Below are 55,798 nucleotides of genomic sequence, written 5' to 3'. Positions count from 1 at the left end.
TGTCGAGCAGGATGGCTCGCACGACGGCGCGCAGGTCGCCGCGCACGCCGCTGCCGTTGTTGGTGAACACGGCGGCAATGCGCTGCACATAGGCCGGACTGGGGTTGCTCTTGACCAACTGGCGGATCAGCCGCTGCGCGACGAAGGGTGGCGTGTTGGGGTGCTGGAAGAGGCAGTCCAGCGTCGCCTTCAGGTCGGCATCCGTGCCCTGGTTGGCGGCCAGGCTGCAGCCCAGGAAGCTCTTGGCACGCTGGTCGTGGTTGACCTCACGCAGCACCATGGCCCCGCTGAAGTTCTCCCAGTTGTTGGTGCCGGTGCCGACATAGGTCCAGCCGGTCAGCGCCAGGGCCACCTGCTGGATGGTGGACTGGTCATAGGTCGGGATGGTGCGGCCGGACAAGTCCAGCTGCGGGCTGCCATCGGCATTCAGCTTGACCAGTCCGATGGTGAACAGCTGCATCAGCTCGCGCGCGAAGTTCTCGTTGGCCGACGAGCCGCCCAGCGGCTTGTTGCTGTTGGCCAGGTCGAGGTATTTGCCCATCTGCGGGCTGCGTGCCACCTCTTCCAGCAGCGTGCGGTAGTTGCCGAAGGCGTTCTTGCTCAGCGTGCGCAGATGCGGCGCGATCTCTTCGGCGTAGATGTTCTTGTTGGCCGAGATGACGATGACCTGGGCCAGGGCATAGGCCACGCGCTGGCGCAACTGGTCGGGTGCGTCGGTCAGCCGGTTCAGCATCTGCGCTGCGACGGTCGATGTGTTGCCGTCGGCGGGCGTCGCGACGGCCGTTTCGGCCAGGCCGAACTGCTCGGTCAGCCAGGCGTCCTGGCCCAGGCTTTGCACGCGGGCCACAGAAGTGGCGTTGGGGCCGAAGCTGGCTTGCTCCAGGAAGCGGGCGGCCGCCAGGTTGGCCGTGCCTTGGCCGGGGCCCGGCACCGGCGAGGGCACCGGAGCAGGTGCCGGGCTTGGGGATGGTGAAGGAGCCGGCGTGGGCGCAGGGGAGGGGGCCGGTGTCGGGGCCGGCGCGGATGCCGAGATTGACAGGTTGACCACGTCGGAGCCAATGGCGCCCAGACCCGTGGCCCAGACTTGCACCGGTTGCGTCTTGCCCAGCCAGGTGCTGGGGGCCGTCGCCGAAGCCAGCAACTGCGTGGCCGACACGCGTGTGACCGCAGCCTGTAGGTCGCCGATCTTCACGGCGACGTTGGTCGGTAAGGACGCGCCGTTGAGCTTGAGCGTGAAGGCGCCGGCCGGCACGGCGGCCGGGCTGATGCCCCACAGCCGCGGCTGCACCTGCGTGATGCTCAGCGTGATGCTGCCGGACTTGGCCGGGAAGGCCGTGCTGGTGGCCGTGACGGTGACGTCGCTCTGCATCGGCACCGCCGCTGGCGACGTGTAGAGACCGCGGTCGCTGACCGTGCCGACCGTCGTGTTGCCGCCGGCGATGCCATTGACCGTCCAGGTGACGGTGTTGGGCGACAGCGGCACGTAGGCGGTGAGCTGGCGCGTGGTGGCAATCGGCAGATTGCCGCTGCTGTAGACGGTGATCGTCTGGGCGATCACCGGGCCGGCGGCCAGGCTGCCGGCGAAAGCCAGCGCGGCGACACGGACGATGTGTGGGGGAGGAGGGCAAATCATGGAGTTGCTCCGGACAAGGACAACTCCATGCTGCAACGCTCATGCCATGGCTGGCATCCCTCAAAACTGACGCCGTGCGTCGTTTCTTAGGGCTTGCAGGTCACGCGACTGACGATTTGCGCCCATCGCTGACCAAGCCTGTCAGCCTTGCAACAACTTGCGTGGCTGATTCCTGCAAATGTCACGAGTTGTACGTGACGCAGGAACCCCTCCAGCTCACTCCATGGCCATCGCAGTGTGGCTGAAGCCACCGTCCACATAGGTGATCTCGGCGCTGATACCTGCGGCTAGATCCGACAGCAGGAAGGCGGCCGTGTTGCCGACGTCATCGATGGTCACGTTGCGGCGGATGGGCGCCTGGGCTGCGAACTGGCCCAGCAGCTTGCCGAAGTCCTTGATGCCCGAGGCCGCCAGCGTCTTGATCGGGCCGGCCGAGATGCCGTTGACCCGTACGCCCTTGGAGCCCAGGGCCTGAGCCAGGTAACGCACGCTGGCTTCCAGGCTGGCCTTGGCCAGGCCCATGGTGTTGTAGTTGGGCACGACGCGGATGGCGCCGAGATAACTCAGCGTCAGCAGCGCGGCGCCGGCGCGCAGCCTCGGCGCAGCCAGTTTGGCCATCGCTGGGAAGCTGTAAGCCGAAATATCGTGGGCGATGCGGAAGTTCTCGCGCGTCATGCCATCGAGGAAATTGCCGGCAATCGCGTCGCGCGGCGCAAAACCGATGGAATGAACAAAGCCGTCGAACTCGGGCCAGATCTCGCCGAGCTGGTTGAACAGAGCCTCCATCTGCTCGTCGCTGGTCACGTCGCAGTCATAGATCAGGCTGGAGCCGAATTCGGCGGCGAATTCGGTGATGCGGTCCTTGAAACGCTCGCCCTGATAGCTGAAAGCCAGCTCTGCGCCTTCACGGTGGCAGGCCCGGGCGATGCCGTAGGCGATGGAGCGGTTGGACAGCACGCCCGTGATCAGCAGCCGCTTGCCGGCGAGAAAGCCCATTCTTGTCTCCTGTGAGGTCTCAAACAGCCTCAGATTCTGGCACGCGCCAGGGGCGGCAGCTTGCCGGCACGGGACTTGCACAGTACAATCCGTCTTTCACCAGAAACGAGGCTAGCCCCTCGCGAGCCCCGGACGACATCCCCCGGAGCTGGCTTTGGTGAACGAGTTGGGCGGATTCATCCAGCCCATTTTTTTTGCTTTTTCGATTTCTCTAGATCCGAAGCCTATCCCCGCATGAGTTGGCAAACCGCTGTGGAAACGACAGTGACCGGACTCGGTTACGAACTCGTGGACTGCGAACGCAGTGCCAGTGGTGGAACGCTGCGCGTGATGATCGACAAGCTGGCGCCTCAGGTAGAGGCCGGCGAGTTGATCGACGTGGACGACTGCGAAAAGGTCACCCGCCAGTTGCAGTATGTGCTGGAGGTCGAGGGTTTGGAGTATTCCCGGCTCGAGGTGTCCTCGCCGGGTCTGGATCGGCCGCTGAAGAATGCCGCGCACTACGCGCGCTTCACCGGCCAGGAAATCGACATCACGCTGCGCATGCCTTTCCAGGGCCGCAAGAAGTACCGCGGCATCGTCAGCGCTCAGCCGGATGCGGCGAACGACCAGGCCTGGCGCCTGGTGTTCGACGACGGCACGGCTGACCAGGCGCTCGACTTCACGCTCGACGAGGTGCGCGAAGCGCGCCTCGTGCCGGTGATCAGCTTCAAAGGGCGTGGCGGCGAGCCGGCGCCCGACCGCAAGCCGGGCCAGCGTGGCGTCATCAAGCCGAAAAAGGCATCACTCAAGAAACAAGCGGGCGAACCCCAAGAGGTGGCGCCCAGCCAAGACAAGGTTGACGGAGGTCTCAAGCAATGAACCGTGAAATGTTGATGCTGGTGGACGCGATCTCGCGCGAAAAGAGTGTGGAGCGTGATGTCGTGTTCGGTGCGGTCGAAGCTGCGCTGGCCTCGGCCACCAAGAAGTTTTACGGCGCCGAGGCCGACATCCGCGTCAGCGTGGACCGTGAATCGGGCGAGTACGAGACCTTCCGCCGCTGGCACGTCGTTCCCAACGAGGCCGGCCTGCAGAACGCCGACGCCGAAATCCTGCTGTTCGAAGCTCAGGACCAGATCGCCGACATCGAGGTGGACGACCACATCGAAGAGCCGGTCGAATCCGTGCCCATCGGCCGCATCGGTGCCCAAGCCGCCAAGCAGGTCATCCTGCAGAAGATCCGCGACGCCGAGCGCGAGCAACTGCTGAACGACTTCATGTCGCGCGGCGAGAAGATCTTCGTCGGTACCGTGAAGCGCCTGGACAAGGGCGACATCATTGTCGAGAGCGGTCGCGTCGAAGGCCGTTTGAAGCGCAGCGAGATGATCTCGAAAGAGAACCTGCGTACCGGTGACCGCGTGCGCGCCGTCATCCTCGGCGTCGACCCGACCCAGCGTGGCCCGCAGATCATGCTGTCGCGCTCGTCGCCCGAGTTCATGAAGGAACTCTTCGCGCAGGAAGTGCCGGAAATCGAGCAAGGCCTGCTGGAGATCAAGAGCTGCGCCCGCGACAGCGGCAGCCGCGCCAAGATCGCCGTCGTCAGCCATGACCGCCGCGTCGACCCGATCGGCACCTGCGTCGGTGTGCGCGGTTCGCGCGTCAACGGCGTGACGACCGAGCTGGCCGGCGAGCGCGTCGACATCGTGCTGTGGAGTGAAGACCCGGCCCAGTTCGTCATCGGCGCACTGGCCCCCGCCAACGTGCAGAGCATCGTGGTTGACGAAGAACGCCATGCGATGGACGTTGTCGTTGACGAGGAAAACCTCGCCATCGCCATCGGCCGTGGCGGCCAGAACGTGCGCCTCGCGTCCGAGCTGACCGGCTGGCGCATCAACATCATGTCGGCCGAGGAATCGGCTGCCAAGCATGAGATCGAGGCCGAAAGCGTTCGCAAGCTCTTCGTCGAGAAGCTCGACGTCGACGCCGAAGTCGCCGACATCCTGATCGCCGAAGGCTTCACCAGCCTGGAAGAAGTCGCCTACGTGCCCATGCAGGAAATGCTGGAGATCGAGGCCTTCGACGAGGACACGGTCAACGAGCTGCGTACCCGTGCCAAGGATGCGCTGCTGACGATGGAAATCGCCCGCGAAGAGAAGGTCGAAGAGGTTTCGCAGGATCTGCGCGATCTCGAAGGCGTGACGCCCGAGCTGTTGAGCAAGCTGGCTGAAGGTGGCATCAATACCCGTGACGACCTCGCCGACCTGGCCGTGGACGAACTGGTCGAGCTGACTGCACAAGACGAGGCCGCTGCGCGCGCGCTGATCATGAAGGCCCGTGAACACTGGTTCAACGCCTGATCAATCAACGCCGCGCCGCACTGAAAGTAATTTGAAGGATCCCCACATGGCCGTGACTACCGTCGCCCAATTCGCCGCTGAGCTGAGCAAGCCGGCGGGCACGCTGCTGGAGCAGCTGCATGCCGCGGGCGTCAAGAAGTCTTCCGTCGACGACTCGCTGAGCGAGAGCGACAAGGAACGCCTGCTCGACCACCTGCGCTCTTCCCACGGCACTGCCGCTGCGGATCGCAAGAAGATCACGCTCGTCAAGAAGTCGACCACCGAGATCAAGCAGGCCGATGCCAGTGGCAAGGCCCGCACGATCCAGGTCCAGGTCAAGAAGACCCGTACCTTCGTCAAGCGTGACGATGAGGCATCGGCCGGTGCCGAAGAGGCCGACCTGGTGCGCCGCGAGGAAGAAGCCCAGGCCCAGGCCCAGGCATTGCGCCAGCAGGAAGAGGAACTCGCCGCCAAGGTGAAGGCCCGCGAGGATGCTGAACGCGCTGCGCGTGAAGCCGCCGAAGCGCGCCGCGCCGCGGAGCAGGCCGCTGCTGAAGCCGCCGCTGCTGCCGCTGCTGAAGCCGCCGCGCTGGCTGCCGCTGAAGCCGCCAAGCCGGAGGTGGTCGCCGAAGCTCGCCAACGCAGTTCTGCCGCTGCGTCGGCCGAGGCCGCTGCGATCAACAAGGCGGCAGCGAGCCGTCGCAGCAAGTCGGCACCGGCCGAGGTGCCTGCGCCGGAACCTGTCGCTGCTGCGCCGGTGGAAGCACCTGCCCCGGTGGTGGTTGCCGCCCCGGTCGAGCCGCCCAAGCCCGCGTTGCGCGTGGTCAAGGCCGTCGACGCCGCTGCCGAAGAGAAGAACAAGCAGGACGATCTGGCCCGCCGCCGCAAGGCCGCCGAGTCCGAGGCTGCTGCCATCCGCGCGATGATGAACGCGCCCAAGAAGGTGATGGTCGCGGCCAAGAAGGAAGAGCCCAAGCCGGCTGAACCGGCTGCGGGCATCAAGGGCACCATCCACAAGAAGGTCGGCGCGCCTGGCGCACCGGCTGCTCCGGGCAGCGCCGCTGCCAAGCCGGGCGACAAGAAGTCGGTCAAATCCGAGAAACTGTCGTCCAGCTGGGCCGATGACGCCGCCAAGAAGCGTGGCCTCAAGACCATCGGTGCCGGCCCTGCCGGCGCCAACCGCCCGGGTGGCGGCGGCAACTGGCGCGCTCCGGCGCGTGGTGGTGCCGGTGGCCGCCGTGGCGGCAACGACCGCGGTGGCAACGGCCAGTCGAACTTCCAGGCGCCTGCAGAAATGCAGATCCAGGAAGTGCACGTGCCTGAAACCATTTCCGTGGCCGATCTGGCGCACAAGATGTCGGTCAAGGCTGCCGAGGTCATCAAGCAATTGATGAAGCTGGGCCAGATGGTCACCATCAACCAGCAGCTGGACCAAGAGACGGCCATGATCCTGGTCGAGGAAATGGGCCACAAGGCCTTCCCCGCCAAGCTGGACGATCCGGATGCCTTCCTCGAAGAAGAGGGCACCACCGAGCAGCAGCATGAGTCTCTGTCGCGCGCCCCGGTCGTCACCGTCATGGGCCACGTTGACCACGGCAAGACCTCGCTGCTGGACTACATCCGCCGTGCCCGTGTGGCCGCGGGCGAAGCCGGCGGCATCACGCAGCACATCGGCGCGTATCACGTCGAGACGCCGCGCGGCATGATCACCTTCCTGGACACCCCGGGTCACGCGGCCTTCACGGCCATGCGTGCCCGCGGCGCCAAGGCGACGGACATCGTCATCCTGGTTTGCGCGGCTGACGACGGCGTCATGCCGCAGACCAAGGAAGCCATCCACCACGCGAAGGCCGCTGGCGTGCCGATCGTGGTCGCGATGACCAAGATCGACAAGCCGGATGCAAATCCCGAGCGCGTGAAGAGCGAGCTGGTGGCCGAGCAGGTCGTGCCGGAAGAATTCGGCGGCGAGGCACCGTTCATCGGCGTGTCGTCGAAGACCGGTCAGGGCATCGACGAGCTGCTGGAGCAGGTGCTGCTGCAGGCCGAAGTGCTGGAGCTGAAGGCGCCGGTCGAGTCCATGGCCAAGGGCATCGTCATCGAAGCCAAGCTGGACAAGGGCCGGGGCCCGGTCGCGACCGTGCTGGTGCAGAGCGGCACGCTCAAGCGCGGCGACGTCGTGCTGGCGGGCTCCACCTTTGGCCGTGTGCGCGCCATGCTGGATGAAGACGGCAAGGCCTGTACCGAGGCTGGCCCGTCCATTCCGGTCGAGATCCAGGGCCTGACCGAAGTGCCGCAAGCCGGCGACGAGTTCATGGTGCTGGGCGACGAGCGCCGTGCCCGCGAAGTGGCTACCTTCCGTTCGGGCAAGTACCGCGACGTGAAGCTGGCCAAGCAGCAGGCCGCCAAGCTGGAGAACATGTTCAGCGAGATGGGCGCCGGCGACGTGCAGACGTTGCCGCTCATCATCAAGAGCGACGTGCAGGGCTCGCAGGAAGCGCTCGCCGCTTCGCTGCTCAAGCTCAGCAACGCCGAGGTCAAGGTGCAGATCGTCCACGCGGCAGTCGGCGGCATCAGCGAGAGCGACATCAACCTCGCCATCGCCTCCAAGGCCGTCATCATCGGCTTCAACGTGCGGGCCGATGCCGGCGCGCGCAAGCTGGCCGAAGGCAACGCGGTCGATCTGCGTTACTACAGCATCATTTACGACGCTGTGGACGACGTGACCAAGGCCATGTCCGGCATGCTGGCGCCCGAGCAACGCGAAGAAGCGCTGGGTACGGCCGAGATCCGCGTCGTGTTCGTCGCTTCCAAGATCGGCACGGTGGCTGGTTCGATGGTCACCAGCGGCTTGGTCCGCCGTGGCGCTCGCTTCCGACTGTTGCGCGAGAACACCGTCGTCTACACGGGCGAGGTCGACTCGGTGCGCCGCGAGAAGGACGACGTCCGCGAAGTCAAGGAAGGCTTCGAGTGCGGTATCAAGCTCAAGAACTACAGTGACATCAAAGAAGGTGATCAGCTCGAATTCTTCGAGATCAAGGAAGTGGCCCGCACGCTCTGACCTTCAGTCCCGAGGGTTAACCCCGCCCCTCGGGGCGGGGTTTGTTCTTTCAGGAAACCTGCCATGAGACACAAACGCGCCATCCCCAACCGAGCTTTCCGCGTCGCCGACCAGATCCAGCGCGATCTGGCGGAGCTGATTCGCGAGCTCAAGGATCCGCGCATCGGCATGGCAACCATCAATGCGATCGAGGTCACGCCGGACTATGCGCATGCCAAGGTGTTTTTCTCCGTGCTGGTCGGCGATGCCGCCGAGACGGCGGAAGCCCTGAACGAGGCCGCTGGCTTCCTGCGCAACGGGCTCTTCAAGCGCCTGCAGATCCACACCGTGCCGACGCTGCACTTCCAGTTCGACCGCACCATCGAGCGTGCGGCCGAGATGAGTGCGCTGATCAACAGGGCCAACGCGACACGCGCGTTGGAGGACGAGGAACCGAATGACTGAGGTCGCTGCTGTCGTCGCGTCGGCCTCTCAGCCGCACGTCCAGAACGAAAGTCGCCCGCCTCGCGTTCGGGTGCAACGCCGCCCGCTGCACGGCGTGTTGTTGCTCGACAAGCCGCTGGGCTTGTCGAGCAACGACGCGTTGCAGAAAGCCAAGTGGCTGCTGCGCGCAGAGAAAGCCGGCCACACCGGCACGCTGGACCCGCTGGCCACCGGCCTGCTGCCGCTGTGCTTTGGCGCAGCTACCAAGTTCAGCCAGCTTAGCCTGGACGCCGACAAGCGCTACCTCGCGACGCTGGCCCTGGGCATCCGCACGACGACCGGCGACGCCGAAGGCGAGGTGCTGGAGCGCCTTGACGCCGACGGCATCACCGCCGAACAGATCGCCGCAGCCTGCGCCGCCTTCACCGGTGAGATCGACCAGACGCCGCCGATGTACTCGGCGTTGAAGCACGAAGGCAAGGCGCTGTACGAATACGCCCGCGCGGGCATCGAGATCGAGCGCAAGAGCCGTCGCGTGACGATTCATGCCATCGACATCGTGAGCGTGCAGGCTGGCACCGTGACCCTCGACGTCCGTTGCACCAAAGGCACCTACATCCGCACGCTGGCCGAAGACATCGGCACTCGGCTGGGCTGTGGCGCATCGCTGGCCGCGTTGCGCCGCACGGGCTCCGGCAGCCTGACGCTGGACGGCAGCATCACGCTCGCCGTCTTGGAAGCGCTGCCCGAAGAGCAACGTGCCGCGCTGCTGACCTCGCCCGACCGCCTGCTGGCCGAAGCCCCCGAGCTGCGCCTGCCCGCCACCGAAGCGGCGCGTTTCCTGTCCGGGCTGCGCCGCCGTGTCGACGCGCCCGATGCCGAGCGCGTGCGCGTCTACGGCCCCGAAGCGCGCGCCTTTCTCGGCAGCGCCCACATCATTTCTGGCGAACTGATCGCCGACCGCCTGTTGACCCCGCCGGAGGTCCAGGCTCTGCTCTCCGCCTGAACCGGTTCTTTCCAAAGCATCACCATGACCACCCCGATCCGCAACATTGCCATCATTGCCCACGTCGACCACGGCAAAACCACCATGGTTGACCAACTGCTCCGTCAGAGCGGCACCTTCGCTGACCATGAAAAGGTCGTCGACACCGTGATGGACAGCAACGCCATCGAGCGCGAGCGCGGTATCACCATCCTGGCCAAGAACTGCGCGGTGTCGTGGGGCGGTACGCACATCAACATCGTCGACACCCCGGGCCACGCGGACTTCGGCGGTGAAGTCGAACGCGCGCTGTCCATGGTCGACGGCGTGGTGCTGCTGATCGACGCCCAGGAAGGCCCGATGCCGCAGACGCGCTTCGTGACCAAGAAGGCGCTGGCGCTGGGCCTCAAGCCCATCGTCGTGGTCAACAAGGTCGACAAGCCGGGTGCCAAGCCCGACGCCGTCATCAACGCCGCGTTCGACCTGTTCGACAAGCTGGGCGCCACCGACGAGCAGCTCGACTTCCCGGTCGTCTACGCCTCGGGCATCAACGGATGGACGTCGCTGACTGAAGGCGCGCCTGGCGAGCAGTGGGGCCCCGACATGTCGGCCCTGTTCGACACCGTTCTGAAGCACGTGCCTGCCCAGTCGGGTGACCCGGCGGCCCCTCTGCAACTGCAGATCTCGGCGCTGGACTTCTCCACCTTCGTCGGCCGCATCGGCGTGGGCCGCATCAGCCAGGGCACGATCAAGACCGGCATGCAGGTCGCCGTGATGGAAGGCCCGGACGGCAAGGCCGTCAACGGCCGCATCAACCAGGTGCTGACCTTCCACGGCCTGGATCGCGTGCAAGTAACCGACGCCGGCCCGGGCAACATCGTGCTGATCAACGGCATCGAGGACATCGGCATCGGCGTGACCGTGACCGACCCGGCCAACCCGGCGCCGCTGCCCATGCTGAAGGTGGACGAGCCGACGCTGACGATGAACTTCTGCGTCAACACCAGCCCGCTGGCCGGTCGCGAAGGCAAGTTCGTCACCAGCCGCCAGATCTGGGACCGCCTGCAGAAGGAACTGCAGCACAACGTGGCTCTGCGCGTGAAGGAGACCGACGAAGACGGCATCTTCGAGGTCTGCGGCCGCGGTGAACTGCACCTGACCATCCTGCTGGAAAACATGCGCCGCGAAGGCTACGAGCTGGCCGTGTCCAAGCCCCGCGTGATGTTCAAGGACGTCGACGGCGACAAGCACGAGCCGATGGAGCTGGTGACGGCTGACGTCGAAGAAACCCACCAGGGTGGCGTCATGCAGGCGCTGGGCCTGCGCAAGGGCGAGATGCTGAACATGGAGCCGGACGGCCATGGCCGCGTGCGCCTGGAATACCGCATCCCGGCCCGTGGCCTGATCGGCTTCAGCAACGAGTTCATGAACCTGACCCGTGGCTCGGGCCTGATCTCGTCGATCTTCGACGGCTACGAAGCCCACAAGGGTGACATCGGCGGCCGCAAGAACGGCGTGCTGATCTCCATGGACGACGGCGAAATCTTCACCTACGCCCTCGGCAAGCTGGACGATCGCGGCCGCATGTTCGTGAAGCCGAACGACCCGGTGTACGAAGGCATGATCGTCGGCATCCACAGCCGCGACAACGACCTGGTCGTCAACGCGACGCGCACCAAGCAGCTGACCAACTTCCGCGTCTCCGGCAAGGAAGACGCCATCAAGATCACGCCGCCGATCGACCTGACGCTTGAATACGGCGTCGACTTCATCGACGACGACGAGCTGGTCGAGATCACGCCCAAGAGCGTGCGCCTGCGCAAGCGCTTCCTGTCCGAGCACGAACGCAAGAAGTCCCTGCGCGGCTGATCGATGCACGCGGCCCTCTGCATTGACGGAGGGCCCCAACAAGAAGGACCAGCGCCCCGTTCATCGGGGCGCTCTGCTGATGAGTCACCGAACCGCCGTCTTGCTGATGTTGCTGGTCACGCTGATGTGGAGCTCGGCGGGCGTTGTCACGCGGCATCTGGACGCGGCGCGGGGCTTCGAGATCACGTTCTGGCGCAGCAGCTTCAACGCGGTAGCCCTGGTGCTCATCCTCGGCGTGATGCGGGGTAGGGCGCTGCTAGGTGCGATGCTGGGCGGCGCTGTCTGGGCGTCGGGCGTCTGCTGGGCCGTCATGTTCACGGCCTTCATGGTGGCGTTGTCGCTCACCACCGTGGCCAATGTGCTGGTCACGATGTCGCTGTCGCCGCTGTTCACGGCGGTGTTCGCACGCGTCTTCCTGCACCAGCCCATTCCGGCGCGCACCTGGGGCGCCATCGCCGTGGCGGGTGCGGGCATCGCCTGGATGTTCGGCGGGCAGCTTGGTGGGCCGCTGGCGGGCGTCTTCGTGGCGCTGGGCGTGCCGTTGGCCGCAGCCAGCAACTGGTGCCTGCTGCAGAAAGTGGGGCAGGGCGCTGACATGCTGCCCGCCGTGCTGCTGGGCGCGTTGATTTCGGCCGGGCTCACGCTGCCGCTGGCCTGGCCGCTGCAGGCCGGCGCGCATGACCTGGGACTGCTGGCCTTTCTCGGTGTCTTCCAGCTCGCCGTGCCCTGCCTGCTGGCCGTTCGCCTGGCGCGCGAGCTGCCTGGCCACGAATTGGCCTTGCTCGGCCAGGCCGAAACCTTGCTTGGCGTGCTGTGGGCCTGGGCTTTTGCGGGCGAACACCCAGGCGGCGCGGCCCTGATAGGCGGTAGCCTCGTGCTCGCCGCGCTGGTTGCGAACGAAGCCCTTGCACCCTCCTCCGTCAAATCCGTCCTGAAGAACGCATGAACGACCTGATCCCGCCCTTGGTTGCAGATGGCCAGATCTTGGCCGAGGTCAACGGCTGCCTCGGCCTCATCACGCTGAACCGCCCGCAGGCCCTGAACGCGCTGGCGCTGGCCATGATCCGCGACATGACGGCGCTGCTGCGCCACTGGGCCGCGCTGCCGCAGATCCAGGCCGTGGCCGTGCTGGGCGCCGGCCGCGAGGGCAAGGCACCGGCCTTCTGCGCCGGCGGCGACATCCGCTTCTTCCACCAGGCTGCACATGCAGGTGATCCGGCCCTTGGCGACTTCTTCACCGAGGAATACCGTCTCAACCACCTGATCCACCACTACCCCAAGCCCTACATCGCGCTGATGGACGGCATCGTCATGGGGGGCGGCATGGGCATCAGCCAGGGCGCCAAGCTGCGAGTGCTGTCTGAGCGCTCCAAGCTCGCGATGCCCGAGACCGGCATCGGCCTCTTCCCCGACGTCGGCGGTGGCTACTTCCTCGCGCAATGCCCAGGCCATGTCGGCGAATGGCTGGCGCTGACCGGCCAGGCCATCGCGGCGGGCGACGCCATCGAGTGGGGCCTGGGCGACGTCTACGTGCCGGCCTCGCAATGGACCGACCTTGTCGACGCACTCCGGGCCAGCCCCCAGCCCAGCGCCGAGCATGTCGTTGCCACCGTCATGGAGCGCGCCGACCTCGCGCCCGCCGCCGACCCCAAGGCTGCGGCTGAGCGCATCGACCGCCATTTCGGCGAGCCGACGCTGGCAGGCATCCTGGACTCCCTGGCCGCAGCCGACGACGACTGGGCGCGCCAGACCCGCGACATCCTGCTGCAGCGCTCGCCGACCATGCTGGCCGTCACGCTGGAACTCGTGCGCCGCGGCCGCAAGCTCAGCCTGGCCGACGACCTCCGCCTGGAACGCGATCTCGTGCATCACGCCTTCCATCTGCGCGGGCCGAGCAGCAGCGAAACCGTCGAAGGCATACGCGCACTGGCCGTCGACAAGGACCACAAACCGCGCTGGTCGCCCGCAACGGTGGCCGAGGTCGACTCCGCAGAGGTGGCTGCCTTCTTCGTCAGCCCTTGGATGGCCGATGCGCACCCCCTGCGGGATCTGGCATGAGTGTTTCAGCGGGGGTGGGTGTGACGGCCGCGGGCCATGCCGGTAGCCGCGGTTTCAACCTGGGCCTGCAAGGCATGCGGGGCCTGGCGATCCTGCTGGTCCTGCTCAACCATGCGGGTGTGCCTGGGTTTGGAGGCGGCTTCGTCGGCGTCGACGTGTTCTTCGTCATTTCCGGCTACCTGATCGGTGGGCTGTTGCTGCGCGAGCTGGAGACAAAGGGTCGCATCGACCTTTGGGCCTTCTACGCACGCCGTGTGCGCCGCCTGCTGCCGGCGGCGGCCTTGGTGCTTTTCGTCGTGCTGTTCGGGATCCGCTGGCTTTACGCCCCGCAGGAGCAGGACGAGCTGCTGTCGTCGACCCGCGCTGCGGCGCTCTACGCCGTCAACCTGTGGTTTGCCAGCCGCACGACCGACTACTTCGGCGGCCACACGGAAGCGAACCCGTCGCTGCACCTCTGGTCCCTTGCCGTCGAAGAGCAGTTCTACCTGTTCTGGCCGCTGCTGATGATCGGGGTCTGGCGGCTGACCCGTCTCGCGCCACGCCAAGGCGCGGCCTGGCTGGTGGGTGGGCTCGGCGTGGTGAGCTTTGTCGGCTGCGTGTGGGTCACGCTGATCAACTTCCAATACGCCTTCTTCCTGACACCGTTCCGGATCTGGGAGTTCGGGGCCGGCATGGCCCTGGTGGTCTGGCCCCGGATCGGCACCGGCTACAGCCGGCCTGCGCTCACGGCCATGGGCGCAGCCGCTTTGCTGGTACTGATCGTGGTGTGCCTGCAATACGACGGGCGGATGCAATTCCCGGGGTTCTGGGCCGCCTTCCCCGTCATTGCCGCCGCGCTGCTGCTCGTGGTCGTCCAGCATGGGCGTGACACGGTGGTCGGCCGTCTCCTCGAGTGGCGCTGGCTCCGCTGGCTCGGCGACTGCTCCTACTCCGTCTACCTCTGGCACTGGCCGGTCATCATCGGTGCGGCACTGCTCACGCCGAAAACCGGCCCGTGGGAGACGCTGGGGTTGCTGGCGCTGTCCATCGCGGTGGGCAGGCTGTCCTACCAGGTCGTCGAACAGCCCTTCATGCACTCGCTGCTGCAGCGCTGGTCGGCGCGGCGAATCATCGTGGCCGGCCTGATCCTGTGCGCCCTGGTCGCAGTTGCGGCGCAGGTGATCCGCAAGTTCGTCCATGTCAGCCCGGAGCAGCAGCGCTTCGAGCGGGTCTCGCATTGGGACCTCATCGAGGCGACGGGTTGCCTGACGCTCGCGACGGCGGTGGACCAGCCCCCGTGCGAATTCGGGGCCAACCCGGGCAAGGCCACCGTGGTGCTGTTTGGCGACTCGCACGCCTCGCAATGGTTCACGCCCATGGAGCAACTGGCGCGCAAGCACCAGTGGCGCATGCTTGCACTGACCAAGGCGGCCTGTCCCTCGGTCGATGTTCCCGTCACCGTCTACACCACCTTGGCCGACTACCGCGAGTGCACGATCTGGCGCGAGCGGATGTTCGAGCGCATCGAGAAGATGAAGCCGGATGTGGTGTTGTTGGCCAGTTCCTCTGGCTACCGAATCGAGCCGGACCGCTGGCAGGCAGGCTTGGCCCGCACCGTCGAGAGGCTGCAGCGCACGGGCGCCCAGGTGGGCTATGTGCAGGACACGCCCTCTCCGGGTTTCAACGTGCCGAGCTGCCATGCGCGTGCCGCATGGCGGGGCTGGTCCCCTGACCAGCTCTGCGTCTATCCGCGCGCCGACGAGGAGGCTCGGATCTCGCCGCTTGCCAGCGTGGAAAAGGTGGCCATGGCTCAACGCCATGCGCTGTTCGTCGACCTGTCGCCCGCCATCTGCGCCGACGCCGTCTGCAAGACATCCCGCGATGGCCTGGTCATGTTCAAGGACCGCAACCACTTGTCCGAAGAATTTGCAGTCACCCTGGCTTCCCAGTTGGAGGAGCCGCTGCTGCGACTTCTGTCTGCTGGGTCTGGCGGTGCCCGACCAGCCGCGCCGGACTCTGCACCTTCCGCCGCCCGGTGAGTGCGCAGCCTGGATACCTGCCCGCCCGGGATAATCCGGGGGTGAATTCCCCCGCTTTCTCCCCCTGGCGCCTGTCCGTCGCACCCATGATGGACTGGACTGACCGCCACTGTCGCTACCTGCACCGCCTCATCACCCGGCACACGCTGCTGTACACCGAGATGGTGACCACCGGCGCGCTGCTGCACGGCGACCGGCCGCGCCACCTGGACTTCAATGCCGAGGAGCATCCGGTCGCGCTGCAGCTCGGCGGTAGCGACCCGGCGGACCTGGCGGCCTGCGCCAAGCTGGCTGAGCGCTGGGGCTATGACGAGGTCAACCTCAACTGCGGCTGCCCCAGCGAGCGTGTGCAGAAGGGAGCCTTCGGGGCCTGCCTGATGGTCGAGCCGCAGCTGGTGGCGGACTGTGTGAAGGCCATGCGCGACGCGACGGCGCTGCCAGTCACCGTCAAGCACCGTATCGGCATCGACAAAATCGAGAGCTACGACTTCGTGCGCGACTTTGTTGCCACCGTCGCCGAGGCCGGCTGCGAAGTCTTCATCGTGCACGCCCGCAATGCCTGGCTGCAAGGCCTGAGCCCCAAGGAAAACCGCGAGATCCCGCCGCTGCGCTACGAGCTTGTGGAGCAGCTCAAGCGCGAGTTCCCGCAGCTGACCATCGCCATCAACGGCGGCTTGAAGACGCCCGATCAAATCGCCGAGCAACTGGCCGTGCTGGACGGGGTGATGATCGGTCGCGAGGCCTATCACGAGCCCTGGAGCATGGCGCAGTGGGACTCGCGCTTCTTTGGCCAGCCCGACCCCGCGGCGTCGCGTGAACAGGTCGAAGACGCCTGGCTGGACTACCTGGACCGCGTGCATGCCAATGGCCGTTCCTGGTCCCATGCGATGCGCCATGCCCTGGGCCTGTGGAACGGCACGCCCGGCGCGCGCCGCTGGCGCCAGGTGTGGAGCGACCATCGCCTGAAGATGCTCGCACCGCGCGAGGTGGCCGCGCAGGCCACCTCGGCTCGTCTGCAAGGCGCGTTGGCCGCGGCATGACGACCGGCCGCGGCACGGCCGTCGGCGAGCATGCGTGCATGCGTCCTTCCATGACCCGAACCGCCGCGCTGGCGTTGTGCCTCGCCGTGGCGGGCAGTGCTCATGCCATGCCCTGCAAAGAGCAGCCGGGCGCGGCCGCCCGCCGGCAAGCCGTCGAGCAGGGCCTGCTGCCCGCGGTGGTGTTCGACGGCGAAGCGCAGCCGCTGACGCTGGCCTCCCGCATGGCCGAGCACGGCGTGCCTGGGCTGGCCTTGGCGGTGCTACGCCGGGGCGAGGTGGACTGGGTGGCCGTCTACGGCCACCGTGCGGCGCAGGCGCCTGCGGTCGGCTGCGCCACGCTGTTCCAGGCCGGCTCGCTGGCCAAGCCCGTCACGGTGCTCGCCGCGCTGCGCCTGCAGGACGCCGGCCGGCTCGACTGGGATCGCGACGTCACCGGCCTGCTCACGTCGCTGAGCCTGCCTGCGGGCCGGCAGACGCCCGAGCACCCCGTCACGCTGCGTGGGCTGCTTGCGCACACCGCGGGCATCACGCCGGGCGGCTACCCCGGTTACGCCCAGGCCGGCCCAGTGCCCACGGTGGTGGAGGTGGCAACCGCTGCGCCGGGCACGAACACGCCACGGCCCGAGGTCGTGCTGCCGCCCGGCGAGCAGCTGCGCTATTCCGGCGGCGGCTACACGCTGGCGCAGCTCGCCATGCAGGACAGCCAGAAGCTGGCCTTCGAGCCGCTGATGCAGCGCTGGCTGTTCCAGCCGCTCGGCCTGCGTCGTGCCACGTTCGCGCTGCAGCGCCAAAGCGCCAACGGCGACGTGGCGGCCGGCCACCTGGACGGCGCCAAGCCCGTGCCGGCCGGCTGGCTGCATCTGCCCGAAAGCGCGGCAGCCGGCCTGTGGTCCAACGCGGGTGATCTCGCCACGCTGCTGGCCGAACTGCGCAAGGGTTGGCAGGGCCGCAGCCAGGTGTTCCGCCAGGCCAGCGTGCGCGCGTTGCTCGGCACGCCTTTCCAGGGGCACCTCTACGGCTTCAGGCTTGTCGGCGAAGGTGAAGAGCAGCTCCTTGTGCACTACGGTGGCACCACTGGCTACAACGCCGGCATGGCCATCAACCTGCACACGGGCGATGGTGTCGTCTACCTGGCCAATGCCGAGGCGGGCCGTGCGCTGAGCAGCGAACTGCTGGCGGTCGTGTCGCGTGCCTATGGCTGGACGCAGTTCCGCGAGACGCGCGTGCGCCGGGCCGAGGCGAACGAAGCCGCCCTCCAGGGGCTCGCCGGCCGCTACTTCTTCGCCGCCATGGGCGTGCGCGTGCAGGTGGAGCAGGCCCAGGCGCAGCTGACCCTGGTGTTCCCCAACGGCGACCGCCTTGCGCTGACGCCCATCGCTGCTGATGGCGCGCCGCTGCAGTTCATCCATCCCACCGGCGTGCGCGTCGGCTTCCAGCGCGGCGAGGCCGGCGCGGTGACGATGCATCTCTACGGCGACCAGGGCATCCGCGAGAACTCGCCATGACCCTGTTGCGGCGCGCGTGGATTGCCTTGCTGTGCCTGGCCGCGGCAGTGGCTGTGCCGGCGCAACCGCTCGCGCCCGGCGTCGTTCTCGTGCCCGGTGGTTTCGAGGCCGGCCGCCAGCCTGACGGCAACAGCCTGCTGCTGAAGGGCGACGCTGGCTGGCTGTTGATCGACAGCGGCCGCCACCGCGCCCATGCCGAGGCAGCACTCGCAGCGGCGGGCGGGCAGGTGAGGGCGGTGCTGAACACGCACTGGCATCTCGACCACCTGGGCGGCAACGCCTGGCTGCGCTCGCAAAGGCCTGGGCTTGAAGTCTGGGCGTCGCCGGCGGTGGCGAAGGCGCTGGCGCCCGACGGCTGGCTGGACCGCTACCGCCACCAACTGGTGGAGGCCATTCCCACGGCGCCGCCCGAGCAGGCGGCCGTCATGCGGGTTGATCTCGAACTGCTGAACCAGGCCGCTGCACTACGCCCTGATCACGAGGTCGGCACGGCATCGGCCCAGACCCTGGCCGGGCGACGCCTGCAGATCGGCGTTGAAACAGCCGTCAGCGGCGGCGACCTGTGGGTGCTGGACTCCGAGAGCGGCACGCTGGCCGCCGGCGATCTCGTCACGCTGCCCGTGCCCTTCATGGACACCGCCTGCCCGCCGGCCTGGCGAGAGGCGTTGGCGCGCATCTTCGCCCAGCCGTTCAAGCGCCTCGTGCCCGGCCATGGCCCGGTGATGAGCCGCGCCGACTTCGAGCGCTGGCGTGGTGGCTTCGAGGCCCTGCTGGACTGCGCCGACCAAGGCTTGCACCCCGCCGCCTGCGCGGCGATCTGGCGCTCCCGTGTCGACACGTGGCTGGACGACGCCGGCCGTGCCCGCGTCAATGGCATGCTTGGCTACTATTTCAAGACCCTGCTGCAAGCGCCGCCCGAGCAACGTGAGAGATTTTGTCGACGACCCTGACATCGGCCCGGTGCTGCCGCCGGACGAGCCGCTGTGGAGCCACAGTTTCGAGACGGCCCTCGGCCGCTGTGGCGTCGTCTGGAGTGAACGGGGCATCGTGGCATCGCTGCTGCCCGATGCAACCCCTGAGCGGCTGAGGCGGCGCCACCCGACCGCCCAACTGACGGCAGAGCTGCCGCCCCACATCGCCCATGCCGTCGACGGCATCCGTGCGCTGCTGGCCGGCGAGGCGCGTGACTTGAGCGACGTTGTGCTCGACGAGCGCGGCATCCCCGAGTTCCGCCGCCAGGTCCACGCGCTGACCCGGGCCATCCCGCCGGGGCAGACACGCACCTACGGCGAGATTGCCACTGCGCTGGGCCAGCCCGGCGCGGCGCGCGCAGTCGGCCGTGCCGAAGGCGACAACCCCTTCCCGCCCATCGTGCCCTGCCACCGCGTGATGGGCGCGGGCGGCGAGCCCACGGGCTTCTCGGCACCCGGCGGTGTCGAGACCAAGCGCCGCATGCTGCTCATCGAGGCTCGCGCCGTGGGCCAGCTCGCAGGCGATCAGCAGCCGCTGTTCTAATCCCGCATGTCCTTCGCTTCCCTGGGCCTCTCGCCCGCCCTGCTGCGCGCCGTGCGCGAACAGGGCTATCACGCGCCCACCGCCGTCCAGTCGGCCGCGCTGCCCCCCATCCTCGCCGGCCGCGACGTGCTGGCTCTCGCCCAAACCGGTTCGGGCAAGACGGCCGCCTTCGTGCTGCCACTGCTGCAGCGCCTTGTCAGTTCGCCCCCGCGCCCCGGCCCGCGCGCGCTGGTGCTGGCCCCCACGCGCGAGCTGGCCGCGCAGACGGCGGAGCTGCTGCGCGAGGTGGCGGCCCTGCTGATGCATCGCCCCAAGGTCGCCCTGGCCTTCGGCGGCGTGTCCATCAACCCGCAGCTGATGGCGCTGCGCGGCGGCTGCGACGTGATGGTGGCCACGCCGGGCCGGCTGTTGGACCTGCTGGACCACAACGGCCTGACGCTGGCGGGCGTCGAATGCCTGGTGCTCGACGAGGCCGACCGCCTGCTGGCCGCCGGCTTTGCTGATGAGCTGCATCGCGTCCTTGCGCAGGTGCCTGCCAGGCGGCAGACGCTGCTCTTCTCCGCCACCTGCCCGCCGGCCGTGCAGGGCCTAGCCGAGCAACTGCTGCGCGAGCCGGTGCGCATCGACATCCAGGAGGCGCCGCCGCAGATCACGCAGCGCACCATCCAGCTCGACCGCGCCCAGCGCCTGCCCGCGCTGCGCCAGCTGCTGAAGGACGAGGGCTGGGAGCGCGCGCTGGTGTTCGTGGCCAGCCGCTACACGGCCGAGCTGGTGTCGGACAAGCTCTTTGCCCATGGCTTCAAGGCCGGCGTGCTTCACGGTGAGCTGAGCCAGGGCGCGCGCAGCGATGTGCTGGCGTCGCTGAAGAACGGCAGCGTCAAGGTGCTCGTCGCCACCGACGTCGCCGCGCGCGGCCTGCATGTCGACGCGCTGGACGCCGTCGTCAACTATGAGCTGCCGCGCTCGGCAGCCGACTACACCCACCGCATCGGCCGCACCGGCCGCGCGGGTGCCACCGGCGTGGCGGTCAGCTTCATCTGCGCCGACAGCCCGGAGAACGCCGAAAGCCATTTCCGCCTCATCGAGAAGCGCCAGGGCCTGCGCGTGCCACGCGAGCGCCTCGCCGGCTTCGAGCCCGAGGCCGTGGCCACCGAGGCCCAGGCGACGGGCGGCATCAAGAGCACGACGCGCAAGAGCAAGAAGGACAAGCTGCGCGAAGCCGCCGCGCGCGCCGGAGGCAACGATGGGCATTGAGATCGAACGCAAGTTCCTCGTCACCAGTGATGGCTGGCGCGAGCAGGCCTCTGCCCAGACACGCTTCAGCCAGGGCTACCTCAGCCGCGACCCGGCGCGCACCGTGCGCATTCGCATCGCGGGCGAGGCCGCCTTCCTGACCATCAAGGGCGCCACGCGCGGCGCAACGCGGGCCGAGTTCGAATACGAGGTGCCGCTGGCCGACGCTCAAGCGCTGCTGGCACTGTGCGACGGCCCCGTGGTCGAGAAAGTCCGCCACCTGTACCCGCATGAGGGCATGACCTGGGAGGTCGACGAGTTCCTCGGCGCCAACGCCGGTCTGGTCGTGGCCGAGATCGAGCTGCAGTCCGAGAGCCAGGCCTTTGCGCGTCCGGCCTGGCTGGGCGGCGAGGTCACGGGCGATGCGCGCTACGTCAACGCCAACCTGGCGGTGAACCCGTTCTCAACCTGGGCTGAGTGAACTAGTAGGGGGCGGCGAATCCGGCTGCCGGCCGCGCGCGTACGACTGTCATACGCAGGCAATCCGTGCCGCCGAAGATACGCTGTTCGCTCTCCGTCAGTGGCCAGCCTCGCCAAAGTGCTGGCCGCCCAGGCCCTCCTCATCACGCCCGTGCAACTCACCCTGTCCTCGCTCCTGCACAGAACACGCATCGGCATCCTGATGCTGCTGCTCGCCGTGCTGCCGTTGCAGAGCGTGGCCCAGCTCATTGCGGGCGTGCAGGCCCATCGACATGTGCACACCGGCGCCGGGCCGGCGGCGGCGTCCGCATCTCCGCTGCGGGCTCTGCTGGACCATCTGCACGCCGCCCAGGACCCGCGCCTCCAAGGCCCCAAGCTCAGCTGGGTGGTGAGCAGGGGGCCGGCTGCGGAGGTGCACGAGCATGGTGGCGTATTCCACAAGCACGCGCATGACGAGGCGGATGTGCTTGAGGTTGGCGACCCGGCCGACGACTCCATGCAAGGCGGCGCGACCGCCTTTCTGGCCTGGCTGCCTGCCGCCCTGGCCTTGCCTGCCGGCGAGGGCAGCGGCCGCCCCGTCACGGCTGGCCTCGACTGGCGCGACCGCGTCGTCGCGCCGCCGCTGACGCCGCCTCGGGGCTGAACCCGGCTGAAGGCCTCGGGCGCCTCCCTGCGCCCGCTCAACCGCCTTTGACTTCCGCCTGTCCCGCCGTGACAGGTGGTTCCGCGTATTCCCGCGGGCCCCGTTTCCCGAGAGTCCCATGTCCAAGAATCGCTTCCAGCCGACGCTGCTGGCTGCTGCCTGCCTGCTCGCCGCATCCACGGCCCAAGCCCAGGCCGAACGGCCCCTCGTCGTTGCCGCCGTGCTCGAGAAGGTCGAAGTGACCGGCCGCCACTACGACAACGCCATCGGCAGCGCCAACGCCGCCTCGCAAGGCACCATCCGCGCCGAACTGCTGAAGAGCCGGCCCGCGCTGCGCCCGGGCGAGGTGCTGGAGTTCGTACCCGGCCTCATCGTCACGCAGCACTCGGGCGACGGCAAAGCCAACCAGTATTTCCTGCGCGGCTTCAACCTCGACCATGGCACCGACTTCGCCACCAGCGTCAACGGCCTGCCGGTCAACATGCCCACGCACGGCCACGGCCAGGGTTACTCGGATCTGAACTTCCTCATCCCAGAGTTGGTCGACCGCATCGAGTACCGCAAAGGCCCGTACTTTGCGAAAAACGGCGACTTTGCCGCCGCTGGCTCGGCCGACATCGCCTACCGCAACACGCTGGACGAGAGCTTTGCCGCGCTGACGCTGGGCCAGCGCCAGTTCCAGCGCTTCGTCGGCGCCGGCTCCACGGCACTTGGCAGCGGGCTGAACCTGCTCGGCGCCATCGAAGTGCAGCACAACGATGGGCCGTGGAAGCTGCCGGAGCGCCTGCGCAAATCCAATGGCGTCGTCACGCTGTCCGGCGGCACGCGCACCGAGGGCTGGAGCGCCAGCCTGATGGGCTATGACGCCAAGTGGAACTCGACCGACCAAGTGCCCGAGCGTCTCATCGCCGCGGGCACCCTCAACGGCCAACCCTTTGACCGCTTCGATGCGGTCGACACCAGCGACGGTGGCGAGACGCGTCGTAGCAGCCTGTCCGGCGAATGGCACCGCAGCACTGGCACTGAGACGACCAACGTCGCGGCCTACGCGATGAACTACCGGCTCAAGCTCTTCTCCAACTTCACCTACGCGCTGGAGCGCCCCGGCGACGGCGACCAGTTCTCGCAGCAGGACAAGCGCAGCGTTTACGGCGTGAACGCCAGCCATGCCGTCGACCACCGCCTGGGTGACCTGCCGGCCCGCAGCGAGATCGGCCTGCAACTGCGCCATGACCGCATCCGCGTGGGCCTCTATGACACCGTGGAGCGCCGCATCATCGGCACGACGCGCGACGACAGCGTGCGAGAGACCGAGCTCGGTGTCTACGGCCAGACGTCGGTCGAGCTGACGCCCTGGCTGCGCAGCGTCGTCGGCCTGCGGGCGGACCAGGCGCGCTTCAAGGTCAACAGCCTCAGCAACGTGGCCAACTCCGGCAGCGCCTCTGCCCACCTGTTCTCACCCAAGCTGTCGCTGATCGCCGGTCCGTGGGCCAAGACCGAGTTCTTCTTCAACGCCGGTCGTGGCTTCCACAGCAACGACGCGCGCGGCACGACGGCCACGGTCGACCCCAGGACCGGCGACGCCGTCGACAAGGTGCCGGGCCTGGTGGCAGCGCGTGGGATGGAGCTGGGCGCGCGCACGGAGTGGGTGCCGGGCCTGCAAAGCTCGGTGGCCCTGTGGAAGCTCGACTTCGACTCCGAGCTCGTCTACGTCGGCGACGCCGGCGCCACCGAAGCCAACCGGCCCAGCAAGCGCCATGGCATCGAATGGAACAACCGCTACGTGCCCGTGCCCTGGCTGCTGGTGGACGCCGACCTGGCCTGGACGCACGCGCGCTTCGCCGACTTCGACCCTGCCGGCAACCGCATCCCCAACGCCGTCGACAAGGTCGGCTCCATCGCCGTGACGCTGCGCGACCTTGGCCCCTGGTCGGCCAGCCTGCAGTGGCGCTACCTGGGTTCGGGCTCGCTGATAGAGGCCAACAGCGTGCGTTCGCGGTCGTCGCTGACGACCAACCTGCGTGTCAACCGCAAGTTGCCCGCCATGTGGGGGCGCAACAGCGAGGTCACCTTCGACGTCTTCAATGTGTTCGACCGCAAGGTCAACGACATCGAATACTTCTACGAGTCGCAACTGCCGGGCGAGGCCGCACCGGTGGCCGACAAGCATGTCCACCCGGCTGAGCCTCGCACGGTGCGGGTGACGTTCAGGCTGGGGTTCTGACGAGGCGTGACGACGGCGCAGGTCGCGCGTCACGGCCTCGTGATCAACGTCGCCTGCCGCGCCGTCAGCCGCCACTGGCCGTCCACGAGCTTCCACAGGTCGGTGAAACGGCGGTGCGCTTCCCGGGCCGGCACAGGCCCGTCCACCACGGGCACCACCGTCTCCTCGCCCATCAGCAGCACCATCTCGCCTCGCAGGGCCGCGTATTCGATCACCCGTTCATAGCGGGTGTAGCGGATATGTCCCGCGGCGCTTCGCTGGGCCGTGCCGCCGCGGACGGACACGCTGTTCTGCGGATTGTTGACGGCCAGGTCGTCCGCCAGCAGCGCCGCGAATGCCGCTGAGTCCTGCGTGATGGTGGCGCGGTCGATGGTGACGGTCGCAGCCAGCACGGCAGCGATGCGTGGATCCTTGGCGGCGGCCTCGACATCGGCATTGCCGGCTCGCCAGTCGGCTCTGGCCGTCGCCGCGAGCAGCAGCAGGGCCAGCACAAAGACTTGACTGCTAAAGGACGCTTTCATGGCCGCTCCAAGGGGTTGCGGGCCATTCTGGCGTCGCTGGCCTGGAGCGTCCACGGTTCACTGAGCGCCGGGGCGCAGCGTCGCTGAGCGCTTCCTGCGGAACGCCTGCAGCGCACTGCCCGCCAGGAAGACGACAAGCCACGCAAGCAACGCGGACTTCACCAGCGGCGACTCCGGCCCGCTGGCCAGGGGTTGGCCGGCGGGCAGGCGGGTCAGCGTCTCATTGATGCCCGGCACCAGCAGCAGGAAGAAGCTGAAGGACAGCCCGAAGTCGGCCAGGTAGGGGCGGGCGCGGCCCAGGAAGGCCAGCCGAGGCACCAGCAGCGAACCGGTCACCGCGAGCAGCGCAAGGATGCCCAGCGCGTGGCCGGGGTTGAACCCACCCGTGCTCGACAACCCGAAGGCCGTGAGTACGGACAGCACCAGCCCGGCCAGGTAGACGCGCCCGGAGCGCGTGCCGGGGTCGATGCGGCGATGGCGGGCGAAGGCGTAGACGCCGGCGACCAGCGGCACCAGGCTGATGGCGGTGTGGGCGATGCCCAGCGAGGATAAGGGGTGAGGCATGGAAGGCGCTGCGAAAGTTCAGAGGACCGAACTCTAGAAATTCGAGCGTCGTTCGGGGGTGACATGTGAATGACAAAAACGTCATCCCGCGGGCCGCCACAACTGCGCAAAATCCGCCCGCATGAAGATCCTCGTCATCGAAGACGATCCCAAGACCGGCGACTACCTGAAGAAGGGGCTGCGCGAGAGCGGTTACGCGGTCGACCTGGCGCGCACCGGCACCGACGGCCTGCAGATGGCGCTGGCCCATGCCTACGACCTGGTGGTGCTGGACGTCACGCTGCCCGGCATCGACGGCTGGCAGATCATGCCGGCGCTGCGTGAGAAGGGCGACGTGCGCGTGCTCTTCCTGACCGCGCGCGACCAGCTCGGTGACCGCATCCGCGGCCTCGAGCTGGGGGCCGACGACTATCTCGTCAAGCCGTTCTCCTTCACCGAGCTGGTGCTGCGCATCCGCACGCTGCTGCGGCGCGGCGCCGTGCGCGATGCGGATGTCTACGAAGTGGCCGACCTGAAGCTCGACGTGCTGCGCCGCAGGGTCACGCGAGAAGGCACCGAGATCGCGCTGACGAACAAGGAGTTCCTGCTGCTGCATCTGCTGGTGAAGCGCCAGGGCGAGGCGCTGTCGCGCACGCTGATCGCGTCCGAGGTGTGGAACATGAACTTCGACAGCGACACCAACGTCGTCGACGTCGCCATCAAGCGCCTGCGCGCCAAGGTGGACCGGCCGTTCGCGACGCCGTTGATCCACACGGTGCGCAGCATCGGCTACGCGTTTGGCGACGTACCGGACGCGAACGGGAGCCTGGATTGATCGCCCGATTGCTGCCGCGCTCGCTGGCGGTCCGCGTCACGCTGCTGTGCGGGCTGATCGCTGTCTGGACCACCGGCATGCTGGGCGGCTACTTCTTCCTCGCTGCGCGCACGGGCATCACCGCGCATGCCGACGAGCAGCTGATCGGCCGCGCCGAACACTTCCGCCGCCTGGTGGCCGATGCGCAGACTATTCCCGATCTGCGCGACCGCTCGATGTTGTTCGAAGCGCTGCTGGGCGCGGCCAGCGATGTGCTGATCCTGCGCCGCGCCGGCGAGGCGCCGCTTGTGGAGGTCAACCCCGACCATGCGCCGGTGCCTACGGCATTCGCCCCCGTGCCGGCCGACCGTGTCATCGGCCCGCAGGATGTGCGTGACGCGGAGGTGCCCGGGCAGCCGCGTATGCACTGGGTCTCGGCCCAGGCGCGCTCCGGGCAGGACGGCGCGCTGATCGAGGTCGTCGCGGGCCACCCCCTCGTCAGCGAGATGCAGATGATCGCCAACGCCCGCAACCAGGCGCTGGCCAGCACCCTCATGGCAATGGCGGCGTGCACGGTGCTGGTCTGGCTGGTGCTGCGCCACGGGCTGCGGCCGTTGCGCCGCGTGGCCGAGCAGGCGGCGCTGATCAACCCGATCAACCTGGCCCTCCGGCTGCCCGACAAGGATGCACCGCAGGAGCTGCAGGACATGGTGGCCGTGTTCAACGCGATGCTGGATCGCGTGTCGGGTGGCTATGAAAGGCTGTCGCAGTTCTCGGCCGATCTGGCGCACGAGATCCGCACGCCTGTCGGTGTGCTGATCGGGCAGACGCAGGTGGCGCTGAACCGCCCGCGCAGCATGGCGGAGTACCAGCAGCTGCTGGAGTCCAACCTCGAGGAGCTGAACCGGCTGCGGCTGACCATCGACAACATCCTCTTCCTCGCCCAGGCCGACCACGCCACGCTCGACCTCGAACGCACACCGCTGGCGATGGCCGAGGAGCTGCAGAAGATCGCCGAGTATTTCGAAGGGCCGGCGGACGAGGCCGGGCTGCGTTTCGCCGTGCAGGCCAGTGGGACGGCGCTGGTGAACGCGCCGCTGTGCCGCCGGGCCGTCCACAACCTGGTGGTCAACGCGCTGCGTTACGGCACGCCCGACACGACGATCCGGTTGATCGGCGCCCAGGACGAGGCCGGCTCGACGGTGGCGGTGGAGAACGACGGCCTGCCCATCCCGGCCGAGCAGCTGGAGCGGCTGTTCGACCGCTTCTATCGGGCCGACTCAGCGCGTGGCCGGCCCGCCGAGTCCAGTGGGCTGGGCCTGGCCATCGTCAAGGCCATCATGGCCTTGCACGGCGGTGAAGCGCGGGTGTCGTGCTCCGCGGCGGGCACGATCCGTTTCGAGCTGCACTTTCCCGTGCAGCCCGGGGTATCACCAGGGCGGTGACTCGCTGAGGGCTTCCTCAGGCAAGTTGGCAGGCAGGGCGGCCGCGACCGGCGCAGGCGCCGTGCCTGCAGCCGCGAAGTCATGCTCGCCACCCAGGCCTTCGATGAGCGCCGGGATCAGCCGGCCCAGCTCTCCGGTGGACAGGGCCGCGTCGGCGTCGAAGGCTTCGTCGCCGCTGGCTTCGGGCTTGCCTTCGAAGGCCAGGTCCAGGAAGCTGATCTTCTTGATCGCAAAGCCCTCGGTCAGCGTGAAGGAGACGCGGTCCTTCCAGCTCAGCGCCAGGCGCGTGGGCATCTTGCCGCTGGTCAGATGGGCGCGCACCTCGTCGATGTCGAGAGGATGGCGGGCGTAGCGCACGACGGGCTTCTCGTCATCGCTGCCTTTCAGCTCGCACTCGCGCTCGATCTGGAAGCCTTCGGGCGTCACGCCGTCCATCAGCCAGGCGGCCATGCAGGCGGCGGGGCTCTCGGCCGTCTGCACCAGCTGCAGGCTCAGGCCCGGGCTGGCCTGGATCAGCAGCGTGATGACTTCATCCGCGCGGCTGCTGGAGCCGGCGTCGACGAACAGCAGCTGCTGCGCGGGCGCAATCCACACCTGCGTGGCCGAGGTCTTGGTGAAGGCGCGCGGCAGCAGCTCGTGCGTGGCCTGCTCCTTCATGTCCTTCTTGGCCTTCTTGCCGGGCTTGCGGCCGGTCGTCTGCTCAAGGTGCTCGGCCAGCTCCTCGATGCGCTCCTGCACGACGGAGGAGGGCAGCAGGCGCTGTTCGCGCTTGAGCTTGACGAGCCAGTGCCCGTCGATGACCTCGACGAGGGGCGCGTGCTCGACGCCGCGGGGGGGTGTCCAGCCCACGGCCAGCGGCTGGGTGGGGGCGCAGGCCAGGAAGGGTTCCTTGGCGAGTTGTTCGGCGAGCTGCTTGGCATCGGTCTGCCAGCCTTCGCTGATGCGGTAGGTGATCAGGTTCTTGAACATGGGCGCGGTAGAAACAAGAAGCCCGCCAGCGGCGGGCTTCGGAAACAGGCGCCCATTGTCTCAGGTCCGACGGCGGCGCCATGTCAGCAGCCCCGCGGCACCCGCCAGCCACAGTGCCCAGGTGGCCGGCTCGGGTACGTCGGCGGTGATGGCCTGCATGGTGCCGGTGAAGCTGCCGTCGGCCACGAAGCTCAGGCCGGTGACGAAGCCGGTCACGTCGAACGCGTTGACGCCCGCGGATTCCTCGATGCCGCGGATCTGGAAGCGATCCACGCCGGCGGCGAAGCCGTGGGCCGTGAAGTCGAAGCTGGTGCCGGCGGCCAGGGCGCTGCTGGCCTGCTGCCAGGCGCTGCCATCCCAGGTCCAGACCTCGTAAAGCCCGTCGCCCACGTTGCTGGCCACCTGCACGGCCTTGAAATTGGGGTCGCCGGCGCCGGTCGCGTAGCTGAAGCCGGTGGCGACGACGGGGTCGATGAAGGTGATGTGGCCGGGGCCGACGCTGCCGACGTTGAAGCCGTAGACGGGGCCGGCCAGCAGGCCGCTGGTGGTTTGTACTGGGGTGAGGGTGGGCAGGGCGATGTTGCCCACGCCGGCGGGCAGCGTGGCCGGGTCGATGGGCGTGAAGTCGAAATAGGAGGTGGAGCGAGAGAGCGGGGAGCCGTCACTGCGCGTGTTGGTCAGGTCGATGCCGATGGAATAGTGCGTGCCGTACTGCAGCAGCCCGGCGGGCAGCGTGAGGTTGGGGCCTGACACCACGGGGCTGTTCCAGATCAGGTCGGCCTGCTGGAAGCTGTGGTTGTCGACGGCCCGGGAATAGACGGTGACCGGGTGGCTGGTGTCCTGCACGCGGATGCGCATCTGGTCGATGCTCACCGGCGAGTTGGCGGGCAGCGTCCAGCTGATGGTGGGCGTCAGGCCCGAGCCGCTGACCGTCATCGAGCTGACGAAGGGCATGGCGCCGACGTTGCCGAGGCTGGGTGAGGTGTAGGTGGCCGAATTGCTGAAGTCGGCATTCGTCGACAGCAGCATGCGCCAACTGCCGGGGAGGCTGGCGTCGTAGGGCCTGGAGGCGAAGTACTGGTGGGGCAGGGCCGTCCAGTCGCGCTCGTAGAGGCGTTGCTTGAGCCAGTCGGGGTCGGTCGCGAGGGAGTCGCAGGTCTTGCCGGTCGGGCAGTTGGCGGCAAAGCCATAGACGACGGCCGACGGGTCGTCGGCGGGTGCCTTCACGTTCAGCACACCCCAGACGAGGAGGTCGCCGGTGGCGAAGTTGCCGCTGTTGGCGCTGTTGTTCTGGCGCAGGTAGAAGGGCGTGTCGGCGGTGGGCGTGCCTGCCAGGGCGGCGGTCGCCGCGAGCAGGCCGGGCAGGACGAGGTGCTTCTTCATGACGGGCTCCCTGAGAAGGAGCCCAGCCTAGCGACGCGCCCGCGCCCCCGCACCCCCTCCGGAGGGGGCATCGCGCCTGCTCAGGCCGGTTGGGTCATCACCTGGCGCAGCAGCTGCTCGAAGACCTCGACCGACTGGCCGCCCTGGATCAGGTGTTGCTGGTTGACGATGATGGCCGGCACGGCGTGGATGCCCTGGGCATGCACCTCGGCTTCGGCGGCGGTCACCTCGTCGGCATAGCGGTCGCCCGCGAGCAGCTCGCGGGCCTCGGCTTCAGGCAGGCCGGCGGCGGTGGCCAGGCTCAGCAGCACCTCGTGGCTGGACACATCCCGGCCTTCGGTGAAGTAGGCCTTCAGCAGTGCGACCTTCAGCGTGCGTTGCACGGCCGCGCCGAAGGCCTCGTCGGCCCAGTGCAGCAGGCGATGGGCGTCGCGCGTGTTGTAGATGCGGCTGCGCGCCTGCATGCTGAACTCGAAGCCCAGGGCTGCGCCGCGCTCGCGGATGGCCTGGCGGGTGCCGGCTAGCGCTGCGGGGCTGGCGCCGTACTTTTCGGCCAGATGCTCCTCGATGTCCTGGCCCTCGGGCTTCATGCCGGGGTTGAGCTCGAAGGGGTGGAAGTGCAGGTCCAGTTCCAGCCCGGGGATGCGGGCGGCCGCTGCTTCCAGCGAATACAGGCCGATGGCACACCAGGGGCAGACGATGTCGGAGATGAAGTCGATACGCATGGGCCGCAATTGTCCGGCGGCTGGGCTTCCCCCATCGCTTGCAAGGTTGGCGCTAGCGTGATTGGTTTGTGCTTCCGGACCCTCAGATCTGTTCCATGGAGCCGCGGCGGGCGCTAATAATCAATGCGCCATTACTGCTTGTGATCGCCGCCACGATGCACCACCTCCTTTGCCGCCTGTTTGCTGGCTTGCTCTGCGTGGCCGCCACCCAGGTGCAGGCGCAGGCCGAGGGCGAGCGTGCGCAGTCCGCGGTGCGGATCAGCGGCTTTGGCAGCCTGGGTGCGAGCTACGTGGATGCCCCCGCCGGCTGGGGCTTCCGGCGCGAGCTGAACCAGGCGGGTAGCAGTGCCAACCTGCGCGGTGACGTCGACACCCGGCTGGGCGTGCAGCTGAACTACGCCCCGAGCGCCCAGTTCGAACTGGTGGCCCAGGCCATCCTGAAAAAGCGCGGGGCCCGTGCCGTCGATGGTGACGCCCTGGAATGGGCTTACTTGAGCTACCGGCCGACGGCCGACTGGGCCTTGCGGCTGGGGCGGGTGAACGTCGATGCCTTCCTGATGGCCGACTACCGCAACGTGGGCTATGGCTTCACGATGGCGCGGCCCCAGGTGGAGCTCTACGGCCTGCTGCCGACGACGCTGGACGGCGTGGACATCGCGCGCAGCTGGCTCAGTGGCGATGCGCAATGGCGCGTGAAGCTGATGTACGGCGGCACGCGCTTCGGCGATGTGAGCGAGGTCAAGGCCAGCGAGCTGCATTCGGTCGCCGGCGCCATGGTGTCGCGCGAGGAGGGCGGGTTGTTGGTGCGCGCGAGTTTTGCCCGTGGCCGCATCCAGAGCCACAGCGACCGGTTGCCGCCCGTGCTGGCCGCCTTGGGCCAGTTGGCTGCGCTGCCGGTGCCACCCGTGGCCGAGCAGGCCGCCACGCTGCGGCAGCGCCTGGACATCGGCGGCATCTGGGGCAGCTTCACCGAGATCGGCGCGCGCCAGGAACTGGCCGACTGGCAATGGAGCGCCGAGATCGTGCGCGTGTCCGCCAAGCCGCTGACCTCGCAGACGTCGATGGCGCTGATGGTGGGCCGTCGCACCGGCGACTGGACGCCCTATGCCGGCGTTGGCCGCGTACGCACGTCGGGCGATCCTCTGGCGCTGCCCTCCTGGCTGGCGGTGCTGACGCCCGTGCTGGGGCCCATCGGTGCCGCCCAGGCCCAGGGGCTGGGTGCCGGTGCAACACAGGCTTTCAACGCCTCGCGGCTCAACCAGTCAAGCTGGTCGGTCGGCGCGCGCTGGGACTTCCATCCGCAGGCGGCGCTGAAGCTGCAATGGGACGAGATCCATGTCTCCTCCAATGGCGCCGCGCTGTGGAGCCATGGAACCGCCGACAGTGGCCGTGCCCGCGTGGCGACGGCCGTTGTGGACTTCATCTTCTGAAGCCATGGCCCTCCGCAAGCTGCTCGCCCCCCTCCTGCTGGCCCTGGCCTTGCCGGCGCAGGCCGATTTCTACATCGTCGTGCACGCCAGCAACCCGCAGCGCAGCCTGACGCAGAAGGAGGCTGTCGACCTCTTCATGGGCCGCAGTCGGGCGTTTGCGAACGGCGACTTCGCATTGATCTTCGACCTGCCGCGCGACAACCCGCGCCGCGCCGCGTTCTACCAGGCCCTGACTGGCATGAGCGTGGCCCAGGTCAACAGCTACTGGTCGCGGCTGATGTTCTCCGGCCAGAGCGCACCGCCCCAGTCCCTGCCGGACGAAACCGCCATGGCCGGCATCCTGCGCCGCAACCCGAGCGCCCTGGGCTGGCTCAGCAAGGAGCCGACCGAGGCTGGCCTGCGCACGGTGCTGGTCATCAAAGAGCCGGCCAAATGAGGGCGCCGACGCCGCGCGTGCGTGGCGCCAACAGCCTGCAGCTGCGCTTCATGCTGCTGGTGTTCGCGAGTGCGGCGCTGCTGGCCGTCATTGCGGCCACCATCGCCTACCAGCTCGGGCAGGCGCGTGCGCTGGCCAGCAGCCGCAGCAGTGTCGAGGCGCTGGCCTTGGCCGTCGAGAAGACGCTGTCCATCGGCGCGTTCGCCAACGACGCGGTGCTGCTGCAGGAGGTGGCGGGCGGCCTGGCGCGCAACGAGCTGGTCGACGTCGTCGAGGTGGTGGCGGCCGATGGCCGGGCGCTGGCGAAGGTGCTGCGCACCGGCGCTACCGAGCGGCTGGACGCGACGCTGCTGACACGGCCGCTGGTGTCGCCCTTCGATGCCAACGAGCGCCTGGGGCAGCTGCGCATCCGCCTGAACGACGCCAAGGTGCAGGCCGACGCCGACCGCGAGGCCTATACGCTGGCGGCGGCCATGGCCGGCCAGGCGGCGTTGCTGGCGCTGATCCTGTATCTGCTGGCCGCACGCATGGTGTCGCGGCCCATCGTGCGCCTGGCCAGCGCGCTGCGGCGCATGACGCCCGGTTCCGGCGAGCGGCTGGAGACGCCCGCAAGCCACGCGGCCGACGAGATCGGCGTGCTGATCGCCGGCGCGAACTCGCTGCTCGACTCCAACGAGCGCGCGCTGCAGACCGAGCGCAGCCTGCGCGCTGAGGTCGAGGCCATGGAGGCCCAGTACCGCCAGATCTTCGACTCCAGCAGCGCAGGCATCTTCGTGCTCAACGAGAGCGGCCGGCTGATCAACGGCAACCCGACCGTCTCGCGCGTGGTGGGCCTGTCCATGGACGAGCTGCGCACCCTCAGCGAGGACGACTTCATCACCCGCGTCTTCAACCGGCCCGAGCAGGTCCGCCAGATGATCGACGAGGCCTCGGCGCGCGGCGAGACCATGTCGGCCGACCTGGAGCTGGTGCAGCTGGGCGAAGACAGGCGCTGGGTGCATTGCCTGATCTCGGTCCAGCATGCGGGCGGCCAGACGGTCGAGGGCGTCATCTACGACATCACCGAGCGCAAGAGCGACGAGAACGAGGTGCGCCACCGCGCCGAGCATGACGACCTGACCCAGCTGAAGAACCGCGCGGCCGGGCAGGCCACGCTGGAGCGCTTCATTGCCGAGGCTGCTTCGCGTGGCGCTGCGCTCAGCGTGCTTTGCATCGACCTGGACGGTTTCAAGCAGATCAACGACAGCCATGGGCACCAGAGCGGCGACGAGGTCCTGGTCGCGTGTGCCGAGCGCATGCGCGCGGCCGTGCGGCGCTCTTCCGACCTCGTGGCGCGGCTCGGTGGCGACGAGTTCCTCATCACGCTGCGCGATGTCGGCCCCGAAGACGCGGTGCTGATCCAGGTCATGCGTGCCCTGCTCGACGGCCTCTCCCTGCCCATCCGGCTGTCTACGGGCGAGGAGGTCAGGGTCGGCGTCAGCATCGGCGTGGCCTGCCTCCCATCGCACGGCATGAATGCACAGACCCTGGTGAGAGCGGCCGACGACGCCCTGTATCACGTCAAACGCAATGGCAAGCAGGCCTTTGCGCTGGCCTTGGCGGGCTGATCGCGAGGCCCCGGAAGGCCGTACGGCTTCCGGGTACATGCGGGCGTGGTTACCGTGGCGGTATCGCCAACGCAAAGCTCACTCGCATGACCGACCCCTACACCCCGCCCCAGGTTTGGGCCTGGAACAAGCCTTCCGGCGGCCAGTTCGCCAGCATCAACCGCCCGGTGGCCGGCGCCACGCATGACAAGGCGCTGCCCGTCGGCCGCCACCCGCTGCAGCTCTACTCGCTGGCCACGCCCAACGGCGTGAAGGTCACGGTGATGCTGGAGGAGCTGCTGGCACTGGGCCATGCCGGTGCGGAGTACGACGCCTGGCTCATCCGCATCAACGAGGGCGAGCAGTTCGGCAACGGCTTTGTCGAGGCCAATCCCAACTCCAAGATCCCCGCCCTCGTGGACCGCAGCGGGCCGGAACCGGTGCGGGTATTCGAGTCGGGCGCCATCCTCGTCTACCTGTCCGAGAAGTTCGGCGGTGCGTTCCTGCCCGAAGAGGGCGCGGCGCGTGCCGAGGCCTTGAGCTGGCTGTTCTGGCAGATGGGCAGCGCGCCCTTCCTGGGAGGCGGTTTCGGCCATTTCTATGCTTACGCGCCCACCAAGCAGGAGTACCCCATCGACCGTTACGCGATGGAGGTCAAACGCCAGCTCGACGTGCTGAACCGCCACTTGGCCGAGCGCCGCTACCTGGCCGGTGAAAGCTACAGCATTGCCGACATGGCCAACTGGCCCTGGTACGGCGCGCTGGCCAAGGGCCAGCTCTACGGGGCGGGCGAGTTCCTGGCCGTGCACGAGTACACCCACGTCATCCGCTGGGCCGACGAGATCGCCCAGCGCCCGGCCGTGAAGCGCGGCCGCAAGGTCAACCGCGCCTGGGGCGAGCCGAGCAGCCAGCTGCACGAGCGCCACGAGGCCAGCGATTTCGACACCAAGACGCAGGACAAACTGACCGCCACGCCATGATTACCCTCTACGACTGCGCCACCGCGCCCAGCCCCCGCCGCGCCCGCATCCTGCTCGCCGAGAAGGGCGCGCCCCACGAGACGGTGCAGGTGGACCTGCGCAATGGCGAGCAGATGGGCGAGGCCTTTCGGCGCATCAACCCGCAATGCACGGTGCCGGTGCTGGTGACAGAGGAAGGCCCCGTGCTGACTGACAACGCCGCGATCGCCGCCTACATCGAGGCTCGATACCCCGAGCCACCGCTGCTGGGCCGCAGCCCGCTCGACAAGGCCGAGATCGCGGGCTGGCAGTGGCGCATCGAGTTCGAGGGCTTGCTGGCGATTGCCGAGGCCTTTCGCAACAGCAGCCCGGCGATGGCCAATCGCGCGCTGTCGGGACCGGTGGACTACGCGCAGATCCCGGCGCTGGCCGAGCGCGGGTTGCTGCGGGTGCAGGCCTTCTTTGCGGTGCTGAACGAGCATCTGGCCGGGCGGGACTTCATCGCCGCCGGGCAGTTCAGCCTGGCGGACATCACGGCCGTCGTCGCGGTGGACTTTGCGCGTGTCGTGAAGGTCAAGCCGGGCGACGAGCACCCGCACCTGCGCCGCTGGCGCGAGGCCATGCAGGCGCGCGGCACGATGGGTTGACCTGACCTGGATGGCAGCCCCGGGCGCCGTAGCCACTCGACAGATTGGCCCCTGTCTCTTCACAATTGCCGCCGCCTCAATGAGTCTGTCCGGCGAAGGAGCGCGAGCTGGGCGGAGTCGTGACCACAAGCGCTCCAAGTCTTCAGGAGAAGCTCATGTCATCAAAGGCTATGGGTTCGGCACGGGTTCAGGGCTGCGCCAGGATCGCGTTGTGCGCGGCTGCGTTGCTGAGTCTTCCCGCACAGGCCCTCACCGTCAACTTCAGCGGCAGCGGTTCGGTTACCGGCCCCGCGCAGACCCCCCCGTTCTTCACCGGGCTGGAGGTCTTGCCCGCCTCGACGTCCTATGTCGTCAACGGGGATGCCGGCTGGCAACTCGGTTCCCTGTTCGATTTCAACGCCGTGACGCTGACCGGCACGGGTACGGCGACGCTCAGCAAGGCCGGCGACTCCATCAGCCTGCTGATCAACTCGACGACGTCGAGCCTCGGCGCCCCGCTGGCCCTGACGCTCACGGCCATCGGCGGTACGGGCGCATTCGCTGGCCTGGTGGGCAGTGGGACGTCGACCGTCCAACTGCTGGGCAATCCGCTGGGCCTGCCGGTGCCCGTGCCTTACGTGGAAACGGGGGGTGTGCTGGACCTGAGCCCCGTTCCAGAGCCTTCCACCCTGCTGCTGGCCGCCCTGGGCGCAGCGTTCCTGCTGGCCCGCGTGGCAAGCCGGCGCGGCGCCAACGTCAATCAGTGAGCGGCCACGGTTCGGCGGCACCGTTGTGCTGCCGAACGTGGTTCACCCTTTGCCCTGCTCGCAGGTGAGGGGCTCCATCACGCCGTCCTTCTCCCAATAGCCGCTGGCCAGCAGCTGTTCACGCACCTGGGCCCGTGCCCGGTGGAGGCGGCTCTTGACCGCCTCCAGGCTCAAGCCCAGCTGAGCGGCGACTTCCGGCGCCGTGAGCTCATGGACGTCTCGCAGCAGCAGGACCTCACGGTAAGGCGGGGTCAGCCGCTCCATAGCTCGTGCCAGGTCCATGCGCAGGTCCGTGGGTAGCTCCGGCGCGCAGGGCATGTCTTGCGGCGCGAGGTCGTCCAGGTCTTCCGCCTTGCTGCGGCCGCGGTACAGGCGGAAGCACTCGCGTTCGACGATGCGGAACATCCAGGTCGCGAAGGTGGCCACCGTGCGCAGTGCGCCGATCTTCCGATACAGCTGCCACAGCGCCACCTGCACGGCGTCCTCGGCGTCCTCGGTGGTGGAGCAGGTCCGTCGCGCAAACCGCTTGAGGTCGGGCTGACAGACGCTCAGCAGGTTGGAGAGCGCGCCCGCATCGCCGCGGGCCGCCGCCTCCACCAATTGCGCATCGGCGCGGATCATGGGTTCATTTCTCCAGGTAACGCCGCCCGACCATGGCACAGGCCGGGCAGAAGCCGACAAAAGCCGTCAGCACCAGTGTGGCGGCGGTGGCGATGGCCACGATGGTGATGACACCTTGGGTCAAACCGGCATAGACCACGGCGCCGATGACGACGCCGGCAGCGATGCGGAGGGCACGTTCCCAGGTGGGCAGGTTGCGCTTGAGGAAAAACATGATGGGTTCAGTCCTGAGTTGGGGTGGATGACCCTGACCAAGAGGCGCGCACGGCCTCAAAGGATTCACGTGCGCCCAAAAAAAGTTTTCGGCCGGCTGAACCCTTTGGCGCTGATGCCGACTCTGGGTCAAGAGCCGCCGATCTCGCGGGCATGCAGGCCATGCAGCCCAGGGTGCGTCTGGTCGGCAACCGGTGGCTGCGCGTGACACCCCTGGCCACACTGACGCTTGCCCTCCGCCCTCGATCACTCAGGAACCCAATGAAGAAAAGAACCTGGCCGCTGGCCTTGACCCTTTGCGCCGCCCTCGTGGGCAGTGTCGTCAGTTTGCATGCCGCCGCTGCCGAGGCGCCGGCGCCCGGTGCGTCCAGCGTTCCCGTCGCTCAAGCCATTGACCTGCCGGCCCTGCTCAAGGCCGGCATGGCGGGCACGCAGGTGCCTGCCATGGGCGCCATCGTGATCCGCCAGGGCCGGGTGGCAGAGCGTGCCGTGCTGGGCCTGCGTGCCCAGGGTGGGAGCGACCCCGTTCAGCTCGGCGACGTCTGGCACCTGGGCTCCAACGGCAAGGCGATGACGGCCACCATGGTGGCTCGCCTGGTCGAGCGGGGCTTGCTGTCGTGGGACGCACCGCTGAGCCACCTGCTGCCCGAGTTGGCGGCGGACATGCAACCGGCGTACCGCGACGTGACCTTGCGCGACTTGCTCGCCCATCAGTCCGGCCTGCAAGCCAACATCGATGAATCCTGGGCAGTCGCCTTCCACCAGGACAAGCGGCCCTTGCATGACCAGCGCATGGCCTACGCGCGGCTTGCACTGGCGCAGGCCCCGGCCTTTGCACGCGGTGCTGGCGACGGTTATTCCAACAACGGCTTCGTGATCGCCGGCGTGGTCGCCGAACGCGCGAGCGGCCTGCCTTTCGAGACCCTCATGCAGCGCGAGCTGTTCGAGCCCCTGGGCCTGCGCAGCGCGGGCTTCGGTGCCACGCACCGCGGCCAGCCGCTGGGGCACAAGGCGGGCGAGCCCGTCGAGGGCATGGCGGGCGACAACCCAGCGGTGATCGCGCCGGCCGGTGGCATCCACATGTCGCTGGACGACTGGGCGCGCTTCGCCATCGACCAGATGGCCGGCGAGCAGGGCCGCGGCAAGCTGTTGAAGGCCGAGAGCTACCGGCTGCTGCATGCCGTGGCGCGTGAGGGCGGCAAGTTCGCGCTGGGTTGGCGCGTGCAGGCCAGCATGGCCGGCGTCAGCGCCCGCCACCTGGCTCACACGGGCAGCAACGAGGCCTGGTTCGCGCTCATCGCGCTCAGGCCCGACAGTGAAGACGCGGCGCTGGTCACCAGCAATGCCAGCGAGGACGTGAAGGCCGACAAGGCTGTGCGCGACGTGGCCGTTCGCTTGCTCAAGGCCATGGCGCCCTGACAGCGGCCTGTGTCAATCGCGAGCGCCAAGCTTGGCCGCGCCTGGGTTCCGGGCGCGGCCATCGTTCTCCAGCGCCACCACGGCGTCCAGCAGGTACGGCCGGTCGCGCTCGAAAAAGCTCTTGTCGATGTTGGTGTTGGGCACGTGGAAGATCTTCATGCGCTTGTTGCGCAACAGCTTGAGGCTGTCGCCAAAGCTGCGCTTGAAGAGCCGGTCGGCCTGCCCGTTGGCATAGGCCTTCTTCAGCCCGTACTCCAGCCGCTCGGCCAGCAGAGGCTGGTTCCTGGCGACGAAGAAGTACATCGGCATGTAGGTGTAGACGGCGAACTGGTTGACGACGAGCAGGCCGGGGTGAGCCTGCTGCTGGGCGCGCAGTTCGGGCTCGACCTCGTAGATGCCGCGCATCAGCAGCTGGAAGCGCCCCGAATGCAGCATCGGGATCAGCGTGGGGTGGGCGCCGCCGTAGACGACCTTGAAGCCGTTGTCCTCGAGGATGTGCGCGGTGGACCAGCCGGGGCCCTGGCCGATGCTCAAGCGCCGCAGGTCGTCAACCGTCTTGACCGATTCGTACAGCGGCAGCTCGCTCTGCCGCCCAAGGAAGAACCGGAAGCTGGCCAGGCCGCGCATGATGGGCACGCGCACCGGCAGCGCGCTGTCCAGCCATTCCTGCGTCGGCATGGCCACGGCCACGGACAGGTTGCTGCCTTTCTCCAGCTCCAGCAGCTGGCGGCGGATGACGGTCTCCTCGCGCTGCTGGACGACGCGGTAGGGGCCGTACTTGTCGCGCGACAGTTCCAGCGCGAGCGTGAGCAGCTCGTCGGCATAGGCGCGGTGCGGCGCCTCGCGCTCCATGTAGGGAATGGTGACGACCAGCGGCGCCGGCGTGGCCGCATGAGCTGCTGCTGGCAGTGCGGCCAGCAGCATCAGCAGCGCCGGCAGCAGCTTCATGGGCTCACAGCTGGCGGTCGCTCGGCCTCGCCAGGTAGAACCATTCGGTACCGGGCAGCGACTTGGTGTTCGGGAACACGATGCGCCCCTCGCTCGGCGCCAGCACGGCCTCACCGCTGGCGCGGGTGCCGATGCGCTGGCCGGCCTCGATGGCATCGAAGCTGGCCCAGGTTTGCTCGAACTGGTCGCCCTCGGCCTCGCGGTCGATGACGTCGTAGAGCTGCAGCAGCTCCGGCGGTTGCGCCGGGCGATGTGGCTCGACGGCGCTCTCGTCCAGCATGCCCAGGAAGACGAGGGCGCGCAGGATGGCCAGGCGCGCCACCTCGGGGCCGTTCGGGTCCAGATGCTGGCCGCATTCCAGCGTGATGGCCCAGCCGCCGGTGGAGCGCATGTATTCGGTGGTGCCGACGCCGTAGTGCGGGTCGGAGATCAGGGTCGCGCGGCGCGAGCCGTCGTGCTCGCGCTGCTGGCGGCGCTGCAGGCCAAGCGCGTAGGTGGAGAGCCAACCCTCGACGATGCGCGTCACGCCGAGCGCCGCGGCCAGGCCCGACTCGGTGGCTTCCTGCGAGAAGGGCTCCAGCTCACCGCTGTTGTTGCGCGGGCCGATCATGGCGAAGGCGGGGCCTTGGCCCTGGAAGCTGTGCAGGTCGAGGATGCCGTCGTGCTGGGCGATCAGCGGGCACAGCACGCGGGCGATGCTGTCCTCGAAGTCGTGCGCGATGACGGGCGGGCGCAGGTTGCGGTTGAGGTTGCGGTCGCCCTCGCGGCGGTTCAGCTGGTGGGCCAGCGGGTTGACGATGGGCACCAGCGTCAGCGTGCCGCGCTTGAGCGTCAGCTCGCCGGCGTCGAGCTGACGAATGATCTCGGCCATGGCCTTGGTGCCGTGGATCTCGTTGCCATGGACTGCGCCGGTCACGAGGATGCGCGGGCCGGGCTGGAGGCCGGCGAACTGGTGGACGCGGATGTGGGTCGGTGTGGTCATGACGTGAGCAGGGCGGAAGACAGGGCCTGGCCGGCAGGGTAGACGCGGCGCGGCAGTTCGGCGACGGGCTGGCCGGCGCGGTAGGCGACGAGGCGGTAGCAGGTGGCGAAGGCGAAGTCGGGCGGTGCCTCACCGGCACCTTGCACCAGCTCGCCGCCGCGGCGCACGGCGTCGGCCAGGAAGGCCGGCAGGCGCAGGTGATAGGGGTTGCGTTCGATCTCGCCGGTGTGGCGTTCCAGCGCGGCAATCAGCCGGGCCGTGTCGGCGATGCCGGTCTGCACGAGGGCGTTGGGCGCCGATTGCGTGGACCAGAACTCGGTGTGGGCCAGCACCGTGTCCAGCCGCGCCGCGGCCAGGGCCTCGATGACGAGGCGGTAGACGCCGCGGTGGCTGGGGTTGTCGTCCAGCGCATGCGGCGCCAGCACGAGGGCAGGGCGGTGCGCCACCAGCAGCGCGGCGATGGCAGCGACATGGGCAGCCCACAGGGCAGGCTCGCGCTCGGCCGTGTCGGCGCGCACGTCCGACAGGCCTTCGGCGCCCACGCGGATGCAGTCGAAGCCGAGCACGCCGCAGGCGTCCTGCAGTTCGGCCCAGCGCGACTCGCGGCGCTCCGGGTTGCTGCCCAGCGTGACGGCGACGTTGCTGACACGCCAGCCGGCCTCCTGCTGCAGCCGCAATGGCAGCGCCCCGACGATGCATTCATCGTCCGGATGGGGCGCAAAGATCAGGCAGTGGCCAGCGCTGGCCTCGCGGCCGGGCGCGGCCTGGTGGTCGGGCGGGTCGCCCAGCAGGGCGGCGAAACGGCTGAGGTGCTCGCGCCAGCGCGCAAGGTCGGCTTCCAGAGACATCCCGACATGCTAACGAGGCACGGCCCTTGCCGGCCATGTCGCCAGCAACACGCCCAATAAGGCCAGGCCATAGGCCACCCCCTGGACGGCAGAGATGCTTTCGCCCAGAAGCAGCCCGATCAGCGCGGTGCTGATGGGCAGGAACACCATGAACACGCCGGCCTTGGCAGCGGGCAGGCCCTGCAGGCCGGCCATCCACAGCCAGACGGTGATGACGCTGGCCGTGGCTGCGTAGTAGACGAGCAGGCCCCAGTCGAGCGCGCGGGGTGCGCTGAAGTCGAAGCTCAAGGCCTGCCAGACGGCCAGTGGCGTGACGAGCACCAGGCCCCAGAGGTTGATGAGCGCGCTGATGCGCTTCGGCCCCAGGCCGGCCGTGAGCTTCTTGCCGATGACGACGTAGCAGCCCTCGCAGAACACTGCGGCAAGCAGCAGCAGCGCGCCCAGCGGCGTCGTCTCGGCGCCGCCCTGCTTGCCCGTGGCTACCAGCGCGATGCCGCCCACCGCACAGGCGATGCCCGCCAGCACGCGGCCACCGAGCCGCTCGCGCAAGAAGGCCCAGCTCAGCAGCGCCACCGCCGCCGGGATGCCAGCCAGGATGACGCCGGCGACGACGGCCGAGCTCTGCCGCAGGCCGAACAGCATGCAGATCGAGAACAGGAAGTTGCCGAGGAACGACTCGAGGAAAAGCAGCCAGCGTGAGCGTGCGTCCAGCGGTGCCTCGTGCGCCGGCTTCTTCAGCCAGGGCAGCATCAGCACGGCCGCGAAGCCGAAGCGCAGGCCGGCCAGCAGGAAGACGGGGAAGGCAGCGACCAGCAGCTTGGACAGGCCGACGTAGCTGCCGACCAGGCTGGTGCTGGCGGCCAGCAGCGCGTAGGCGCGCCACGGGACGGGATGCATCAGGGCAGGGTACCTTCGATCGTGAAGGCGACGAACTGCGTGAACTGCGCGGGGTTGAAGTTGTTGTCGGACACGAGGATCAGCGTGCGCTTGCCGTCGACCACAGGCCCGAAGGTGATGCCCTCGATGTTGTCCAGGGCCAGCACGCTGCCGTCGTCGTTCTTCAGCGAGGACAGGTCCAGCAGCATCGCCCGCTTGACCGGCACCACCTCGCGGCCCTTGATGCTGGGCCAGCCCGCCACGTCGGTGGCGCCACGGGTGTCGATGAGGTAGAGCTTGATGGTGTTGCTGGTGGGCTGCTTGGTGAGGGCCGCGACACCAGGCGTCACGGCGCCGACGGCGAAGGCCCGCTCGATGACGATGAACTCGTGGGCCGACAGGGCCAGCATGTCGGGCACGCCGTTGGTGGCGAAGTCGCCCTGGCGGGCCGGCGCGAACGGCACGGGGCCGACGTCGTAGATGTATTCGGCGCCGGCCTTGCCGCTTTCCAGGTCGAAGGACAGCATGCGCGCGCGGCTGCCGCGGCCCACCGCCGTGGGCAGGCTGTCCTGGGCCAGGCCGTTCTCGCTCATCGTCCACACCGTCTTGCCGTCGGGCGTGATGGCGATGCTCTCGAAGGCGAGGTTGTTGTAGACGCCGACGTCGCCGGCCGCGATGCCGGCGGCGCTGCCGGACGGGTTGTAGTAGCTCGGCACCGGGAACTCGCCGGCCGGCTTGCCGTCGACCGTCATGCGGCGCACGGTCGGGTTCTGCATGGCGCCCGAGGTGCGTTGGCCCTCGTTGCTCCAGTAGATGAGGTTGCGCCGGGTGTCCAGGCGCAGGCTCTCGGGGTCGACCATGTTGCGGCCAAAGGGCTGGCCGTCGAGGTCGAGGATGGTGGTCATGTTGACCCAGCTCACGCCCGCGTCGCCGGGGCTGGCGCTGCGGCGGAATTTGGCTAAGTCCAGGGCCAGCTCGTAGAAGCGCGCCGGCCCGCGGTCGCTGCGGTCATCGCAGATGGCCAGGTAGCGGCCGGTCGCCTGCACGTAGTCGATGCTGGACAGGCCACCCACCGGCAAGCCGCGAAAGATCGGGCTGTTGGGCACGATCTGCTGGCCGATGTAGTTGAGGGTCTGGGCGTGGGCGGACCCTGCCAGCAGCAGGGCGAGTAGCCATTTCATGTGGGGGGAACTCCAGGGGCGACAGCGGCGCCGGGCACTGCGGCCGCCGGGGCGCGGATTATGCGGCGCGGCGCAGGGCGGCCCTGAGCGTGTCGATGATGCGTTCGATGTGGCCGCTCTCGATGATGAGCGGCGGCGACAGGGCAACGGTGTCGCCCGTGGTGCGGATCAAGAGGCCCTTGTCCCAGCAGTCCAGGAACACGTTGAAGGCGCGCTTGGCGGGTTCGCCGGGCAGCGGCTTCAGCTCGACGCCGCCGACCAGGCCGATGTTGCGCACGTCGATGACGTTAGGCTCGTCGCGCAGCGAGTGCAGCGCCTTGGCGAATTCGTCCTGCATGCGCGCCGCGCGGGTCAGCAGGTCGTCGTCGGCGTAGGTGTCCAGCGTCGCGATACCGGCGGCGCAGGCCAGCGGGTGGGCCGAGTAGGTGTAGCCGTGGAAGAACTCGATCAGGTGCTCGGGCCCGGTCATGAAGGCGTCGTGGATCTTCTGCTGCGCGAAGACCGCGCCCATGGGCACGCAGCCGTTGGTGATGCCCTTGGCCACCGTCATCAGGTCGGGCGTGACGTTGAAGGTCTGCGCGGCGAAAGGGCTGCCGGTACGGCCGAAGCCGGTGATGACCTCGTCGAAGATCAGCAGGATGCCGTGCTTGTCGCAGATGTCGCGCAGGCGTTGCAGGTAGCCGGCCGGCGGGATCAGCACGCCAGTGGAGCCGGCCACGGGCTCGACGATGACGGCGGCGATGGTGGACGCGTCGTGCAGCGCGATCAGGCGCTCCAGGTCGTCGGCAAACTCGGCGCCATGGGGCGGGATGCCCACCGAGAAGGCATTGCGCGCCGGGTCGTGCGTGTGGCGGATGTGGTCCACGCCGGCCAGCAGCGTGCCGAACATCTTGCGGTTGGCCACCATGCCGCCCACCGAGATGCCGCCGAAGTTGACGCCGTGGTAGCCACGCTCGCGGCCGATGAGCCGGGTGCGGGCGCCTTCACCGCGCACGCGGTGGTAGGCGATGGCCATCTTCAGCGCCGTGTCGACAGCCTCGGAGCCCGAGTTGGTGAAGAACACGCGGTTCATGCCCGTGGGCGCAATCTGGGCCAGGCGCTCGGCCAGCTCGAACGCCTTGGGATGGCCCATCTGGAAGGGCGGCGCGAAGTCCAGCTCGGCCGCCTGATCCTGGATGGCCTTGACGATCTTGGAGCGGTTGTGGCCCGCGTTGACGCACCACAGGCCGGCAATGCCGTCGAGGATCTCGCGGCCCTTGTCGTCACGGAAGTACATGCCGTCGGCCTGGGTCAACAGGCGGGGTGCCTGCTTGAACTGCCGGTTGGCCGTGAAAGGCATCCAGTAGGCGTCAAGCTTGGAAACGTCAGCGCTCATGCGGGGCTCCTCGAAAGCGATCCCAAAGTCTAGAAGCTAATTTGACGGGTTGGTCAGAATTTGCTTTCGTCTCAGGGTTCCCACCAGCGGCATCAGCTGCACGAGCAGGATGCAGGCGAGCATCAGGCCGCAGCCGATCAGCCCGGCAGTGTTCAGGCGTTCGCCGAGCAGCGCGTAGCCGAAGGCGGCGGCGAACAAGGTTTCGGCCGACAGGATGATGGCCGCGTCCGCTGCATGCGCGTAGCGCTGGGCGACGACCTGGGCCGTGAAGGCGATGCCGACCGACACGACCCCGGTGTAGGCGATGGGCCAGGCGGCAGCCACGAGGCTGCTCCAGCGAATCGCCTCCAGCTCGGAAGCGGCGGTCAGCGACAGCAAGCCGCAGACCGCGAACTGCCCACTCGCAACCAGGAAGGGCGCGCCCATGCGGTCGGCCCAGCGGCCCACCATCAGCACATGCACGGCCCAGGGGATGGCGGAGGCAGCGACGCAGATGTCGCCGAAGCCGATGGTCATCTCGTGCGCGCCCGACAGCAGAAAGGCGCCGATCAGGCAGCCTGCGGCCGCTGGCCAGACCGACCAATGCGAGATCTGACCCAACAGCAGCCAGGCCAGCACCGGGACGAGCGGCACATAGATCGCCGTCAGGAAGCCAGCGTTGGTCACGCTGGTGAACTGGATGCCGATCTGCTGCATGACGGCGCCCAGCGTCATCAGCAGGCCCAGGCCGGCGATGTGCAGGCCATCCAGCTTCACCAGCGGCCGGCTCTGGCGGCCCAGGCGCCGCCACTCCAGCACAGCCAGCGGCAGCACGACGGCCGAGCCGATCAGGAAACGCACGCCGGTGAAGAGCAGCGGTCCGACGTCGGCCATGGCCTTGCTCTGGGCGACGAAGGCCGATCCCCAGATCAGCGCGACGAGGGTGAGCAGCAGATTGGCTTGGAAACGGGTCATGGGTTGGCCAGGGCGGCCAGCTCGGCCTCGTCGAAACCCGCCGCACGGCGGGCTTCGAGGTTGAAGGGTCCGCGCAGCTTGGGCGCCTGGTGGCGGGCGGCGAGTTCGGCGTAGGTTGCGATCGGGTCCAGGCCGCGCTGCTCGCAGACGAAGCGGTACCAGCGGTTGCCCGCAGCCACGTGGCCGATCTCGTCGTGCAGGATGATGTCGAGGATCTCGCCGGCGCGTTTGTCCCCAGCACCGACGAGCTTGCGCTTGACGGCCGGCGACGCGTCCAGGCCACGCGCTTCCAGCGTGCGCGGCACCAGCGCGATGCGGGCCAGCAGGTCGTGCCGGGTGCGCTCGGCCATGTCCCACAGCGCGTTGTGGGCGTCGAAGTCACCGTAGTCGAAGCCCAGCGTCAGCAAATGCTCGCGCAGCAGCGTGAAGTGCTTGGCCTCCTCCTGGGCAATGCGCAGCCAGTCGCGGTAGAAGGCCTCGGGCATGCCGGGGAAGCGCCAGCAGATGTCCAGCGCCAGGTCGATGGCGTTCAGCTCGATGTGGGCGATGGCATGCACCAGCGCGGCGATGCCGGCCGGCGTGCGCATCGACGGGGCTTTCAGCTTGATGTGTTCGACGAGACGGGGCAGCGCGGGCCGGCCGGGGATGCCGGTGGGTTCGGCAATGGCGGTGGTGGTGTCGACGTGCAGCGTCGTATCGAGGGCCAGCGTGGCGCTCGCTTTGGCGGGCGCGTCGGCAATCAGCAAAGGGCCGAGCGTGGCCAGGCGGAGATCAGACATTGCCGCAATTTTAGAATCGCTGGTTTTGACGGGAGGCCCGCGATGGCGATCTACCAGCTCGACGAGCACATTCCCGACGTGGCGGAGTCGGCCTGGGTGGCCGACAGTGCCGAGGTCGTCGGCCGCGTGACGCTGGGTGAAGACGTCAGCATCTGGTTCAACGCCGTGCTGCGCGGCGACAGCGACACGCTGACGATCGGCGCGGGCAGCAACATCCAGGACGGCTCGGTGCTGCATGCCGATCACGGCTTTCCGCTCGTCATCGGCCAGAACGTGACCGTGGGCCACCAGGTCATGCTGCATGGCTGCACGGTGGGTGACGAAAGCCTCATTGGCATTGGGGCCGTGGTCTTGAATGGGGCCCGCATCGGCCGCAACTGCGTCGTCGGCGCCGGCGCGCTGGTGACCGAGGGCAAGGAATTCCCGGACGGCAGCCTGATCGTCGGCGCGCCCGCCAAGGTCGTGCGCGAGCTGAGTGAGGCGCAGATTGCCGGGCTCAAGGCCAGCGCGGCCCATTACGTCAACAACGGCCGCCGTTACGCGAGCGGCCTGAAAAGAATCCGATGAGTGAATTGCACAAGTTCCTGTTCGACGGCCTGCCGGTGCGCGGCATGCTGGTGCGGCTGACCGACGCCTGGCGCGAGGTGTTGAGCCGCCGCGAACCGGGCAGCGAATACCCGCCCGAGCTGCGCGACATGCTCGGCCAGATGAGCGCCGCGGCAGTGCTGATGCAGGCCAACATCAAGTTCAACGGCGCGCTGGTGCTGCAGGTCTTCGGCGACGGCCCCGTCAAGCTGGCCGTGGCCGAGGCACAGCCCGACCTCGCGTTCCGTGCCACGGCCAAGTGCGTCGGCACGGTGGAGCCGGGCGCGACGCTGGAAGCCATGGTCAATGTGCGCGGCCAGGGCCGCTGCGCGATCACGCTGGACCCCAAGGACAAGTTCCCCGGCCAGCAGCCCTACCAGGGCGTCGTGCCGCTTTATGGCGACCAGCGCGAGCCGCTGCAGAAGATGAGCGAGGTGCTGGAGCACTACATGCTGCAGTCCGAGCAGCTCGATACCAAGCTGGTGCTGGCGGCCAATGGCGACATCGCCGCGGGGCTGCTGATCCAGCGCCTGCCGGTCCAGGGCGAAGGCAACCTGGAAGGCAAGCGAAACGAGGATGACATCGGGCTGTCCGATGCGTTCAACCGCATCAGCATCCTCGCCGCCACGCTGACGCCCGAGGAACTGCTGACGCTGGACGCCGACACCATCCTGCGCCGCCTGTTCTGGGAGGAGACGGTGACCCGCTTCGAGCCGCAGGCCCCGCGCTTCGCCTGCACCTGCTCGCGTGAGCGCGTCGGCCAGATGCTGCTCGGCCTGGGGCGTGAAGAGATCGACAGCGTGCTGGCCGAGCGTGGCGACGTGGAAATCGGCTGCGACTTCTGCGGCCGGCACTACCGCTTCGATGCGGTGGACGTTGGCGCGCTGTTCACGCCGGCAAGCCGCCAACCCGACAGCGCCGGCGGCACGCTGCAGTAGCTGGCTCGGCGTTTCCATTGCGCAACGACCCTCATGCCTTCTGAGGATGCGAGCGGCCCTAGTGATTGACGCCACCGCGCCAAGCTGAGACTTTCGGCGCTGGTCCCGTCTTTGCCGGGGCAGGAGAGGACGCGTGGCGGACTCCAAGGGCGGATTCGGCAGCTTCCCGTGGGCGAGTGCTGCCGTGCTGGTGGCCTTTGTTGCCAGCACCCAGCTCGTTCCCCATGCCTTCGAGCCGCTGCGGCCCGCCGAGAAGGCGCGCGCCCAGGCGCCGCTGGACCCCGACCTCGACGTCAACGCCCGCCTCTGGGAAGACCCCTTCACCGCGCTGCGCCGCTACGAAACCGAGCGCGCCGAGCGCTGTGAGCGCGTGCGCAAGCAGACCTCGCAGACGCTGGACATCGACTGCCGCGACCGCGTGGCCGAGGTGCGCGACCCCCAGCGCATGCTCGCCAAGCTGGACCGCGACCACGACCAGCGCCTGGACGACACCCTCATCATCATGGGGCTGCTGCCGGGTGCCGACTTCGTGGGCGCCGAGGAGGCGCGGCGGCGCGTGCGCTACGCGACGCTGGCCGGCCTGCTGGCCCAGGACTACGTGCCAGACAACGCCGAGCGCCTGAGCCTGCTGGAGTTCAGCCTGCTGGACGCTGCTGCGCTCACTGTGCCCGCCGAAGCCGCCTCGGCTGCGTCCAAGCCCGCCGACCCCGACAAGCAGGCCCGCGCGGCGCGCGCCAAGGACAACTTCGTCGTGCCCTACGAGCTGCTGTCCGCGCGCTCCGAGCACCGCCGCAGGCCCGACAGCGAGGGCGAAGCCAAGGCCGACAAGCCGCGCCGCTACGGCCAGATCGCGCTGCTGTGGGTGGACGAAAACTCCCTGCCCAACCGCAAGCTGGATGCGCTGGCGCGGCTGACGCACCAGCTGATGGGCCGCGCGGCGCGCAATCTCGCCGCACCCGGCGGCGTGGACAGCCAGCGCCTGCCCAGCCTGGCCGTCATCGGCCCGTCGTCCACCGATGCGCTGCGTGCCGCCTTGATGGACCTGCGCTGCGCGGCCGACCGCAAGCACGCCGCCGCAGCTGCGCTGAGCCCGGCGGCCAGCGCCGCGGCCGCCCGCTGCAGCTCGGGTGTGGCCGGCGCGGCGAGTGGCCTGGCGCCCGACCTGCAGGAGGGCTACGAGCTGCTGTCGCGCGCCGAGTTCTACAACTCGGCCTCGACGGCGCCCAACAGCATGATCAGCGAGCTCAGCGACCAGAAGCTCGAGTCCTTCGTCACCGATCAGTTCAACCGCATCACCGGCGTGAACCCGGTGCGGCCGGTGCAGATGGTGCGCACCATCGGCACGGACGCCGAACTCATCAAGCGCATCGTGGCCGAGCTCGGCCTGCGCCTGCCGCACGAGGGCCGGCGCGTCGTCATCGTCGCGGAGCGTGATTCGCTGTACGCCCAGTCCCTGGTCAGCGAGTTGCGCTACCGGCTGCCCGACGGCCGCCCGCAGGACCAACCGTTGAAGGTCGAGGTCATCTACTTCTTCCGCGGCATCGATGGTGTGACGACGCGGGAGTCCAGTGGCGCCGCTGCGGCCGGGCCACCGCCCAAGACCGCGCCGCTGGAATGGCCGGAAAGCCGCGACCAGCTCGACTACCTGCGTCGCCTCGGCGCCGAGCTCAAGCGCAGCGAGGCCGACGCCAGCCGCCTGCCCATCGGGGCCATCGGCATCTTCGCCAACGACGTGCACGACAAGCTGCTCGTGCTGCAAGCCCTGCACGAGGACTTTTCCGACCGCATGTTCTTCACGACGGACATGGACGCGCGCTACCTGCATCCGCGCACGCAGGCCTTCACGCGCAATCTCGTCGTCGCCAGCAGCCTGCCGCTGGCCTTCTACCCGCCGCCGGCCAGTGCCCCGGCGGGCGCCGTGGACCTGCAGGCCGGCACGCCGCCGCTGCGCGACATCTACCAGGCCAGCACCTACGCCGCGGCACGCCGGGCGGGCTGCCGCAGCGACAGCTGCAAGCGCGATGAGAAGCTGGCGCTGGAGCCGGCACTGCAGAAGCCCTCGCTCTACGAGGTGGGCCGCTCCAGCGCGGTGCCGCTGGCGGGCTATGCGCTGGAAGCGCGGCCGACACCGCCGAGTGCCGGGCGCAGCGGGCTGGCGATGCTGATGGTCATCGTCATGGGCGGCGTACTGCTGGCCTGGCCGTCGACCCCGGCCATCAAACAGGCGCGCCGCGTCTTCCTGCGCGAGGCGACGATGGACAACCAGCCGCAGATGGACATGACATCCATCGTGCTGGTCGCCCTGCATGCCGGCCTGTTCGCCTACGTGCTGGCCAGCCTCATCGAGTTCCTGCTGCCCAGCCAGCTCGGCTTCGTGCACGCCTTGCTGCTGGCCAGTCTGGCCGCCTTCGGCGCGCTGCTGGCCGTGCTGCCAGCCCTGCTGCAGGCGCGGCGCGAGCAGCCGGCCCCGCCCGACCAGCACGCCGGCGTCGACCGCCTGCACCTCGTCATCGTGCTGCTGGTGGTGGCCGTCTGGGTTTGGCTGGCCTGGCCGGCTGGCGGCTGGAGCCAGAAGGGCATTTGCGACAGCTGCGAGCCCGTGGCCTGGCTGGAGGGTGTCAGCGCCTGGCCGTCGCACCTCATCCACCTGCTCGCGCTGTTTGCCATCCTGTGGACGCTGGACTGGGCCTGGGCCGACTCGCTCAACCAGCTCAGGCATGACTCCGACTGGCTGCGCCTGCCTCGGCCCGTGGCCAAGCCCGTCGTGCGCAGCGACATGCGCCAGCTCGTGACTGGCTGGTTCGAGCATGTCAGCGTGCTGTTCTGGAAGTCCGGCGTGGGCTACAGCTGCGACTTCGACCAGCTCTGGCAAGAGTACGGCGAGCGCGGCGAGGCCCGCCCGCGCGCCGCGCGCACGTTGGTCTGGTATGTGCTGACGATCTGCTGCGTCGGGCTGCTCTTCCTGTGCCTGTCCGAAGGCCAGATCCCCGAAGTGCCCGTGCGTGGTGACGAGCACCGCCAGATGGTGAGCGCGACGCTCTACGCGATCCTGCTGATGCTGCCCCTGCTCGTCGTCGCCGTGGCGGACGCCACGGTGCTGCTGGTGCGCTTCCTGCGCCACATGAATGCCGGGCGCAGCTTCTACCCCGAAGCCACCATCGAGATGTTCGCCAAGGCGCTGGGCGAGGAGCACCGGGCGTTGTGGGCGCAGCGCTTCAGTGCCCGCCCCGAGGACCGCAGCAAGGATGGCGGCGGATTTGCCGTGCACACGCTGCTGGACGACTGGATCGACGTGCAGGTGGTGGCCCGCCGCAGCACGCCGGTGGCGCGGCTGGTCATCGGCCCCTTCGTCGTGCTGGCCCTGCTTGTCGTTGCGCGCAGCCGGCTGTTCGACAACTGGTCGCTCACGCCGGCCATCGCCATCGGCGTGTGCTTCTATGTCGCGGTGTTGATCGGCCTGACCGTGCTGCTCAAGCGGGCCGCGGAAACGACACGCCGCCACGCCATCGCCTCCATGCAGGCCGACCTGCGCTGGCTGGCCGGCAGCGGCAAGCCGCTGTCCGATCTCGTGGAGCCCTACAAGCGGTTGATCGCGTCGGTGGAGAACGAGCAGTGCGGCGCGTTCGCGTCGTTCTTCGACCAGCCCCTGCTGAAGGCCCTGCTGGTGCCGCTGGGCGGCGCGGGGGGCACGCAGCTGTTCGACTACCTGTTGCTGGGGCGCTGAATCGAAGTAATGGCGGCGATGGCGGTGGCCAGGCGCTCGGCGTCGTCGCCGGCGATGTCCACCCAGGCCATGTCGCCATCGGCCAAGGCCGTGCGCAGCCGGGCGTCGAAGGCCTGGCGCACGCCCGGGCCGTCGCGCAGGAAGCCATCGGCCTGCCAGGGCAGGTCAGGGGCACACAGCAGCGTCAGGTCGCAGCGGCGCTGGAAGGCCAGAGCACTGGCGAGCAGGCTGTCGTCGTTGAAATAGTGCTGGCTGCACAGTGCCGTGATCAGCGGCGTCGTGTCGCAGAACACCAGCTCATGCTGGCGGGCTGCTGCCTCGATGCGCGCGGCTTGCTCGGCGGCGATGTGGGCCTGCTCGTGCTGTTGCGGCGTGCGGCCGTGGGTGTCGCACCATTCGCGCAGGTATTCGCTCACCAGGCCCGCGTTGAAGTGCGTGGCCAGCGCTTCGGCCAGCGTGGACTTGCCGGTGCATTCCGCCCCCAGCAGTGCAACGAGTTTCAAGCGCGCCTCCAGGCGCGCCAGCCGATGACGCTCATCGGGATGAAGCCGGCGTACAGGATGACGGTCAGCCAGTAGCCCTTGAGCCCGAACAGCACGACGCTGACGACGTTGACAACGATCCAGGTCGGCCAGTTCTCTTCGTATTTGCGCGCCAGCAGCCATTGGCCGAGCAGGCTGGCCACCGTCGGAAAAGCGTCCCAGTAGGGCAGGGGGCTGTCGGTGTTCCTGGCGAGGAAGAGGCCCAGAAGCGGCCAGGCGGCCAGCGTCAACAGCGCGGGTTTGACGAGGCCTTGCAGCCCCAGCCGGCGCACTTTCAAGACATCGCCTTCGCGCGTGCGGCCAAAGCGCCATTGCCACCAGCCCCACAGCGCCAACGCCGCGAACACGAGCTGCAGCCCGGCTTCGCCGTAGAGCTTGCCGTCCCAGAAGAGGGCGAAGTACATCAGCGAGCTGATGAGGGCCAGCGGCCAGGCCAGCAGGTTCACCCGCATGTTGCAGATGACCATCCAGACGGCCAGCACGAAGGCGACCAGCTCCAGCCAGGAAATGGGGCTGCCGAAAGCCGTGAAGGCCGGCGCCAGCAGCGCCGCCCAGGCCGTGGCCAGCATCAGCGCTTGCCCGCCGAGGCTGCGGGCGTGGTGACGGGCACGAAGACCTCGTCGGACTTGATCATGCCCAGCTCGAAGCGGGCCTTTTCTTCCACCATCTCCAGGCCTTCGCGCAGATCGCGCAGTTCAGCCTGCAGCTGGGCGTTGCGGGCGCGTGCCTTGTCGTTCTCGACCTGCGCCTGCGCCACCTCCTCCCGGAGGTGAGCCACATAGGGAATGCTGCCCCGGCCCACCCAGAGCTGGGCTTGGATGGCCACCACAAAAAGGGCCAGGACCAGGGCGAGAGCCTTCAACGCTTACTTGAGGTTGTAGAAGGCAGCGCGGCCGGGGTAGACGGCAACGTCACCCAGGTCTTCTTCGATGCGCAGCAGCTGGTTGTACTTGGCCATGCGGTCCGAGCGCGACAGCGAACCGGTCTTGATCTGGCCGGCGTTCAGGCCGACGGCGATGTCGGAGATGGTGCTGTCTTCGGTTTCGCCCGAGCGGTGCGAGATGACGGCCGTGTAGCCGGCGCGCTTGGCCATCTCGATGGCGGCGAAGGTTTCGGTCAGCGTGCCGATCTGGTTGATCTTGATCAGGATCGAGTTGGCGATGCCCTTGTCGATGCCTTCCTGCAGGATCTTGGTGTTGGTCACGAACAGATCGTCGCCGACGATCTGCACGTTCTTGCCCAGGCGGTCGGTCAGGATCTTCCAACCGTCCCAGTCGCCTTCGGCCATGCCGTCTTCGATGCTGATGATGGGGTACTTGTCGACCCACGTGGCCAGCATGTCGGTCCACTCCTGCGAGGTCAGCTGGATGCCGCCTTCGCCTTCGAGCACGTACTTGCCGTCCTTGTAGAACTCGCTGGCGGCGCAGTCCAGGCCGATGGCGATCTGCGAGCCAGCCTGGTAGCCGGCCTTGTCGATGGCCTGCAGGATCAGCTGGATGGCGGCCTCATGGCTCTCGACGCTGGGCGCAAAGCCACCTTCGTCGCCCACGGCGGTGGAGATGCCCTTGTCGTGCAGGATCTTCTTCAGCGCGTGGAAGATCTCGGCGCCCCAGCGCAGCGCTTCGCGGAACGAAGGCGCGCCCACGGGGATGATCATCAGCTCTTGCAGGTCCAGCGAGTTGTTCGCGTGGGCGCCGCCGTTGATGACGTTCATCATCGGCACCGGCAGCTGGCAGCCGTTCATGCCGCCGAAGTAGCGATACAGCGGCAGGCCGGACTCTTCAGCCGCGGCGCGGGCCACGGCCATCGAGACAGCCAGCATCGCGTTGGCGCCCAGGCGGCTCTTGTTCTCGGTGCCGTCCAGGTCGATCAGCGTCTTGTCCAGGAAGGCCTGCTCGGAGGCGTCCAGGCCCAGCACGGCCTCGGAGATCTCGGTGTTGATGTGCTCGACGGCCTTCAGCACGCCCTTGCCGAGGTAGCGACCCTTGTCGCCGTCGCGCAGCTCGATGGCCTCGCGCGAACCGGTGGACGCACCCGACGGCACGGCCGCACGGCCCATGACGCCGGACTCCAGCAGCACGTCGCATTCGACGGTGGGGTTGCCGCGGCTGTCGAGGATCTCTCGGCCGACGATGTCAACAATGGCGCTCATTCGTGTGTCTCCAGGAAGTGAAAATTCGGGCGGGCGGAAGTGTGCCAATCCAGCGTTACCGCGTCACATCAATCGACCGTTGCATTGCGCGCGAGTTTAAGTGCTGCCGGTTTCAGTCGGCCCCTGGCGCCACAGCCGCCAGGTCACCGCGGCCAGCGCGGCAACACCCAAAGCGAGCACCGCCCACAGCAGAACGCGGCGCGGTGGCAGCTTCGGCTCGGCGGGTACCGCCTGTGCGGTGAACGTGCCCAGGCTGGACACGCCCAGGCGCTGCTGCTCACGCGGCCAGTCCGGCACCACGTCAGTCAACGGGCGGGGGCCGGCATCCGGCGCGGCGAGGCCCACCTGCAGGCTGAATGGCGGCTCGCCCTGTGCGGCCCACACGAGGCGGGCGGTGCGTACCGTCCAGCCCAGTTGAAGGCTGCCGGCTGGCGGCAGTGCGGTGCCGCGCGGGGGCAGCAGGCGCAGCTCGCTGGCGCCCAGTGCGAGTGGCAGCTCGGGCGCAACATCGGCTGACGCCGCGCCGCGGTCGACGCGGTAGAACACGCTGCGGGCTACGGTCTGCCAGGCCGCCTGTGGGCCTGAGCGGGTCTGCACCTGCACCGGCAGCACCCAGGTGCCCTGGCTGCCCGACAGCGTCAGGCTCAGCAGCGGCTGCGGGCCGCCCAGCGGCACCACCCAGCCGCCATCGGCATCCGGTGCGGGCAGCGGCGCGGTGCGCTTGAGTTGCTGCGGCGCCAACCCGGCGGGCTGGGCGAGCAGCGTGACGCCGTCGGGCTGCACGGCGCGGGCCGAGTCCTCCCAGACCAGGCGCAGATAGCGCTGCGGCCGGGCGGGCAAGGCCACCAGCGGCTGGCTCAGCGGTGCGCCGTCGGTGGTGCGCACGCCCAGCAGCTGTCCGGTGCCGAGGAAGCGCCAGGCTTGCAGATCCGCGCTGGTTTCGAGCCTGTAACCGGCCTGGAAGGCGACCGCGTCGGCGGGCCAGCGCAGGCGCAACTGTTGTGGCTCTGCGGTCCAGCGGTCGGGCTCGCCCAGGTCCAGCAGCCAGCCGGCGGGTGCCTTGTTCGGCGGTGCCGAGGCCGGCACGGGCGCCGGCGGCAGCGCAAACAGCTTCAGCTCGCGCTCGGGCGGAAAGACGAAGCTGTTGTCAGGCAGCAGTGCGAACGGCACGCGCCGGCCTTGGGCGTCGAGCAACTGCCAGTCGCGCAGGTCGCTACCGAGGCTGTGTTGCCATGCCTCGGCGCTGGCGTCCAGCGTCAGGAAAGGTGCCGGCTGGGTGACCTGTACCGGCGCGCGGTGGGGCGATGCACTGGCCGATGTGGCGGCCAGCAGCATCAGCAGTTCAAGTAGGCGTTTTTTCATCTCGGGACGAACCGGCCGAACCAGAAGAACCAGGTAGAGGCGCGACATAGCCGATCACCAGCATCAGCACGCCCACGCCGATGAAGGAGACGATGCGCAA

51 protein-coding genes and 1 pseudogene (2 of these 52 running past the window's edge) are annotated in these 55,798 nt (G+C 68.4%); 29 read left to right on the top strand and 23 right to left on the bottom strand.

The annotated features are described in order from the left end of the window. On the bottom strand, positions 1-1,633 hold the 5' portion of the coding sequence (locus AC07V5_RS27165; protein WP_495118743.1) for a DUF1800 domain-containing protein. 515 nt of this gene lie to the left of the window's left edge; the window shows 1,633 of its 2,148 coding nt (coding positions 1-1,633); its start codon is at positions 1,631-1,633; its stop codon lies off the left edge, out of view. A gap of 216 nt (positions 1,634-1,849) precedes the next feature. Further along, a complete protein-coding gene (gene fabI, locus AC07V5_RS27160; RefSeq protein ID WP_495118742.1) occupies positions 1,850-2,629 on the bottom strand; it encodes an enoyl-ACP reductase FabI in 780 nt (259 codons plus the stop codon). Positions 2,630-2,863: 234 nt separating this feature from the next. On the opposite strand from fabI, the pseudogene rimP reads away from it, so the two are divergent. From rimP to AC07V5_RS27075, 17 genes and pseudogenes are all read left to right on the top strand, one after another. Beyond that, positions 2,864-3,361, top strand: a pseudogene (gene rimP, locus AC07V5_RS27155) (ribosome maturation factor RimP); the annotation flags it as partial. Positions 3,362-3,486: 125 nt separating this feature from the next. Then, complete coding sequence (nusA, locus tag AC07V5_RS27150) at positions 3,487-4,965, top strand: transcription termination factor NusA (protein ID WP_495118741.1); 1,479 nt, start codon at positions 3,487-3,489, stop codon at positions 4,963-4,965. Between the two features lie 46 nt (positions 4,966-5,011). Further along, a complete protein-coding gene (infB, locus tag AC07V5_RS27145) occupies positions 5,012-8,002 on the top strand; it encodes a translation initiation factor IF-2 (protein ID WP_495118740.1) in 2,991 nt (996 codons plus the stop codon). 63 nt (positions 8,003-8,065) lie between these two features. Beyond that, positions 8,066-8,446 (top strand): 30S ribosome-binding factor RbfA, encoded by a 381-nt coding sequence (rbfA, locus tag AC07V5_RS27140; protein ID WP_495118739.1) that lies wholly within the window; start codon positions 8,066-8,068, stop codon positions 8,444-8,446. After that, complete coding sequence (gene truB / locus AC07V5_RS27135) at positions 8,439-9,431, top strand: tRNA pseudouridine(55) synthase TruB (RefSeq protein WP_495118738.1); 993 nt, start codon at positions 8,439-8,441, stop codon at positions 9,429-9,431. The genes rbfA and truB overlap by 8 nt, the downstream gene beginning before the upstream one ends. A 24-nt stretch (positions 9,432-9,455) precedes the next feature. After that, on the top strand, positions 9,456-11,279 hold the full coding sequence (gene typA / locus AC07V5_RS27130; protein ID WP_495118737.1) for a translational GTPase TypA: 1,824 nt from the start codon (positions 9,456-9,458) through the stop codon (positions 11,277-11,279). Positions 11,280-11,358: 79 nt separating this feature from the next. Next, on the top strand, positions 11,359-12,225 hold the full coding sequence (locus AC07V5_RS27125; protein WP_495118736.1) for a DMT family transporter: 867 nt from the start codon (positions 11,359-11,361) through the stop codon (positions 12,223-12,225). Then, entirely contained in the window at positions 12,222-13,337 is a 1,116-nt protein-coding gene (locus AC07V5_RS27120; RefSeq protein WP_495118735.1) for an enoyl-CoA hydratase/isomerase family protein, read from the top strand. Before AC07V5_RS27125 ends, AC07V5_RS27120 begins: the two co-directional genes overlap by 4 nt. Continuing rightward, positions 13,334-15,355, top strand: coding sequence for an acyltransferase family protein (locus AC07V5_RS27115; protein WP_495118734.1), 2,022 nt, complete (start codon positions 13,334-13,336; stop codon positions 15,353-15,355). Before AC07V5_RS27120 ends, AC07V5_RS27115 begins: the two co-directional genes overlap by 4 nt. An 86-nt stretch (positions 15,356-15,441) precedes the next feature. Then, the gene (gene dusA, locus AC07V5_RS27110) at positions 15,442-16,395 is read left to right on the top strand and encodes a tRNA dihydrouridine(20/20a) synthase DusA (protein WP_495118800.1); all 954 of its coding nucleotides are present in this window, start codon (positions 15,442-15,444) and stop codon (positions 16,393-16,395) included. Positions 16,396-16,445: 50 nt separating this feature from the next. Continuing rightward, positions 16,446-17,900, top strand: a complete 1,455-nt coding sequence (locus tag AC07V5_RS27105; RefSeq protein WP_495118733.1) for a serine hydrolase domain-containing protein — start codon at positions 16,446-16,448, stop codon at positions 17,898-17,900. Next, positions 17,897-18,850, top strand: coding sequence for an MBL fold metallo-hydrolase (locus tag AC07V5_RS27100; RefSeq protein WP_495118732.1), 954 nt, complete (start codon positions 17,897-17,899; stop codon positions 18,848-18,850). The genes AC07V5_RS27105 and AC07V5_RS27100 overlap by 4 nt, the downstream gene beginning before the upstream one ends. Next, complete coding sequence (locus AC07V5_RS27095) at positions 18,825-19,415, top strand: methylated-DNA--[protein]-cysteine S-methyltransferase (protein ID WP_495118731.1); 591 nt, start codon at positions 18,825-18,827, stop codon at positions 19,413-19,415. The genes AC07V5_RS27100 and AC07V5_RS27095 overlap by 26 nt, the downstream gene beginning before the upstream one ends. A 6-nt stretch (positions 19,416-19,421) precedes the next feature. After that, positions 19,422-20,669, top strand: coding sequence for a DEAD/DEAH box helicase (locus AC07V5_RS27090; RefSeq protein ID WP_495118730.1), 1,248 nt, complete (start codon positions 19,422-19,424; stop codon positions 20,667-20,669). Continuing rightward, positions 20,659-21,129 carry a CYTH domain-containing protein gene (locus tag AC07V5_RS27085; protein ID WP_495118729.1) on the top strand — a complete coding sequence of 157 codons (471 nt, stop codon included), beginning with the start codon at positions 20,659-20,661 and terminating at the stop codon, positions 21,127-21,129. Before AC07V5_RS27090 ends, AC07V5_RS27085 begins: the two co-directional genes overlap by 11 nt. Positions 21,130-21,228: 99 nt before the next feature. Next, positions 21,229-21,771, top strand: coding sequence for a hypothetical protein (locus tag AC07V5_RS27080; protein ID WP_495118728.1), 543 nt, complete (start codon positions 21,229-21,231; stop codon positions 21,769-21,771). Positions 21,772-21,889: 118 nt separating this feature from the next. After that, the gene (locus AC07V5_RS27075) at positions 21,890-23,995 is read left to right on the top strand and encodes a TonB-dependent receptor (protein ID WP_495118727.1); all 2,106 of its coding nucleotides are present in this window, start codon (positions 21,890-21,892) and stop codon (positions 23,993-23,995) included. A 29-nt stretch (positions 23,996-24,024) separates the two neighbouring features. On the opposite strand, the gene AC07V5_RS27070 is transcribed toward AC07V5_RS27075, so the two are convergent. Beyond that, on the bottom strand, positions 24,025-24,516 hold the full coding sequence (locus tag AC07V5_RS27070) for a DUF4440 domain-containing protein (RefSeq protein ID WP_495118726.1): 492 nt from the start codon (positions 24,514-24,516) through the stop codon (positions 24,025-24,027). A 57-nt stretch (positions 24,517-24,573) separates the two neighbouring features. Then, positions 24,574-25,080, bottom strand: a complete 507-nt coding sequence (locus AC07V5_RS27065) for a hypothetical protein (RefSeq protein WP_495118725.1) — start codon at positions 25,078-25,080, stop codon at positions 24,574-24,576. A gap of 121 nt (positions 25,081-25,201) precedes the next feature. On the opposite strand from AC07V5_RS27065, the gene AC07V5_RS27060 reads away from it, so the two are divergent. Then, positions 25,202-25,894, top strand: coding sequence for a heavy metal response regulator transcription factor (locus AC07V5_RS27060; protein WP_495118724.1), 693 nt, complete (start codon positions 25,202-25,204; stop codon positions 25,892-25,894). Then, on the top strand, positions 25,891-27,318 hold the full coding sequence (locus tag AC07V5_RS27055; RefSeq protein WP_495118723.1) for a heavy metal sensor histidine kinase: 1,428 nt from the start codon (positions 25,891-25,893) through the stop codon (positions 27,316-27,318). The genes AC07V5_RS27060 and AC07V5_RS27055 overlap by 4 nt, the downstream gene beginning before the upstream one ends. Here the strand turns inward: AC07V5_RS27055 and AC07V5_RS27050 are convergent. The 3 genes from AC07V5_RS27050 to AC07V5_RS27040 all read right to left on the bottom strand — a co-directional run bounded on the left by AC07V5_RS27050 (position 27,304) and on the right by AC07V5_RS27040 (position 30,395). Continuing rightward, positions 27,304-28,287 (bottom strand): recombination-associated protein RdgC, encoded by a 984-nt coding sequence (locus AC07V5_RS27050; protein WP_495118722.1) that lies wholly within the window; start codon positions 28,285-28,287, stop codon positions 27,304-27,306. The genes AC07V5_RS27055 and AC07V5_RS27050 overlap by 15 nt on opposite strands. A gap of 60 nt (positions 28,288-28,347) precedes the next feature. Beyond that, complete coding sequence (locus tag AC07V5_RS27045; protein WP_495118721.1) at positions 28,348-29,670, bottom strand: PEP-CTERM sorting domain-containing protein; 1,323 nt, start codon at positions 29,668-29,670, stop codon at positions 28,348-28,350. An 80-nt stretch (positions 29,671-29,750) separates the two neighbouring features. Further along, complete coding sequence (locus AC07V5_RS27040) at positions 29,751-30,395, bottom strand: DsbA family oxidoreductase (protein WP_495118720.1); 645 nt, start codon at positions 30,393-30,395, stop codon at positions 29,751-29,753. 155 nt (positions 30,396-30,550) lie between these two features. Here AC07V5_RS27040 and AC07V5_RS27035 point away from each other — a divergent pair, with 155 nt between their 5' ends. The 6 genes from AC07V5_RS27035 (at position 30,551) to AC07V5_RS27010 (ending at position 36,199) form a co-directional block, all read left to right on the top strand. Continuing rightward, the gene (locus AC07V5_RS27035; protein WP_495118719.1) at positions 30,551-31,825 is read left to right on the top strand and encodes a hypothetical protein; all 1,275 of its coding nucleotides are present in this window, start codon (positions 30,551-30,553) and stop codon (positions 31,823-31,825) included. Between the two features lie 4 nt (positions 31,826-31,829). Beyond that, complete coding sequence (locus AC07V5_RS27030; protein WP_495118718.1) at positions 31,830-32,261, top strand: hypothetical protein; 432 nt, start codon at positions 31,830-31,832, stop codon at positions 32,259-32,261. Then, positions 32,258-33,868, top strand: coding sequence for a diguanylate cyclase domain-containing protein (locus AC07V5_RS27025; RefSeq protein ID WP_495118717.1), 1,611 nt, complete (start codon positions 32,258-32,260; stop codon positions 33,866-33,868). The genes AC07V5_RS27030 and AC07V5_RS27025 overlap by 4 nt, the downstream gene beginning before the upstream one ends. 86 nt (positions 33,869-33,954) lie before the next feature. Then, the gene (gene yghU / locus AC07V5_RS27020; protein ID WP_495118716.1) at positions 33,955-34,827 is read left to right on the top strand and encodes a glutathione-dependent disulfide-bond oxidoreductase; all 873 of its coding nucleotides are present in this window, start codon (positions 33,955-33,957) and stop codon (positions 34,825-34,827) included. Continuing rightward, positions 34,824-35,453: a glutathione S-transferase family protein gene (locus tag AC07V5_RS27015; RefSeq protein ID WP_495118715.1), complete on the top strand. Its 630-nt coding sequence runs from the start codon at positions 34,824-34,826 to the stop codon at positions 35,451-35,453. The genes yghU and AC07V5_RS27015 overlap by 4 nt, the downstream gene beginning before the upstream one ends. Before the next feature lie 155 nt (positions 35,454-35,608). Next, the gene (locus tag AC07V5_RS27010) at positions 35,609-36,199 is read left to right on the top strand and encodes a PEP-CTERM sorting domain-containing protein (RefSeq protein WP_495118714.1); all 591 of its coding nucleotides are present in this window, start codon (positions 35,609-35,611) and stop codon (positions 36,197-36,199) included. Between the two features lie 42 nt (positions 36,200-36,241). On the opposite strand, the gene AC07V5_RS27005 is transcribed toward AC07V5_RS27010, so the two are convergent. Together AC07V5_RS27005 and AC07V5_RS27000 are read right to left on the bottom strand one after the other, a co-directional pair. After that, positions 36,242-36,820: an RNA polymerase sigma factor gene (locus tag AC07V5_RS27005; RefSeq protein ID WP_495118713.1), complete on the bottom strand. Its 579-nt coding sequence runs from the start codon at positions 36,818-36,820 to the stop codon at positions 36,242-36,244. A 4-nt stretch (positions 36,821-36,824) separates the two neighbouring features. Then, positions 36,825-37,034 carry a YgaP family membrane protein gene (locus AC07V5_RS27000; protein WP_495118712.1) on the bottom strand — a complete coding sequence of 70 codons (210 nt, stop codon included), beginning with the start codon at positions 37,032-37,034 and terminating at the stop codon, positions 36,825-36,827. A 260-nt stretch (positions 37,035-37,294) separates the two neighbouring features. On the opposite strand from AC07V5_RS27000, the gene AC07V5_RS26995 reads away from it, so the two are divergent. After that, positions 37,295-38,452, top strand: coding sequence for a serine hydrolase domain-containing protein (locus tag AC07V5_RS26995; protein WP_495118711.1), 1,158 nt, complete (start codon positions 37,295-37,297; stop codon positions 38,450-38,452). Between the two features lie 12 nt (positions 38,453-38,464). On the opposite strand, the gene AC07V5_RS26990 is transcribed toward AC07V5_RS26995, so the two are convergent. From AC07V5_RS26990 to AC07V5_RS26955, 8 genes are read right to left on the bottom strand one after another with little or no spacing between them, the layout of a single operon-like run. Beyond that, entirely contained in the window at positions 38,465-39,400 is a 936-nt protein-coding gene (locus AC07V5_RS26990; RefSeq protein ID WP_495118710.1) for a hypothetical protein, read from the bottom strand. A gap of 4 nt (positions 39,401-39,404) precedes the next feature. After that, positions 39,405-40,382 carry a succinylglutamate desuccinylase/aspartoacylase family protein gene (locus AC07V5_RS26985; protein WP_495118709.1) on the bottom strand — a complete coding sequence of 326 codons (978 nt, stop codon included), beginning with the start codon at positions 40,380-40,382 and terminating at the stop codon, positions 39,405-39,407. After that, positions 40,379-41,230 (bottom strand): PIG-L deacetylase family protein, encoded by an 852-nt coding sequence (locus AC07V5_RS26980; protein ID WP_495118708.1) that lies wholly within the window; start codon positions 41,228-41,230, stop codon positions 40,379-40,381. Before AC07V5_RS26980 ends, AC07V5_RS26985 begins: the two co-directional genes overlap by 4 nt. Positions 41,231-41,239: 9 nt before the next feature. Continuing rightward, positions 41,240-42,127: a DMT family transporter gene (locus tag AC07V5_RS26975; RefSeq protein WP_495118707.1), complete on the bottom strand. Its 888-nt coding sequence runs from the start codon at positions 42,125-42,127 to the stop codon at positions 41,240-41,242. Beyond that, positions 42,127-43,287 carry an esterase-like activity of phytase family protein gene (locus AC07V5_RS26970; RefSeq protein ID WP_495118706.1) on the bottom strand — a complete coding sequence of 387 codons (1,161 nt, stop codon included), beginning with the start codon at positions 43,285-43,287 and terminating at the stop codon, positions 42,127-42,129. Before AC07V5_RS26970 ends, AC07V5_RS26975 begins: the two co-directional genes overlap by 1 nt. Positions 43,288-43,345: 58 nt before the next feature. Continuing rightward, complete coding sequence (aptA, locus tag AC07V5_RS26965; RefSeq protein ID WP_495118705.1) at positions 43,346-44,662, bottom strand: omega-aminotransferase AptA; 1,317 nt, start codon at positions 44,660-44,662, stop codon at positions 43,346-43,348. A 36-nt stretch (positions 44,663-44,698) separates the two neighbouring features. Beyond that, complete coding sequence (locus AC07V5_RS26960) at positions 44,699-45,616, bottom strand: DMT family transporter (RefSeq protein ID WP_495118704.1); 918 nt, start codon at positions 45,614-45,616, stop codon at positions 44,699-44,701. Beyond that, positions 45,613-46,395: a ferritin-like domain-containing protein gene (locus AC07V5_RS26955; RefSeq protein ID WP_495118703.1), complete on the bottom strand. Its 783-nt coding sequence runs from the start codon at positions 46,393-46,395 to the stop codon at positions 45,613-45,615. Before AC07V5_RS26955 ends, AC07V5_RS26960 begins: the two co-directional genes overlap by 4 nt. 42 nt (positions 46,396-46,437) lie before the next feature. Between AC07V5_RS26955 and AC07V5_RS26950 the strand changes: the two genes are divergently transcribed. From AC07V5_RS26950 to AC07V5_RS26940, 3 genes are all read left to right on the top strand, one after another. After that, positions 46,438-46,962 (top strand): gamma carbonic anhydrase family protein, encoded by a 525-nt coding sequence (locus tag AC07V5_RS26950; RefSeq protein ID WP_495118702.1) that lies wholly within the window; start codon positions 46,438-46,440, stop codon positions 46,960-46,962. Continuing rightward, the gene (gene hslO, locus AC07V5_RS26945) at positions 46,959-47,918 is read left to right on the top strand and encodes an Hsp33 family molecular chaperone HslO (protein WP_495118701.1); all 960 of its coding nucleotides are present in this window, start codon (positions 46,959-46,961) and stop codon (positions 47,916-47,918) included. The genes AC07V5_RS26950 and hslO overlap by 4 nt, the downstream gene beginning before the upstream one ends. 133 nt (positions 47,919-48,051) lie before the next feature. Beyond that, complete coding sequence (locus AC07V5_RS26940; RefSeq protein WP_495118700.1) at positions 48,052-51,642, top strand: hypothetical protein; 3,591 nt, start codon at positions 48,052-48,054, stop codon at positions 51,640-51,642. Here AC07V5_RS26940 and AC07V5_RS26935 read toward each other — a convergent pair. The 6 genes from AC07V5_RS26935 to AC07V5_RS26910 all read right to left on the bottom strand — a co-directional run. Next, positions 51,621-52,145 carry an AAA family ATPase gene (locus tag AC07V5_RS26935; protein WP_495118699.1) on the bottom strand — a complete coding sequence of 175 codons (525 nt, stop codon included), beginning with the start codon at positions 52,143-52,145 and terminating at the stop codon, positions 51,621-51,623. The genes AC07V5_RS26940 and AC07V5_RS26935 overlap by 22 nt on opposite strands. Then, a complete protein-coding gene (gene pnuC, locus AC07V5_RS26930; RefSeq protein WP_495118698.1) occupies positions 52,142-52,753 on the bottom strand; it encodes a nicotinamide riboside transporter PnuC in 612 nt (203 codons plus the stop codon). The genes AC07V5_RS26935 and pnuC overlap by 4 nt, the downstream gene beginning before the upstream one ends. After that, entirely contained in the window at positions 52,753-53,046 is a 294-nt protein-coding gene (locus AC07V5_RS26925) for a septum formation initiator family protein (RefSeq protein ID WP_495118697.1), read from the bottom strand. Before AC07V5_RS26925 ends, pnuC begins: the two co-directional genes overlap by 1 nt. Positions 53,047-53,049: 3 nt before the next feature. Next, a complete protein-coding gene (gene eno / locus AC07V5_RS26920; protein ID WP_495118696.1) occupies positions 53,050-54,336 on the bottom strand; it encodes a phosphopyruvate hydratase in 1,287 nt (428 codons plus the stop codon). 96 nt (positions 54,337-54,432) lie between these two features. Further along, a complete protein-coding gene (locus AC07V5_RS26915) occupies positions 54,433-55,698 on the bottom strand; it encodes a DUF3999 family protein (RefSeq protein WP_495118695.1) in 1,266 nt (421 codons plus the stop codon). Next, on the bottom strand, positions 55,679-55,798 hold the 3' end of the coding sequence (locus tag AC07V5_RS26910; protein ID WP_495118694.1) for a DUF2339 domain-containing protein. 2,601 nt of this gene lie beyond the right edge of the window; 120 of the gene's 2,721 nt are visible here — the last part of the coding sequence; the start codon falls outside the window, past its right edge; its stop codon occupies positions 55,679-55,681. The genes AC07V5_RS26915 and AC07V5_RS26910 overlap by 20 nt, the downstream gene beginning before the upstream one ends.

It is taken from the genome of Roseateles sp. GW821-FHT02E12, assembly GCF_059421665.1.
Note: the sequence above shows the minus strand (reverse complement) of the source record. Positions and strands in the feature narration are given on the sequence as shown.

Coding starts and splice junctions, on each gene's coding strand:
- fabI (WP_495118742.1), bottom strand. CDS start 2,629: ATGGGCTTTCTCGCCGGCAAGCGGCTGCTGATCACGGGCGTGCTGTCC.
- nusA (WP_495118741.1), top strand. CDS start 3,487: ATGAACCGTGAAATGTTGATGCTGGTGGACGCGATCTCGCGCGAAAAG.
- infB (WP_495118740.1), top strand. CDS start 5,012: ATGGCCGTGACTACCGTCGCCCAATTCGCCGCTGAGCTGAGCAAGCCG.
- rbfA (WP_495118739.1), top strand. CDS start 8,066: ATGAGACACAAACGCGCCATCCCCAACCGAGCTTTCCGCGTCGCCGAC.
- truB (WP_495118738.1), top strand. CDS start 8,439: ATGACTGAGGTCGCTGCTGTCGTCGCGTCGGCCTCTCAGCCGCACGTC.
- typA (WP_495118737.1), top strand. CDS start 9,456: ATGACCACCCCGATCCGCAACATTGCCATCATTGCCCACGTCGACCAC.
- AC07V5_RS27125 (WP_495118736.1), top strand. CDS start 11,359: ATGAGTCACCGAACCGCCGTCTTGCTGATGTTGCTGGTCACGCTGATG.
- AC07V5_RS27120 (WP_495118735.1), top strand. CDS start 12,222: ATGAACGACCTGATCCCGCCCTTGGTTGCAGATGGCCAGATCTTGGCC.
- AC07V5_RS27115 (WP_495118734.1), top strand. CDS start 13,334: ATGAGTGTTTCAGCGGGGGTGGGTGTGACGGCCGCGGGCCATGCCGGT.
- dusA (WP_495118800.1), top strand. CDS start 15,442: ATGATGGACTGGACTGACCGCCACTGTCGCTACCTGCACCGCCTCATC.
- AC07V5_RS27105 (WP_495118733.1), top strand. CDS start 16,446: ATGACCCGAACCGCCGCGCTGGCGTTGTGCCTCGCCGTGGCGGGCAGT.
- AC07V5_RS27100 (WP_495118732.1), top strand. CDS start 17,897: ATGACCCTGTTGCGGCGCGCGTGGATTGCCTTGCTGTGCCTGGCCGCG.
- AC07V5_RS27090 (WP_495118730.1), top strand. CDS start 19,422: ATGTCCTTCGCTTCCCTGGGCCTCTCGCCCGCCCTGCTGCGCGCCGTG.
- AC07V5_RS27085 (WP_495118729.1), top strand. CDS start 20,659: ATGGGCATTGAGATCGAACGCAAGTTCCTCGTCACCAGTGATGGCTGG.
- AC07V5_RS27075 (WP_495118727.1), top strand. CDS start 21,890: ATGTCCAAGAATCGCTTCCAGCCGACGCTGCTGGCTGCTGCCTGCCTG.
- AC07V5_RS27070 (WP_495118726.1), bottom strand. CDS start 24,516: ATGAAAGCGTCCTTTAGCAGTCAAGTCTTTGTGCTGGCCCTGCTGCTG.
- AC07V5_RS27065 (WP_495118725.1), bottom strand. CDS start 25,080: ATGCCTCACCCCTTATCCTCGCTGGGCATCGCCCACACCGCCATCAGC.
- AC07V5_RS27060 (WP_495118724.1), top strand. CDS start 25,202: ATGAAGATCCTCGTCATCGAAGACGATCCCAAGACCGGCGACTACCTG.
- AC07V5_RS27050 (WP_495118722.1), bottom strand. CDS start 28,287: ATGTTCAAGAACCTGATCACCTACCGCATCAGCGAAGGCTGGCAGACC.
- AC07V5_RS27045 (WP_495118721.1), bottom strand. CDS start 29,670: ATGAAGAAGCACCTCGTCCTGCCCGGCCTGCTCGCGGCGACCGCCGCC.
- AC07V5_RS27040 (WP_495118720.1), bottom strand. CDS start 30,395: ATGCGTATCGACTTCATCTCCGACATCGTCTGCCCCTGGTGTGCCATC.
- AC07V5_RS27035 (WP_495118719.1), top strand. CDS start 30,551: ATGCACCACCTCCTTTGCCGCCTGTTTGCTGGCTTGCTCTGCGTGGCC.
- AC07V5_RS27030 (WP_495118718.1), top strand. CDS start 31,830: ATGGCCCTCCGCAAGCTGCTCGCCCCCCTCCTGCTGGCCCTGGCCTTG.
- AC07V5_RS27025 (WP_495118717.1), top strand. CDS start 32,258: ATGAGGGCGCCGACGCCGCGCGTGCGTGGCGCCAACAGCCTGCAGCTG.
- yghU (WP_495118716.1), top strand. CDS start 33,955: ATGACCGACCCCTACACCCCGCCCCAGGTTTGGGCCTGGAACAAGCCT.
- AC07V5_RS27015 (WP_495118715.1), top strand. CDS start 34,824: ATGATTACCCTCTACGACTGCGCCACCGCGCCCAGCCCCCGCCGCGCC.
- AC07V5_RS27010 (WP_495118714.1), top strand. CDS start 35,609: ATGTCATCAAAGGCTATGGGTTCGGCACGGGTTCAGGGCTGCGCCAGG.
- AC07V5_RS27005 (WP_495118713.1), bottom strand. CDS start 36,820: ATGATCCGCGCCGATGCGCAATTGGTGGAGGCGGCGGCCCGCGGCGAT.
- AC07V5_RS27000 (WP_495118712.1), bottom strand. CDS start 37,034: ATGTTTTTCCTCAAGCGCAACCTGCCCACCTGGGAACGTGCCCTCCGC.
- AC07V5_RS26995 (WP_495118711.1), top strand. CDS start 37,295: ATGAAGAAAAGAACCTGGCCGCTGGCCTTGACCCTTTGCGCCGCCCTC.
- AC07V5_RS26990 (WP_495118710.1), bottom strand. CDS start 39,400: ATGAAGCTGCTGCCGGCGCTGCTGATGCTGCTGGCCGCACTGCCAGCA.
- AC07V5_RS26985 (WP_495118709.1), bottom strand. CDS start 40,382: ATGACCACACCGACCCACATCCGCGTCCACCAGTTCGCCGGCCTCCAG.
- AC07V5_RS26980 (WP_495118708.1), bottom strand. CDS start 41,230: ATGTCTCTGGAAGCCGACCTTGCGCGCTGGCGCGAGCACCTCAGCCGT.
- AC07V5_RS26975 (WP_495118707.1), bottom strand. CDS start 42,127: ATGCATCCCGTCCCGTGGCGCGCCTACGCGCTGCTGGCCGCCAGCACC.
- AC07V5_RS26970 (WP_495118706.1), bottom strand. CDS start 43,287: ATGAAATGGCTACTCGCCCTGCTGCTGGCAGGGTCCGCCCACGCCCAG.
- aptA (WP_495118705.1), bottom strand. CDS start 44,662: ATGAGCGCTGACGTTTCCAAGCTTGACGCCTACTGGATGCCTTTCACG.
- AC07V5_RS26960 (WP_495118704.1), bottom strand. CDS start 45,616: ATGACCCGTTTCCAAGCCAATCTGCTGCTCACCCTCGTCGCGCTGATC.
- AC07V5_RS26955 (WP_495118703.1), bottom strand. CDS start 46,395: ATGTCTGATCTCCGCCTGGCCACGCTCGGCCCTTTGCTGATTGCCGAC.
- AC07V5_RS26950 (WP_495118702.1), top strand. CDS start 46,438: ATGGCGATCTACCAGCTCGACGAGCACATTCCCGACGTGGCGGAGTCG.
- hslO (WP_495118701.1), top strand. CDS start 46,959: ATGAGTGAATTGCACAAGTTCCTGTTCGACGGCCTGCCGGTGCGCGGC.
- pnuC (WP_495118698.1), bottom strand. CDS start 52,753: ATGCTGGCCACGGCCTGGGCGGCGCTGCTGGCGCCGGCCTTCACGGCT.
- eno (WP_495118696.1), bottom strand. CDS start 54,336: ATGAGCGCCATTGTTGACATCGTCGGCCGAGAGATCCTCGACAGCCGC.
- AC07V5_RS26915 (WP_495118695.1), bottom strand. CDS start 55,698: ATGAAAAAACGCCTACTTGAACTGCTGATGCTGCTGGCCGCCACATCG.